The organism is Dactylosporangium sp. NPDC051541 (assembly GCF_044454505.1).
Taxonomy (GTDB): domain Bacteria; phylum Actinomycetota; class Actinomycetes; order Mycobacteriales; family Micromonosporaceae; genus Dactylosporangium.
In genome coordinates this window covers 57512-115182 of sequence record NZ_JBITDU010000024.1, presented here as the reverse complement: position 1 = coordinate 115182, position 57671 = coordinate 57512, and the positions used below count along the sequence as shown (strand labels likewise).

The window sequence follows — 57671 nt, the reverse complement described above, 5'->3', positions numbered from 1 at the left end:
CCGCCCGAAAACGTCGTCGACGTTCTCATCGCCGTGCATTTCTCGAATCCGCTTCGCACAGGTCTCCGGCCGGACACCAACCTGAAATAGGAGCGTAATGAACCGCTACCATCCAATCGTGGGGCTAGTCTGCGGCCGGTGGACGAAGTGGGTCGTGCTGGCGGCGTGGATCGCGATCTTCCTGATCCTGTCCCCCCTCGCCGGCAAGCTGGAGCAGGTGCAGAAGGACGACGCGTCCACCTGGCTGCCGGGCAGCGCCGAGTCGACCAAGGTCGTCAACATCCAGACCAAGACGCACCCGGTGACCACGGCGCCGGCGGTCATCATCTACGAGCGCGCCGGCGGCATCACGCAGGCCGACCAGGACCGGGCGGCCAAGGCGGCGGCCGACATCGCCACGCTCCCCGACACCGTCGGCAAGGTCATCGGCCCGATCCCGTCGAAGGACGGCAAGGGCGTCCAGCTCATCGTCACGATGGTGTTCGACAGCGACCACCTCGACAAGGTGCAGGACGACGTCAACTCCCTGCGCACCACGGCCGGGACCAGCGGCGACGGCCTGACCGTCTACGTCACCGGGCCGTCGGCCATGGCCGCGGACTCGCTGAAGGCGTTCAGCGGCATCGACACCACCCTGCTCTACACGACGCTGGCCGTGATCGTGGTGATCCTGCTGCTCACCTACCGCAGCCCGATCCTGTGGATCCTGCCGGTGTTCTCCGCGGGCCTGTCCCTGATCAGCTCCCAGGCCGTCGTCTACCTGATCGCCAAGAACTCCGGCCTGCTGGTCAACGGCCAGTCCATCGGCATCCTGACCGTGCTCGTCTTCGGCGCCGCCACGGACTACGCGCTGCTCCTGCTCGCCCGATATCGAGAAGAGCTGCACAACCACAAGGACCGGCACGAGGCGATGAAGTGGGCGCTGCACCGGGCCGCACCGGCCATCATCGCCAGCGCCGCGACCGTCGCCATCGGCACCCTGTGCCTGCTCGCCGCCCAGATGAACTCCACCAAGGGCCTCGGCCCGATCGCCGCGATCGGCATCGGGGTCGGCCTGATCACCATGATGACGCTGCTGCCGGCCCTGCTCGTGATCTTCGGCCGGTGGATGTTCTGGCCGGCCCGGCCGAAGTACGAGGCGACCCACCTCGAACACACCGGTGTCTGGCGGAAGATCGGCGAGGCGATCGACAAGCGCCGCCGGATCGTCTGGATCATCACCGCGCTCGTGCTCGGCGGGTTCGCCTTCGGTCTGGTCACGCTCAAGGCCGACGGGCTCAAGCAGGCCGACTCGTTCGTCACCAAGCCCGACTCGGTGATCGGGGCCGAGGTCGCGGCCCGGCACTTCCCGGCCGGCTCGACCGAGCCGGTGTGGGTCGTCGGCTCGCCGGACAAGACCGCCGAGCTGCGCACGGCCCTGGCCGGCACCGAGGGCATCGCCGACGTCTCCGACCCGGAAACCACCGGCGGCTACGTGTTCCTGCAGGGCACGCTGCAGGACGCGCCCGACAGCGAGGCCGCGGCGGCCACCATCGACCGGGTCCGCGACCGGGTGCACGCCGTGGCCGGGGCCAACGGGCTGGTCGGCGGCTCCACCGCGACCGACCTCGACACCGCCCGGGCCTCCCGCGCCGACCGCAACCTCATCATCCCCCTGATCCTGGTGGTGGTGCTGCTCATCCTCGGCCTGCTGCTGCGGGCCGTGGTGGCGCCGCTGGTGCTGATGGCCACGGTCGTGCTGTCGTTCGGCACCGCGCTGGGCATCAGCGCGCTGCTGTTCAAGGCGTTCGGATTCCACGGCGCGGAGACCGACTTCCCGCTGCTGGTCTTCGTGTTCCTGGTCGCCCTGGGCATCGACTACAACATCTTCCTGATGACCCGGGTGCGGGAGGAGTCGGTGCGGCACGGCTCCCGCCGGGGCGCCCTGATCGGCCTGGCCGCGACCGGCGGGGTGATCACCTCCGCCGGCCTGGTGCTGGCCGGCACCTTCAGCGCGCTGGCGACGCTGCCCGTGGTCTCGCTGGCCGAGATCGGCGTGACGGTCGCGGTCGGCGTGCTGCTCGACACGCTCATCGTGCGGTCCATCCTGGTCACCGCGCTCAGCCTGGACCTCGGCCGGCACATGTGGTGGCCGTCCAAGCTCTCCCGGCCCGAGTCCGACCACCCGGCCCCGCCGCTCGACGAAGCGCCCGACAACCCGGCCGATGAGGCCGGCAACCCGGCCGATGAGGCCGCACCGCAGCCTGAGGAGGACGAGTCGCGCACCGGCGCGTAGCCGGCACAACGCGAATGGCCCCCGCCGCTCGGCGGGGGCCATTGACGTAGGCGCTCAGCGCAGCTCGCGCACCAGCGAGGAGTCGAGCACGAACCCCTCCTTGATGCACATGATCGGCACCCCGCCGTGCACCAGCCGGTAACAGCGCAGCACCAGCGGCGCCCCCGCCGGCACGTCCTCGTCGTCGACGTCGGCCGGCATCGCGCCCAGGCCGTACCACAGCAGCTCCCGGCGGAACTCCGCCCGCGACTCCAGCATCGCCGCGCCGATCCCGCGCGGGTTCGCCGACAGCAGCGCCGCGAAGTTGGCCGGCAGCCGCTCGGGCACCAGCAGCGAGTCGGCCTCGACCAGCAGTTCGCCGGTCGTCGCGTCGCGGATCGCCGTGCGCCGGCGGACCGACACGGTGCCGGGCTCCACCGCCAGCCAGGCCGACTCGGCCGCGGACAGCAGCGCGACCGCCTCGGTGCGCACCTCGGCCATGACGGTGGCGATCCGCAGGGCCTCCAGCCCGACGGTCAGCGTGCCGTCGTGCACCAGCAGGCAGCGCAGCGTCGCCGGCAGCGCGTCCAGGTCCAGCTCGGCCACCCCGGCCGGCCGGCTCTCCGGTGCCGCGAAGTTGCGCAGCATCGTGCGGGCCGCGGGTGAGACCTCGGCGGCCGGCCGTTGCGCCGGCACCGGTGGCGGGACCGCGGTAGGGGTAGGGGTCGCCACGCCCGCGCGGGCCATCACCTCGCGGACGTGCCCGGCGAAGCTGCTGACCGTCGAGGCCTCCAGCATCACCTCGACCGAGACGTCGACGGCGAGCAGCCGGCGGATCCGCGAGCTGACCCGCATCGCCAGCAGCGAGTCACCGCCCAGTTCGAAGAAGTCGTCGTCGTGCCGGACCGCGCCGACGCTGAGGACCTCGGCCCAGATCCGGGCGATCGCGTCCTCCAGTGCGTCGGCCGGCACCGTGGTGCCGGGTTCAACCGGCTCGGATGCCACCTGCTTGCCATCTGTGACCATGCCACCAGACTCGTCCGCACCCCTAAAGCCGCTGCGCAAGCCGCACTTAAGTCGCCTGCGGGACTCTGGCGGCATGACCGAGCTGAGCACCGTGACCCGGGCCGACGGGGTCGTTCTGCCGCCGCCGGAGGTCGCCGCCCGCTACCGGGCCGAGGGCTGGTGGGACGACACGCTGCTGCCGGACCTCGTGCTGCGGGCCGCGGCCGGGCACCCGGACGCGGTGGCGCTCGTCGACGCCGCGTCCCGCCTGACCTACGCGGAGCTGGCGGCCGCCGTCGACGGGCTGACCGCCCGGCTCGCCACGGCCGGGCTGGCCCGCGGCGACCGGGTGCTGGTGCGCCTGCCCAACAGCGTGGAGTTCGTCATCACCATGCTCGCCCTCATGCGGCTGGAGGCCCGGCCGATCCTGGCCGCGCCGGCCCTGCGCGACCGCGAGATCGGCCACGTGCTGCGCCTGGCCCGCCCCACCGCCATGGTGGTCAACGCGCCGCTGGGGGCCCGGCAGTCGGTGGAGCTGGCCGAGCGGATGCGGGCCGAGCACCCGGCGCTCACCCGCATCCTGGTGCTCGGCGACGCGCCGACGCCGGCGCCCGACATCGACCTGACCGCCCTGATCCGGGCGGCCCGCACCGATCCGCCGACCCCGGGAGACCACCGCCCCGCACCGCTGGACCGCCCGGACGACGTCGCGTTCTACCTGCTGTCCTCCGGTACCACCGGGCTGCCGAAGCCGATCCCGCGCACCCACCAGGACTACGGCTGCGCCCTGCGGGCGAACAACGAGGTGTGCGCGGTCACCCCGCAGACCGTCTTCCTGGCCGCGCTGACGGCCGCGCACACGTTCACGCTCGGCTGCCCCGGCGTCCTCGGCGTGCTGGCCGGCGGCGGCACGGTGGTGCTCACCAACCCCGAGCCGGAGAACGTCGCCGAACTGCTGGCCCGGCACCGGGTCACGATGACCGCGTCGGTGCCCGCGCTCGCCGTGCAGATCGCCGAGGCCGTCCGCGCCGGCGGCCACGACACGTCCGCGCTGCGGGTGGTCCAGGTCGGCGGGGCCCGCCTCGCGCCGCGGCAGGGCTACGAGGTGGTCGACACGCTCGGCTGCCGGCTCCAGCAGGCCTACGGCATGTCCGAGGGGATGCAGAACTACACGCGCCTCGACGACCCGCTCGACATCGTGGCGTCCACCCAGGGCCGGCCGGTGGCCGCCGCCGACGAGTGGCGGGTCGTCGACGACGACGGCGCCGACGTGCCCCCGGGCGCCAGCGGCGAGCTGCTCACCCGCGGCCCGCACGTCATCGGCGGCTACCTCGCCGGCGACGCCGTCAACGAGCGGGCCTTCACCGCCGACGGGTTCTTCCGGACCGGCGACGTGGTGCACCTCGACCCGTCGGGCAACTTCGTGGTCGAGGGGCGCCGGCAGGACTTCGTCAACGTCGCCGGCGAGAAGGTCTCCGCCCAGGAGCTCGAGGAGCTGCTGCTGGAGCATCCGAAGGTGGCCCGGTGCGCGGTCGTCCCGGCGCCCCACCCCAACGTCGGCGAGGCCCCGTGCGCGTTCGTGGTGCCGGCCGGGGCCGATGCGCCGACCCTGAGGGAGCTGCGGGTCCACCTCGACCGGGCCGGCATCGCCCGATACAAGCTGCCGACCCGGCTGGAGCTGCTAGAAGAGCTGCCCATGACGACGCTGGGCAAGCTCGACCGGGGCACGCTGCGGACCCGGGTCGCCGAGGCCTGACGAGGAGGCGAGCGGCAGGATCTGCCGCAGGCCACCGGGGCCGCCCGGCCGGATGCGCCACTCGCGCGGGTAGCCCAGCGACACCTCGTAGAACGGCACTCCGTCGATCACCTGGTGGCGCGGGATGTGCAGGTGGCCGTAGACGACGGCGGCGGCCCGGTAGCGGCGATGCCAGTCCGCGGTGTGCACCGTGCCGCACCAGAGCGCGAACTCGGGGTACCGCAGAATCCGCGTCGGCTCCCGGACCAGCGGGTAGTGGTTGACCAGCACCGTCGGCAGGTGCGCCGGCAGCTCGTCGAGGCGCTCCCGGGTGACCCGCAGCCGCTGTGCGCACCAGGCGTCGCGGTCCGGGTAGGGGTCCGGGTGCAGCATCATCTCGTCGTTGCAGACCACACCGGTCCGGTAGGCCCGGTCCAGGGCCTGCTGCCGGGTGTAGGTGCCGGCCGGCCGGAACGTGTAGTCGTACAGCACGAACAGCGGGGCGACGGCGATCGGGCCGCCGGGCCCGGGCCACAGGGGGTACGGGTCCTCGGGGGTCACGACGTCGAGCTCGCGGCACATGCGGACCAGCGCGTGATAACGCTCCTCGCCCCGCAGCCGCACCGGGTCGTCGCGGGGCGTCCACAGCTCGTGGTTGCCCGGCGCCCAGATCACGGTGGCGAACCGGGCCCGCAGCCGGCGCAGCGTCGACTCGATGTCGGCGAACGTCTCCCCCACGTCGCCGGCGACGATGAGCCAGTCGTCGGCGGACTCCGGCCGGAGCCGGTCGGCGATCGCCCGGTTCTCCTCGTAGGCCACGTGCAGGTCGCTGATCGCGAACAGCTTGCCGCTCACGCCGGGCTCCCGGCGATGGTCCAGGTGTCGCCGCTGTTGAGCAGGGCGCCCAGTTCCTCGTCGGGGGTGCCGTGGACTTTGGCCTGGGCGGTGGCGAGTTGGTCGCGTACGACGTCGTCGTAGGCGGGGCGGGCGTGGGCGCGGAACACCCCGATGGGGGTGTTGCGCAGGTCGAGGCCGGGCAGCCGGGACAGCGCGAACGCATACGCCGGCTCGGCCACCGTCTGGTCGTGGACCACGATGTCGTCCGGGGCGACGTCGGCGGTCGCGACGACGGCCAGGCCGAACCCGCCGGGCGGGTGGGTGACCGCCCACTCCCCGTCCTTGCCGAACGTGATCGGCCGGCCGTGTTCCAGGCGGATCAGGAAGTCATCCCGGCTGGCCGGCTCCTTCAACGCGTCGAACGCGCCGTCGTTGAAGATGTTGCAGTTCTGGTAGATCTCCACGAACGCCGACCCGCGGTGCTCGGCCGCGGCCCGCAGCACCGACTGCAGATGCTTGCGGTCCGAGTCGATGGTCCGGGCCACGAAACTCGCCTCCGCCCCCAGGGCCAGGGAGATCGGGTTGAACGGCGAGTCCGCCGACCCGGCCGGGGTCGACTTCGTGATCTTCCCCACCTCCGACGTCGGTGAGTACTGCCCCTTCGTCAACCCGTAGATCTTGTTGTTGAACAACAGAATCTTCACGTTCACGTTGCGGCGCAGCGCGTGGATCAGATGGTTCCCGCCGATCGACAGCGCGTCGCCGTCACCGGTGACGACCCACACCGACAGATCCGGGCGGGACACCGACAGCCCCGACGCGATCGCCGGGGCCCGGCCGTGGATCGAGTGCATGCCGTAGGTGTTCATGTAATACGGGAACCGGGAGGAGCAGCCGATGCCCGAGACGAACACGATCCGCTCCCGCGGAATGTTGAGCTCGGGCATGAAGGACTGCACCGCGGCCAGGATCGCGTAGTCCCCGCAGCCGGGGCACCAGCGGACCTCCTGATCGGACTTGAAGTCCTTCATCGTCAGTTTCAACTGCTCAGGCATTCTTGACCACTTCCTCCAGCACGCCCTCCAGCTCGGCCGCGGTGAACGGCAGGCCGCGGACCTGGTTGTAGGCGATCGCGTCGACCAGGAACCGCGACCGGATGACCCCGGCGAGCTGGCCGAGGTTCATCTCCGGGATGACGACCTTGTCGTAGGACTTGAGCACCGCGCCCAGGTTCTTCGGCATCGGCGACAGATGCCGCAGATGCGCCTGCGCCACCGGCATACCCCGCTGGCGCAGCGCCCGGGCGGCGGCGCCGATCGGCCCGTACGTCGAACCCCACCCGAGCACCAGGACGCGGGCGGTGCCGTCGGGGTCCTCAACCTCGAGGTCCGGCACGTCGATGCCCTCGATGCGGGCCGCGCGGGTGCGCACCATGAAGTCGTGGTTGGCCGGGTCGTAGGAGATGTCACCGGTCTTGTCGGCCTTTTCGAGGCCGCCGATGCGATGCTCCAGCCCCGGCGTGCCGGGCACCGCCCACGGCCGGGCCAAAGTCTTCGGATCCCGCAGATACGGCAGGAACCGCTCCCCGTTCAGCTCGGTCGCGAACTCGACCCGCAGGTCGGGCAGCTCGTCAACCGAGGGCAGCCGCCAAGGCTCGGAACCATTCGCGATGTAGCCGTCCGACAGCAGAATCACCGGCGTCCGATACGTCAACGCGATCCGCGCCGCATCCAAGGCCGTGTTGAAACAGTCCGCCGGCGACCGCGGCGCCAGGACCGCGACCGGGGCCTCACCGTGCCGACCGAACAACGCCATGTTCAGATCGGCCTGCTCAGTCTTCGTCGGCAGGCCCGTCGACGGGCCGGCCCGCTGCACGTCGATGATCAACAGCGGCAGCTCCAACGCCACCGCCAGGGAGATCGTCTCGCCCTTCAGCGCCACCCCCGGCCCGGACGTGGTCGTCACCCCCAGCGCGCCACCGTAGGAGGCGCCCAGGGCCACGCCGATCGCGGCGATCTCGTCCTCGGCCTGCACCGTCGTCACACCGAACTTCTTGTGCTTGCTCAGCTCGTGCAGGATGTCGGAGGCCGGCGTGATCGGGTAGGCGCCCAGGAACACCGGCAGCCGCGACCGGACCCCGGCCGCGACGACGCCCAGGGCGAGGGCGGCGTTGCCGGTGATGTTGCGGTAGTTGCCCGGCACCATCCGCGCCGGTTTCACCTCGTAGCGGACGGCGAAGTTCTCCGTCGTCTCCCCGAAGTTCCAGCCGGCCTTGAACGCGGCGATGTTCGCCGCCACCAACTCCGGCCGGGACGCGAACTTGCGCCGCAGGAACGACAGCGTCGACTCATGCGGCCGCGAATACATCCACGACAACAGACCCAACGCGAACATGTTCTTCGCCCGCTCCGCGTCCTTCTTCGAAATCTCGAACGACTCCAGCGCCTTCACCGTCATCGACGTCAACCCGACCGGGGCGACGTTCCAGCCGTCCAGGGAGCCGTCCTCGAGCGGGTTCGCGGCGTACCCGACCTTGGCCAGGTTACGGTTCGTGAACTCGTCGGTGTTCACGATGATCGACGCGCCCTTGGGCAGATCGGCGAGGTTCGCCTTCAACGCCGCCGGGTTCATCGCCACCAGGACATTCGGCGCGTCACCAGGCGTGAGAATGTCGAAATCGGCGAAATGCACCTGAAAACTCGACACACCCGGCAACGTCCCGGCCGGCGCCCGGATCTCGGCCGGGAAGTTGGGCAATGTCGAAATATCGTTGCCGAGCTGCGCGGTCTCGGACGTGAAGCGGTCACCGGTGAGCTGCATACCGTCGCCGGAATCGCCAGCGAACCGGATGACCACCCGATCGACCCGCACAATCTGCTTCGCCGCTACCGCGGTCATTGCTCCTCCTCGGCGATGGCCGGCACACGCAACTGCTCCACCAGGGTCCGCCAGGCGCGCTCCTCGGCCGGCGTCAACGGCCGCTCACGCTCGGCCTCGAGCAGGCCCGCGGTGTACTGCGGCCACGCGATCGGCGTCCACGGCACCAGGACGGCCGCGCCCATCGCCAGGTGGGCCAGGCTCGTGACGATGCCACGGCCGGCGAGGCGCAGCGCCACCCGCCACCACCGTGCTCTGCGCTCGGACGGCTCGACCAAGGCGCGCTCCCTCCACTGTTCGGTACTTTCTCGCAGCCCCCGCTTCCCGCCGGACAACCCGTCGCTAAAGGCCCCGGCAGAAGGGCGGCTTTACCGCACGGTGCGAGGTTCGAAGCCGACGACCCGTCGAGCGGAGAACCGGGGGTGCCCGTGGCATACGCGATCGCGACCGACGCGCTCGAGGCGGTGGCCGAGCGCGTCGACGCCGACCTCACCGCGCTCGTGGCCCGCCTGCGGGGGCCGGACAACGCGGCCGCGGAAGCGGGGACGGCCGACCCGGCGATGGCGGCGTTCATCGACCGCATCATCGGCAACGCCCGGGCCCGCGGGTCGGGCGGCACGATGCACATCATGGTGCGGTTCCCGCTGCTGGTGCACGCTGCGGAGAGCGGCGACCCGGACGGGGGCCGGCTCGCCGCGCTCATCCACCTGCTGTGGTGGACCGCCGCCCGCTACCTCGACGACCTGGCCGACGACGGGCCGACGAAGCCGGCCGAGCCGGCGCAGTACCACCGCGGGATTCTCGCCGCCCTGGGGGCCGGCAGCCACCTGCCGGTCCGGCTCGTCGACGCCACCGACGCACCGGACGCGACGAAGCTGGCCGTCCTCGGTGAGCTGGCCCGCGGCTGGCTCGACGGGATCGGCGGGCAGCTTCTGGACTACGACACGGACGTGGCCCGGGCGACGCCGGCGGCGGTGCTGGCCGGCTACCGGGGCAAGACCGGCGCGCCGTATGCGATGGCCGCGGCGATGGCGGCCCGCCTGGCCGGCGCCGGGGCGGAGCGGGTCGACCGGTGGCGGGCCGCCGGGGCCACCTTCGGCGTGCTGCGCCAGCTGGTCAACGACCGCCGGGACCTCGCCGGCGGCCGGGACGAGGACATCGCCAACGGCACCGCCACGTTCATGGTGGCGCATTTTTTCTCGGGGGTACCGCACGCAGCCCGCCCGTCGCTGCTCCAACTGCACGCGCGGGCGGCGACGGACCCGGGCGCCCGCACGGCGTTCAAGGACCACCTGCTCGACGTCAACCATCTGCGCGCCTACGCGGCCACGGTCGGCGGCCTGGTCGACGGACTGCACGCCGAGCTCGACTCGCTCGGCCCCGGCGGCCGGTGGTCGGCGCGGCTGCACGAGATGGTCGACGAGGCCATGCGCCAGTTCCCCCTGCCGACGCCCGGCGAACGACAGCGGTAGAGGGGTCCACAGTGGACGAGTTCGGCGGATACACCGAGCGGGACCTGGACCGGATCGCGGTGGCCCAGCAGGCGGCCCGCCTGGCCGACCGGCTGCGCGGGCTGGTCGGCGGGCACGGCCACGAGCGCAGCGCCCAGGAGTGGCTGAGCGAGCTCATCGGCCCGGTCCTGGCCGACGCGGACCGGCTCGGCGAGCTGGGCCGCGGCTACGCCCACGCGCGCGGGCTGAGCTGGGCCGAGATCGGCGCGGCGACCGGGGTGGACCCGGGCGCCGCCCGCGCGGCGTGGGAGGCCCGCCCGGCCGGACCCCTCGACGACCCGGCGGCCGCCGTCGCCGAGCTGGACCACTGGTACATGCGCACCGTCTGGCTGGACATGCACGCGGCGCTCGACACCGCGCCGCTCGGCGGGCGGCTCGACGCGGCCCGTCCCGGCACCGACCCGTCCTGCCTGATCTGCCGCAAGTACGCGGGCGGTGTCGTGCCCCTCTGGGCCGGCCGGGCCGAGCCGCCGGGCCGGCATCTGCTCGACGATCCACTGTGGCGGGTCGGGCACGGCCCGGCGATCTTCTCCCCGCTGGGCACGCTGCTCATCGAGTCAAAGCGGCACTACCTCGACTACGCCGAGATGACAGCGGAGGAGCTGGCCACCTACCCGGTGCTGCTGGCCCGCCTGATGCCGGTCATCAAGCGGGTCACCGGGGCCGAGCGGGTCCACGTGTTCTCCAACATGGACGGGGCCGCGCACTTCCACACCTGGCTCCTGCCGCGCCGCCCCGACCAGGTCCGCGGGCGGCGCTTCCTGACCACCCCGGGCTGGTGCCTGGAGCCGGACGCGGCCGCGGTGATCGAGCGGATGCGGGAGCTGCTCGCCGCGGACGGTCAGGGATAGACCCGGTCGAGCAGCTGCCGCACCGGGACCTGGCCGGAGCGGGTGAGCAGCTGGGCGGTGAGCCGGTAGGGGTCGACGTAGCGGGTGTCGCGGGCCAGCCGCCGCAGGAACGGGGTCAGGGCCACGTCGCCAGCCTCGGTGCCGGCGTGCAGCCGCTCGGCCCGCCCCACCCAGCGGCGCAGCTCGTCGACCCGGAACGAGCCGGCGTTGGGCCGGCCCAGGACGGCCAGCAGGTACAGCCGCAGCGCCAGCCGGAACGCGTGGTCGCCGGCGTCGACCCGCCCGCGCAGCGCGCCGAGGGTGAACCCGGCCCAGCCGCCGCGCCGGCTGGAGGCGACGACTCCGTCCAGCGGGACCCGGGCCACCTCGATCCGGGTCGCCTGCGCGCCGAACGCGGCCAGGACCCGCTGCACGAGCACGTAGTCCTCGCGCAGGTCGGGGTCGTGGATCAGCACGACGAGGTCGTACCGGCCGGCGATGGGCAGGAGCTGGCCGAGCACGCAGGTCAGGTAGTTGGCCTGGCCGGCCGGGCTGACCAGGCGGCGCAGCGGGATGCCCTGGGCGCTCAGGTCCAGGTAGACCGGGCCGCCGACGGGCCGCCCGTCGATGGCCAGGTCCCGCGCGGCCAGCCGCTCGATCAGTTCCGGCACCGGCAGCACCGGCGGGCCCTGCTCGCCCAGCCTCGGGTCGAACAGGTTCAGGGTGCCGTAGTGCCCGCGCCAGATGTCCAGGACGCGCCGGGCCGACGGGTGCAGCCAGCGCTCGGCCCGGACCCGCTCGACGTAGGGGGCCAGCCGGTCGTCGGCGGCGGGGCCGGGCTCGGCGTGGTGGCGGACGTACAGCTCGCCGATCTCCTCCTCGGTCGCCGCGGCGAAGTCGCGCCCGGGCCAGGTCCGGTCGAGGTACTCCCAGAACGCCACCGTCTGGCCGGCCGGGGCGTAGGCGAGGTGGTCGTACACGCACTCGACGTCGGCGATGCCGGCCGTGGCCCGGCACAGCGCGTCGGTGACGAGCAGGTGCTTGACGTGCGTCGGGGTGAGCGGCTTCGTCGGCGACACGGTCACCGGCGCCACGAGGATGGCCGGCATCGCGGCGCTCACCAGGTCACCGGCAGCGCGGCCAGCCCGCGGATGAACATCCCCTGGCGCCACCGCGGCGTCAGCCGGGCCAGGTCGAGCCCGGGCAGCCGGCGCAGCAGCACGTCCAGCGCGGTGACCAGTTCGACCCGGGCCAGCGGCGCGCCGAGGCACAGGTGCCGGCCGTGACCGAACGCGAGGTGCGGGTTCGGCGTGCGGTCCAGGCGCAGCTCGTCGGGGTCCGCGAAGACGGCCGGGTCCCGGTTGGCGGCGGCGAACGCCGGGACGACCAGCACACCCGGTGCGGCCGGCACCCCGCCGACATCGGTGGGGCTGGTCGCGGCGTGCGGCGCGCCGCCGGTGGCCAGCAGCGACGTCCAGCGCAGCAGCTCCTCGACGGCGACCGGCAGCCGCGCCGGGTCCTGGCGCAGCCACTCCCAGCGGTCCCGCTCGGCCAGCAGCAGCCGCACGCCGACGGCGATCTGGTGGGTGGTGGTCTCGTAGCCGGCCATCAGCAGCCCGTAGCCGACGTGCACCGCCTCGGCCCGGGTGCACTCGCCGTCCCGCACGGCCCGCACGAGGTCGCCGAGCACGTCGTCGAGCTCGGCGGCGGCGCTCCCGGGCGGCGCGGCGAACCGCTCGTCGAAGCGCTCCGCGAAGCATTCGAAGACCTCCTTGTGGGCCGCGGCCACCCGCGCCGCCGGGTGCCGCCCCACCGACATCATGACGTCGACGGGCGGGCCGAAGCGGGCGTAGTCGTCCGCGGGCACGCCCATGAGCCGGCAGATGACGGCCACCGCGAAGGGGCGGCTGAAGCCGGCGATGAGGTCGGCCGGGGCGCCGCGGCCGAGCAGGTCGTCGACGAGGACCTCGGCGGTGTGGACGATGAACGGCCGCAGCTCCTCGGCCCGGCGCGGCCCGAAGCCGCGGTGCACGGCGCGCCGGCGCCGGGTGTGGTCGGGCGGGTCGGCGCTGTTGAGGGCCAGGGACTCCGCCGAGCGGGCGGTCATGCCGTGCCGGGCCGCGGCCGTGCGGCTGTAGGCCGGGTCGGCGAGCACCTGCCGCACGTCGGCGTGGCGGTGGGCGAGCAGGGCCGCGGCCGCGTTCGGCAGCCGCACCGGGCAGGCCGGGCCGCCGCGCAGCGCGGCGAACTCGGTCGCCGGCCCGGCCCCGCCGCGCTCGGGAAACGGAAAGTTCAGGTGATCCACGATGACCTCCGGGAGGGCGCATGGCGCAGATTCCGTCAGTTGGCCGGTCGGCCGGGCGATGCGGTGAGCACTGGCTGCGGGCCGAGCTGGCCCGCCGGGACGAGCGGGCCGCCGCCGCGCTGCGGCCCGATGCGCTGCCACCGGGCGGGGTGAGCGTCCCCGTCGCCGTGCTCCGCTTCGACCCGGCGGCCGTCGTGTCCGGCGCGATGGCGTTCGCCGCCGGTCTCGGCCGGGCCGACGCCGACGCCTGGCTGCACTGCTACACGCGGGCGCTGTTCCTGTTCGGCAACCCGGCCAACCTGGCCGGGCGGTTCCCGCCGGCCCTGGTCGCGCCCGGCGCCGCCCTGGCCTGGCTCGGCGTGTACGACGCCCGCCGGACCGGGCAGGTGCGCCGCCTGCTGCGCCCGGTCGAGGGTGCGCTGCCCGCAGCCGGGCCGGATGTCGTGGCCGGGGCGGACGGGCGGCCCGAGTGGCTGCTGCGGGTCGCGTCGGCGGGCCTGGACCTGCCGCGGTACCTCGTACACGTCCACCACACGGTGGCCGAGGCGGTCCTCACCGGCGTCCTGCCGCCCGCCGCGACCGTCGCGCTGCGCCAGGTCACCGCCCTCGACCCGGCCGTCGTCGAACGGGAGGACCCGGCCTATGTCCGCATCGTCCCGCCCGCGGCCGACTCCGCCACGCCGCAGCCGCGGCCCCGGCTCGTCGCGGCGCTCACCCGCACGACGCCGGCGCGGTGACGGCCGGCCGGCCACTACCGGGCCACCCGGTCGGGCACCGTCCGCAGCACCGCCCGCACCCGCGCGGCGACCTCGTCGGGCGGCCCGGCGCCGTCGACGACCGTGACCCGCAGGTCGCGCACCTCGGCCAGCATCGCCGCCCGCAGGTCACGCTGGTAGGCGACGAACGCGGCGTACGTCGGCTGCGGCCCGTAGTGCTCGAACGGGTTGAGGTTCGCCGGCCCGCGGCTGCGCTGCCAGGCGACGTCGGGGTCGACGTCGAGGAAGACGACGCCGTCCGGCTGCGGCATCGCCCGCCACAGCGCGGCGGTGGCCGGGTCGGCGATGCCCCGGATGACGCCCTTGGCCAGCAGCTTGAAGTAGTAGGAGTCGACGACCGTCGGCCCCTCACGCGCGCACCGGACGGTCTCGTCGTGCAGATACCACACGACCGGGTGCAGCAGGGAGAACACGAGCTCGGGCGAGTAGGGCCGGTGCAGGTGCCGCAGCGCCTCGAAGAACAGCGAGCCACGCACACGCCGTACCACCGGAAAGTCCTGCAAATTGGGGTCGTCGTAGGAGACCACGTGCCAGTCGGCCCGCGGCAGCCGGCTCAGCACCTCGGACTTGCCGGCGAAGTCACCGCCGAGCACGACCTGGAATCCGGTCACCGGGCCGCCTTCGGGCCGGCGAACCGCGCGTACCAGCCGGTGTGCGCGGGCAGCCGCTCGAGCATCGCGGCGCGCGGGCGCACACCGGCCGCCGCCCAGGCCCGCTCGGAGGAGTAGGTGTGCTCGACGCTGAGCAGTTCGAGGCGGCGCTCCAGACGGGTCCGGCCGGTCCAGCGCAGGGCCGTACGCAGGGGCGCGCCGGGCACGTTGAGCCGCCACCGGGGCCCGCCGAACAGGGCGGCCAGGGCGAGCAGCGCGTCACGGACGGCGACCGGGCGCGGTTCGCAGACGTGCAGCGGGGAGCCGGCGAACGCGCCCGGGTCGAGGGCGGCCGCGGCGAGCACCCGGGCCAGGTCGTCGACGGCCACCACGGACTGCTCGGCCCGCCCGTGGTCGAGCCACACCTTCGGGCTCCGGCGCAGCCACCGCAGCAGCAGCGGCACGAACCAGCGGTCGCCGTCGCCGTAGGTGAAGAACGGCCGCAGCACCACGCCCCCGGCGGCCAGGACCCGCTGCTCGGCGGCCCGGCGGGTGCGGCTGGCCGGGGAGACGGGCGCGGGCGGAGCGGACTCGTCCAGCCGGTGGTGCGGGCCGCGGCCGTGGACCGCGGCGTGGCTGAGGTACACCACGTCCCGCACCCCGGCCCGCTCGGCCTCGGCCAGCAGGTTGGCCGTGCCCCGCTCGTTCACCGCGACGCAGCCGGCCTCGTCGCCGTCGACCCGGCCGGCCAGGTGCAGCACGGTGTCGACGCCGTCGCAGCAGCCGCGCAGCGACGCCGGGTCGGTTAGGTCGCCGGTCACCGTGCATGCCGTTCCCGGTACCGCCCGCCGGTGCACCAGCCACCGGACCGGCTCGACCTCGGCCGCGGCGAGGGCCCGGGCGACCGCCGAGCCGACGAACCCGCCACCCCCGGTCACCAGCAGCCGCCGTCCGCCGGCGGCGCTCACGCCGCGGCCCCGGTGAGCAGGCCGACCGCGACGAAGACCGCGAAGCTCGACAGCACGTAGGCCAGCGTCGGTGGCGTGGGCCAGCGCGGCAGGCGCCGGCGCCGGAACTGCCAGCCGGCGAGGGCGGGAGCGGCCAGCGGTACCACCGCGAGCCAGCCCCGGGCTTCGGCGCCGACAGCGGCGATCGCGCAGGCGGCCGAGAGGACCGCGGTCGCGGCGGCCACGGCGACCGCGCCGGGCAGCCCGAGGTCGCGCACGTAGCTGCGCTCCGGCGCGCGCACCTGGCGGGGCACCTTGCGCGCGAACTCCACGTGCAGCAGCGCCAGCAGCACGGCGAGCACCACCAGCAGCCCCCGGGCGGTGAGCGGGCGGTGGTGGTCGTGCTGGTAGGCGGCGTACACGTAGGCGCACAGCAGCAGCTGCACGGGCACGTTCAGCGGCAGGTGGGCGAGCAGGTTGTCGGTGGCCGGCCAGTGCCACCGCGCGTTGACGAAGACCAGACCGCCGAGGTACGCCAGCTGCGCCGCCAGCAGCCACCAGGCCCCGCCCCGCCCGGCGTTCGCGGCCAGGATCGCGGCCGCACCGACCGCCACCAGGGTCAGCAGGTCCGAGGTCCGCACCAGCCCGGCCGCGAGCGGGCGCGCCGGGTGCACCCGGCGGTCGTAGTCGAGGTCGCGGATGTCGTCGAGGGCCCGGATGATCAGCATGTCGACGAAGAGGGTCGCGGCGGTGCCGGCCAGCCCGGCGCCCGGCGCCCACGTGTGCCCGTCCGCGGCGGCCGCCAGCCCGGTGAGCCCGCCCGCCCACAGCAGCGTGGCCAGCAGGTAGGGCAGCGGCGGGAAGCTGCCGGCCACGAACCGCACCAGGCGCCCGATCATCGGGCGGCCGCCCCGGCGGCGACGGTGCCGGCGGCCTCGGCGAGCGCCTCCGGCGGCGGCCCGGCCAGCCGGGCCACGACGCCGGTCGATCCGTCGAGCTCGACCCAGTCGCCGTCGCGGATCCGCGCGGTCGCGCCGGCCACGCCGACGACGGTCGGGATGGCCAGGACCCGGCCGGTGATCGCGGTGTGCGACAGCGGCGAGCCGTGCTCGACGATGACGCCGGCCGCCGCGACCATGAGGAACAGCCAGCCCGGGTCGGTCTCCCGGGCGACCAGGATGCGGCCCCGGCACTCCTGCACGTCGAGGTGCGGGTCGAGGACGACCCGGGCCCGGGCCCGCACCCGCCCGGGGCTGGAGCCGATCCCGGCCAGCCGGTCGGCCGCGTCCGCGGGCGGGGGCAGCCGCAGCCGGCCCGTCGCCACCGCGCGGCCGAGCGGTTCGCCGGCGGCCGCCCGGAACAGTGGCGGCGGGTCGGGCCGGGCCGCCCACTCGGCCCGCCGGGCCCGCCGGGCCGCCGCGAGGGCGCGCAGGCTGTCGGCGTCGGTGGTGCCCTGGTAGGCGCCGAGCACCTCGTCGACGGTCAGGTCGAGCACGTCGCGGGCGTCGTCGAGGACGCCGGCCCGGGCCAGGTCGGCGCCGAGGGCGAGGAGGGTGTCGCGCATGACGCCGACGATCTGGCTGCGGCCGAACCGGGTGTCCTCGCGCAGGCGGGCGCACTCGCGGATGGTGGCGTAGAGCCGGCGGATGACGGCGCGGCGCAGCGGATCGGGGCAGTGCTCGCGCAGCTCGCGCTCGGCGTCGGCGCGCACCGCCCGCTCCCGCTCGCGGCTGCCGGCCGCGGTGAGACCCTGCTCGGCGTAGGCCACCAGCGTCGGCAGCAGCTGCCAGGGTGCGCTGCGGACGGTCACCGTCTCCAGCTTGAGGTCCTGCGGGCCGCGGTCGCCGTAGGTGCGCACGTGCTGCCGCGCGGCCCGGGCCAGGTCCGCGCCGAACTCGCCGGCCTCGAGGCGCCGCCAGACCTCGGCCGGCGCACCGTGCGCGGCGAGCAGCTCGGGCCGGGCCCGCACCCGCTCGGCCAGCTCGACGGCGGAGCGCAGGGCGGCGGCCGAGCGGCTCTCCCGCCCGCCGGTCATCATGCCGGTCAGGACGGCCGGCCGCGCGCCGCGGGCCCACCGGGCGACGAGCGCGTTGGTGAGCCGCACGGCGCTCAGCGCGTGGAAGTTGTTCACGGACGGCAGGCCCCACCGCTCGCCCAGCTCGGCCCACAGGCGGTGGTGCTCGGCGACGAGCCGGTCGGGGGTCGCCGCGCCGCGCTCGAGAGCCGCCGCGAACGTGGCGTCCCACCACCGCAGCGCCGCCTCGATCCGCCGGCGGGTGCGGGCGACGGCCACCGGCAGGAGCGCGGCGTCCCACAGGACGCGCCCGAGCGACGGCCGCCGGGCCGGTCCCGCGGCCCCCTGTTTGAGGCCGATCGCGGGCTCCCACGTCGAGCGCAGACGGTCGAAGCCGGGCAGGAGGGAATGCATCCGGTACCAGCTGTCGAGCCGGTAGTAGATGCGCCCCTGGACGTGTACCAGCATGCGGTGCAGCTCGTGCCGATGGGCGCGCAGGGCGGCGGCCGGCACCCCCATGCGCCGGTAGTAGTCGTCGAACACGGCCTCGCACAGGCGGCCGGCGACCGAGTAGGTCAGCGCGCCCGACACCCCGGGGTAGCTCTCCACCGCGTTGCTGTTGGTGAACGCCACGTCCGGCCCGGTCGCCGGCGCGGCCACCAGTGCGGGCCGGGCCTGCAGGAGCACGATCTCGCCGGCCGCGGTGATGGCGCCCTCGACGTCCTGGGGCACGCTGTAGTGGGCCTCGACCCGCACGGCCAGGTCGGCGACGGCGGCCGCCTCGGCGTCCGTGAGCACGGCCGGGTCGGCCAGCTCGGGCGCCACCGGCCGGTCCACGGTGCCGCGCCCGCCCGGGCCGGGGCCGACCGACCGGGCCTTGGTGACCAGGATGCGCTCGGCCACCGCGCCGCTGTGCCGGTCGACGGCGAAGTGGTCGACGTCGGCCCGCTCCTGCACGACACCCTCGCCGAGGCCGTACGCGGCGGCGATCAGGCACTGGCCGGGGTCGCCGAGCGGGTTGCGGCTGAACGCGACGAACGAGCGGGCCGCCGGGACCATCCGCTGCACCCCGACCGCGACGCCGACCGCCAGCGGGTCGAGTCCACGCAGGCGGCGGTACCGCACCGCGCGCGGGTTGAACCCGGAGGCCCAGCAGTCGGCCACCCGCGCCAGCAGCTCGTCGCGGCCGACGCCGAGGAAGCTGTCGCTGAGCCCGGCGAACGGGTCGGCCGCCGAGTCCTCCGACGCGTCGTCGTGCGACCCGACGGTGCAGGCGCGGACGGCGGCGAGCCCGTCCGGGCCGAACAGGGCGTCGAACCGGTCCCGCACCGCCCGCGCCAGCCCGGCCGGCACCGGGGCACCGGCGATCCGTTCGCGCCGGCGGGCGGCGCGCTCCTCCGGGTCGCCGGCACCGTCGTCGTCGGGCCGGCCGGCCAGCGCCGCGGCGAAGGCGGTGACCGGGATGCAGAAGAAGTCCGGCACCGCGAACCCGTGCCGGCGCAGCTCGGCCTGGCGGGCGAACTTGTGGCCGACCAGCCGCGGGTCCTCGGCGGCCGCGCCCTCCAGCAGCACCGCCGCCGCGCCGGTCACCGCGCGCCCGCGCGCAGCTGCCGCCACTGCGGCTCGGTGAAGCCCTGGGTCTCGATGACGAACCGGCCCAGCGGCACCGCGTCACGGCCCGCGCCGGGCTCGGCCCGGTCGTGCAGCTCGACCCTGGCCGTGGACTTCGTCCCGCGCAGCGGCCGCGGCTGCCAGCGCAGCTCCAGGTCCCGGTCGGCGGCGACGGCGGCCGGCAGGTCGGCCCGCAGCCGGTTGAGGGTGAGCCGCACGTCGACCGGCCAGGCGTGCTCGGACGGCCACTGCAGCACCGCGACCTGGCGGGCCGCCTCGATCAGCTCCTCGCAATGGCGCACCCCGGCGCCGCGCACGGTGAAGAAGTGGTCCTCGGCCGACGAACGGACCAGCGCCGCCCGGCCGACACCGCCCTCGTCCCGCCGCACCGGACCGACCAGGATGTTCTCCGGGCGCGCCCGGTGCACGAGCGCGCCGTCGGCGCGGTCCGGGCCGGTGGTCCCGGCCGTCGGCGAGGCCATCGGCGCACCGGCGTCACAAACCTCGCTGTGGTACCGCACCCAGCCCTGACACACACTCCCGCGGGACTGCGCCGCCTGCACCGACCAGCACTCCCCGCCCGCCGCCGGGCGCACCACCCGCAGCTCGGTCGGCTCGTCGAGCTCGCAGAACTGCGGGAACCACAGCGCGGTGTCGATCCGCCCGGGCCCGTCCGGGGCGGTGCCGGCGGCGGCCGCCCGCACCAGCTCCAGCAGCGCGGTCACCAGCTGGATGCCGGGCACGTGGTCCAGCGGGTGGTCGAAGAAGAACGGGTGCCCACCGTCGATGACGAGCCCGGCCCGCCACGCCTCGGCGGGCGCTACGGCGTCGAGCAGGCCGGGCAGCGGGCGCTGGGGTGCGAGCGCGATCGTCATGCATTCCCCCGTTTCGAAACAACCGTCGGGGCATCGTCACGCCGGACCCTTCGCCGCCGCTTGTCCCGCGCTAGTGCCGCCCGTTCACCGGTGCGCCAACCGGTAGCGCAGCGGCAGCCGCTTCAGGCCGCTGACGAACGTGCTCGCGACGCCCCGCACCGGGCCGGCCACCTCGGCGTGCTCCAGCCGCGGCAGCAGCTCGGCGAAGAACGCCTGGATCTCCATGCGGGCCAGCTGCGCGCCGAGGCAGAAGTGCACGCCCGCGCCGAACGCCAGATGCCGGTTGGGGGTGCGGGTGACGTCGAACTCGAAGGGCCGCTCGAACTCGGCCTCGTCGTGGTTGGCCGACGGGTACAGCAGCAGCACCTGCTCGCCGCGGCGCACGGTCACGCCGCCGAGCGGGCGGTCCTCGGCCGCGGTGCGCATGAACGCCTTCACCGGTGTCGTCCAGCGGATCATCTCCTCGACGGCGCCGGGTAGCAGGTCGGGCTCGGCCCGCAGCCGGGCCAGCTGCTCGGGGTGGCGCAGCAGCGCGAGCAGCCCGCCGGAGATCGCCGACGACGTCGTGTCGTGCCCGGCGGTGGCGATGAGGATGCAGTACGACACGGCGTCGAGGTCACTCAGGTACTCCCCGTCGATGCGGGCGTTGGCGATCGCCGAGCCGAGGTCACCGGTCGGCGTCTGCCGGAATTGCGCGATCACGCCCTGGAAGTAGGCGAAGAAGTCCATGACGGTGGCCATCTGCTCCTCGATCGTCTGCCCGCGCCGGCGCTCGGGGTCGACCGCGCCGAAGAGCTCCTGGGTCAGCGTGAGCATCCGCGGGAAGTCGGCCTCGGGGAGCCCGAGCAGGCTGAGGATGACGGACAGCGGATAGTGCACGGCCACGTCGGCCGCGAAGTCGCACTCCTCGCGCCCGGACAGCCGGTCGACGTATTCGCGGGCCAGGCGCTCGACGGAGGCCTGCAGCGCGCGCACGGCGCCGGGCCGGAACCAGTCGGCGGCGATCGTGCGCATCACCCGGTGCTCGGCGCCGTCCATGTGGACGAGCGTGCGGACCAGCTGCCCCTGCTCGGCCTGGCGGGCGTCCTCCTCGGCCCGCACCAGCACGGAGCGCGGATAATTGCGGAAGACATCGTCGGCCTGCTCCACCTCGATGATGTCGGCGCGGCGGGTCACCACCCAGAACGGGTTGTAGTCCGGCCGGCCGTCCACCCAGTGCACCGGCGAGTCGCGCCGCAGCACCGCGCAGGCCTCGTGCAGCCGTCCACCTTCGGCGTAGGCCTCGGGGTCCACCACGGCCCTCGCCGCTTCCGCAATGGTCATGTTCACGGGCTTTGAAGTACCAATGCCGCCTAATGCTCTGCTAAACGGCCCTCCGGATCAGCTTTGGCCCGCAGTCCCGGCCGACACCGACGCCAGGCTGTGTATCGGCTAGACGAGGGGCGTGGCCGGGTCGGCCTCGGCGACGGTGGGCAGCTGGCCTACGTCGTAGCGGCGAAGGGCCGCCGCCCACCAGAACTCGCCGCGCATCGCGCCGGCCCGTTTGAACCGGCCGTCGGCGTAGAAGACCGCCCACCCGTCGGCCCAGGGACGTACCGTCGCCACGGATGCACCGTCGGCGGCGCGCCAGATCCGCAGCGTGTGGTCGTCGCCGGCGGTGGCGAGGTGCCGTCCGTCCGGGGCCCAGGACGCCGACCAGACCGGCCCGAGGTGCCCGTCCAGGATGTGCACGGGCGTGCCGTCGGCGGCCCAGATCCGGGCGGTCCGGTCCTCACTGGCCGTGGCCAGGAGAGTACCGTCCGGCGACCAGGTGACCGCCCGTAGCCCGCCGGCGTGCCCGTCGATGACGAGCTGCGGCTTGTAGTCGGTCGCGGACCAGATCCGCGCCGTGCGGTCCCCACTCGCGGTAGCCAGCCGGCCACCGTCCGGCGACCAGGCGACGGACGCGACCCGGGCCGTATGTCCGAACAGGTCACCGAGCTGCTCACCGTCGGCAGTGCGCCAGACGCGCACGGTGTTGTCGGTGCTGGCGCTGGCGATCCGGTGCTGGTCCGGTGACCAGGCCACGTCCCAGATCCGGCCGAGGTGCCCGGTCAGCGCGGCGAGGGGGCGCCCACCGGCCTCCCACAGCCGCACGGTCCGGTCGACGCTACCGGTGGCCAGGTACCGCGCGTCCGGTGACCAGGCGACCGCCCAGACCGGCCCGGTGTGCCCGGTGAGCACCGCGACCGGCCGGCCGGCGTCGGCCTGCCACACGCGCACCGTCCGGTCGTCGCCTCCCGTGGCCAGGAACCGGCCGTCCGGTGACCAGCCGGTCGCACGAACGGGCCCGCGGTGCCCGGCGAGGGGTGCGCGGGGAATGCCGTCCGCGGTCTGCCAGACGTAGCCGACACCGTCGGCACCGGCCGTAGCGACGTGCGCACCGTCAGGTGACCAGGCGGCGGTCCACAGTCCGCCGGCCGGGGCGGTGAGCAGGAGGCTCGAACCGTCGGCGACGTTCCACACACGCACGGTGCGGTCGGCACCGGCGGTGGCCAGGGTGCGCCCGTCCGGCGACCAGGCCAGGGCCCGGACCTCGCCGGCGTGGCCGGTCAGCGTCGCCATCGCCCGCCCGTCGGCCGCCATCCACAACCGGACGCTGTGATCAGCACTCGCTGTAGCGATGACCTGACCGCTGGGCGCCCACGCCACCGACCCGATCCCGCCGGTATGCCCGGTGATGACACCGAGTGGGTGCCCGTCGGCGGCCCGCCACAGCCGCAGCCTGCGATCGGTACCCCCCGTAGCCAGCACGCCACCGTCGGGCGACCACGCCACCGACCAGATCGCCCCGGTGTGCCCGGCGATGGCGCCGGCCAGGGTGCCGTCGACGCGCCACACCTTGGCCGTCCCGTCGGTACTGGCCGTAGCGAGATGATAACCGTCCGGCGACCATCGCACATCGCGCACCCAGTCGGTGTAGCCGGTGAGCGTCCGCTCGTGCGAACCATCCGACCGCCACAGCCGTACCGTGTGATCCTCACCCGCGGTAGCCAGCAGCCTACCGTCCGGAGCCCAGGCGATCCGCCGGACCGGGTCTTCGTGCCCTTCCATGACGCACAGCAACCCCGCATCCACGGTCCGCCACAGCCGCACAGTGTTGTCCTCGGCCGCACTGGCCAGCAGCGAACCGTCCGGTGACCAGGCGACGGCGGCGACCGTGCCGACGTGCCCACGCAGCGTGCGCACCTGCACACCGTCGGCTCGCCAGATCTGTACGCCCGCCTCGGCCGCCACCGCGAGCAACGCGCCGGTCGGGTCGAACGCCACATCCGCGCCGGGCGGCGTCGCGAATTCGAGGCTCACCGATGCCGGCGCGGAAACCGAAGACTCCAGAACAACGGCCGAGGATTCCGGGGCCGCTTCGCTCCCGCCCCGGGCAGGGGGCTCCGCGCCCCCCACACCCCCGGTCACGGGAGTCGCCTGCAAACACCCCTCCGCGACCACCAGCTCCGGCATGTCCACAATGGTGGGACTGATCCGAAGCGCCCGGTGCAGCAACGTCGCCGCGAGCGGAATCCGGGAGGACCCGCCGACCAGGAACACCCCGTCGATCCGCTCCCGCCCGACCCCGGCTTCCCGCAACACCTGCACGGTCAGCGCCACGGTCCGATCGAGGTAGGCCCGGGCCGCCCCCTCGAACTCGTCGCGGGTGACGTGCACGACGGTGTCGGCGAGCGGCACGTACAGATCCGCGGTGGAGTGCCGGCTCAACTGCTCCTTCGCCGCGCGCGCCCCGCTCCACAAGGTCTGCCGGGCCTGCCGATCGGCGAGCGTCTGCGGCCAGTCGAGCGCTCCCCAGACCCCGGACTGCGCCCCGGTCAACGATTGCGCGTGCGCCACCACAACGGCGTCGAGGTCGAGTCCGCCGACGTCATTGAGCCCGTCCGCCGCCAGCACCTCGAACCCGCTGTCCGCACGCCGGACCACGCTGACGTCGAACGTCCCCGCCCCGAGGTCGAACACGACGACATGCCGACCGACCCCGACCCGCTGCCCGAGCGAACCGACGAAGTAGGCCGCCGCCGCAACCGGCTCGGCAACGGTCCCCCCGACGCCGAGCCCGGCCCGCGCGGCCGCGGCGAGCAACACCCCGACCCGGGCCCGCCCCCAGGCGGCCGGATGCGTCAGCACCACCGACCGCGGCACCTCCCCGGCGACCCGCCGAGCCTCGTCCGCGACCCGTGACAGCACGGCGGCCAGCACCTCGACGACCGGAAACTCCCGCTCCCCCAGCCAGACCGTCCCGTCGTCGATGCGCCGCTTGGGATTCGCCTCGAGCCCTTCGGGATGAGCCGCCGCCGCCCGCTCCGCGTCCCGCCCGGTCAGCAGCCCGCCGTCTCCGGAGGCGAACACCGCCGAGGACAACAACGGCGACGCGTCGAACAGGAGCGCCCGCCGGCTCCCGTCCGCTCCGGCCAGCACCGCGACGGTGGTGGAGGTACCCAGATCGATCCCCAGCCGGTAGCTCACCGGCACACTTTACGGGTGTGTGTGCGTGCCAGATCCGTCGATATGCGCTATACCAGCGGTGTGTCGAACGCATTCGTGCAGAGCCTGGCCCACAACTTCGACCAGGCGCTGCGGCTCCTGGAAGCGGCGCTGACCGACTGCCCGGACACGCTGTGGGCGACCGATCTGTGGCCGGACGAGGCACCGACGGCGCCCGCACCGCACGGGGGCCTGCACGGCTCGGCGCCCTGGTTCCTCGGCTACCACGCCCTCACCACGCTCGACTACGACCTGACCGGCGAGTTCTCGCGGTGGGCCCCGCCGCCACCGTTCGACGACAACACCTACGGCTTTCCCAACCGCGCGTTCACGAAGCCCGAACTTCTCGGCTACGTCGAGCGGTGCCGCGCCCGCGTCGAACAAACCCTTGACGGCCTCACCGACGAGCAGGCCGCCCGCCCGCTGCCGAGCATCCACCGCCACCACGGCCTGCTGTACGGGGTGCTCGTCGGCGGCCTGCCACTGCACGTCGTCGAACACGCCGCCCAGATCCGCCAGCACCTCACCGCCGCCGGCGTCAAGGTCCGGCCCATGCCCGGCGACCGCGGCTACACCGGCTGACCGCACCGCCACCGCCTCGGTTCGGGCCGTCCTTGCTCGCCCGGGGCCAGGCCTGGCGGCCGACGGGCCGCGGCCTCGAGCCTGCCGAATGAGCGAATACATTCGCGAATCTCGCCGTGGTGCTCTCGGCCGCGCCATCGGGGCGGCGTCGGCGTCGCGCACCGGCGAGCAACCACCGCCACCGCCCGGCACGGCCCGTTCAAAAGGGCCTCTACCTCACCAGATGACGCGGTCGCGGAAAGTTTCACGAGGTGTGTGCAGGTCGTGCCGCTCTCGGCGCGAGCCGGATTGCCGCGCCGAATGTGGGCGCTAACATTCGCGAATATCGAAATCAGGCCGAACGATGGGCTACACCTGGCCGATGCGCTCACAGGGCGGTCCCGCCACGCCGCGACGCGGGCAGCGAGTGTGCGGCTGCCGCCGTCGGTCCACCACCGTTTGCGAGGAGTACGAATGAGACGTCTTCCAATGCTGCTGGCCGCTGTGGTGGCTCCCCTGCTCGCGGCGGCCGGCGTGATCGGGGTGGTCAGCCCGGCGAGCGCGGAGTCGAACGGCGGTGTGAAGGTCATGCCGCTCGGTGACTCGATCACCGAAGGGACGCAGGTGCCGGGCGGGTATCGCATCGGGCTGTGGCAACGGCTGGCGGCGGGAGGCTACCGCGTCGACTTCGTCGGCTCGCAGTACAACGGGCCCTCGAATCTGGGCGACCACGACCACGAGGGCCACCCGGGCTGGCGGATCGACCAGATCGACGCCAACATCGTGGGCTGGCTCAACCGTTACCAGCCGCACACCGTCCTGCTGCACATCGGGACCAACGACGTCCTGCAGAACTACAACGTCAGCGGCGCACCGGGCCGGCTGTCGACGCTGATCGACCACATCACCGCCACATCACCGACCGCCGAGGTCTTCGTCGCCCAGATCATCCCCTTGTCCAACTCCGGCCAGGAGAACGCCGTACGGACGTTCAACGCCGCCATCCCCGGCATCGTGCAGAGCAAGGCGAATGCCGGTAAACACGTCCACTTGGTCGACATGCACAGCGCGGTCGCCACGTCGGACCTGATCGACGGCGTCCACCCGACCGCGAACGGCTACGACAAGATGGCCGCCGTCTGGTACAGCGCCCTGCGTGCCGTGCCGGGCAGCATCACCACGCCGCCCACCAGCCCCAGCGCGTCGGCCTCGAGCAGCCGCCCGCCGTCGAGCCCGCCGGCCAGCGCGTCGGCCAGCGCGTCGGCCAGCGCCTCGTCGAGCCCGCCACCCGCCGGCCGGTCGTGCTCCGCGGCGTACGCCATCTCCGGGCAGTGGCAGGGCGGCTTCCAGGCCACGGTGACCGTGACGGCCGGCGGCTCGGCGATCAGCTCCTGGACCGTGACCTGGCAGTTCGCCAACGGCCAGACCATCACCCAGTCGTGGAGCGCCACCATCACCGCCAGCGGGTCGGCCATCACCGCCCGCAACGTCGACTACAACGGCTCACTCGCCGCCGGCGCCAGTGCCCAGTTCGGGTTCCTCGGCAACGTCAGCGGCACCAACAGCGTCCCGTCGCTGTCCTGCACCGCCGGCTGAAAGGTTCGTCATGCTGAAACGCCGATTGCGGCTGCTGCTGGTCGCGGCGCTCCTGCCCCTGATCGCGGCCACGGCCATGCTCGGAGCGCGGCCCGCCGCGGCGGCCGGGCTGACCCGGGTCACGAACTTCGGTAACAACCCGACGAACCTGAATATGTACATCTACGTGCCGGCGAGCGTCGCGCCGAAGCCGGCGCTGCTGGTTCTCGTGCACTACTGCAGCGGCTCGGCCAGCGGCATCTTCAACGGCAACGGCCACGACTACGTCACCGCCGCCGACCGCTACGGCTACATCATCGTCGTGCCGGAGGCCACCCGCAGCGGCACCTGCTTCGACGTCTCCACCGCCAACGCCCTGCGGCGCAACGGCGGCAGCGACTCCACCGGCATCATGTCCATGGTCGCCTACGCCCGCTCGCACTACCCGATCGACGCCGGCCGGATCGTGGTCTCCGGCTTCTCCTCCGGCGCCATGATGACCAACGTCCTGGCCGCCGAGTATCCCGACGTGTTCAGCGCCGCATCCGCGTTCTCCGGCGTCCCCGCCGGCTGCTTCGCCACCACCGACGGGTCGCTGTGGAACAGCCAGTGCTCCGGCGGCAACATCAGCAAGACCGCCCAGCAGTGGGGTGACCAGGCCCGGGCCATGTATCCCGGCTACACCGGCCGCTACCCGCGCATGCAGCTGTGGCACGGCACCACCGACACCACCCTCGCCTACCCGAACTTCGGCGAGGAGATCAAGCAGTGGACCAACCTCAACGGGCTCAGCCAGACCCCGGCCTACACCGACCACCCGCAGTCGAGCTGGACCCGCACCCGCTACGGCAACACCGGCACCCAGGCCACCGTCGAAGGCATCAGCATCGCCGGCGTCGGCCACCAGCTGCCCATGTCCGGGCAGCTCGCCTACGCCATCGCCTTCCTCGGACTCGACGGCAGCACCCCTTCCTCGCCGCCGCCGTCCTCGTCCTCGTCGTCACCCCGGCCCAGCACCTCACCGTCGGACACGGGCGGCGGCACGGGCGCCTGCCGCATCGCCGACACGGTCAGCGCCTGGAACACCGGCCTGACGGAGAACATCACCGTCACGAACACCGGTAGCTCCACCATCAACGGCTGGGCACTGAAGTTCACGTTGCCCAGCGGCCAGGTCATCACCTCCGGCTGGAACGCCTCCTACGCCCCGGCCAGCGGGACCGTCACCGCGACGAACGTGTCCTACAACGGCACCCTCGCCCCCGGCGCCTCGGTCACCCTCGGGTTCCAGGCCAACCACACCGGCAACGCGGCCGCGGCCTCGTCCTTCTCGCTCAACGGTTCGTCCTGCACCAGCGCCTGACGCGAGCCGCACACCGGCAGCGGTGACATCGACAGCATGTGCGTCGATGTCACCGCTGTACCCGTTGTCCGCCGACATCCGCCATCGAGTGACATCGGTACATATTCACATCCTTGCACATGATACGTATGACCTCTACGCTCGGAGCGAGCCGCATGGGGAAGGTCGCGGTTGGCCGCATCGCCGCCAACCGCGACGCGGTGCGTCCTGACCCGGCGCTCCGCCCACCGTGCGCTCGTGTACGGCGTCAGCCTCCGCCGGGCGACGTCGGCACCGCAGTCGGTCACCCCCGCCCATGCGATCACCCCCCGATGCCTGCCCGCGGCCGTGCGACGGCCGCTGAGCGCTTCGGTTCGCGAGGAGGAAGAGGATATGAGCGTGCATGCTGCCCTTGCCCGCACCGGAAGGTCGTTGATCGTCCTTGCCGTGCTGATCGCCGCCGCAGTGTTGTCCGCCGTCGGGCATCAGGCCCCGGCGGCCGCCGCCACCCAGGCGACGTATTACATCGCCCCGGACGGGGACGACGCCAACCCGGGGACCCTGGCGGCACCGTTTCGCAGCGTCCAGCGCGCGCGGGATGTGCTCCGTTCGATCAACGCGAACATGACCGGCGACATCGTCGTGTATCTGCGCGGCGGCACCTACCCGGTGAGCAGCACCATCGAGTTCGCGCAGAGCGACTCCGGCACGAACGGCTACCGGATCTCGTACGCCGCCTACCCGGGCGAGACGCCGGTGCTCAGCGGCGGCGTGGCGGTCACCGGCTGGACCCAGCAGAGCGGGAACATCTGGAAGGCGCCGCTGAACCGGAGCAACAAGCTACGAGCGCTCTACGTCAACGGCAAGCGGGCGTTCATGGCCGCCAAGACCATCAATTCGGCCGGGTGCTCCGGGACGTACAACATCACCGCCGGTCAGGCCGCCTGGGCGCTGGAGTCCGGTTCGGAGTGCGACGGCTCCAAGTACAACCTGGGCGACTTCCCGGCCATCTCCCGCAACCAGGACGACCTGGAGATCGAGACGGCGACGACCTGGACGACGGCCATCGTCGGGGTCCGTCAGGTCACCACGAGCTCCGACGGCGGCAGCCGGGTGGCGCTGTTCCAGCAGCCCGGCGCGGCCATCGCGCAAGGCGCCTACAACGGTGACGCCCAGGCCGGCGGCAGCCACAAGGTGATGAACGCCTACGAGTTCCTCGACGCGCCGGGCGAGTTCTACTTCGACAAGACCAGCCGGACGGTCTACTACTACAAGTCCAGCTCGGAGGATATGACGACGGCGTCGGTCGTCGCACCGAACAACGTGACCACCGTGCTGCGGGTCGCGGGCACGTCCACGACCGGCCACGCCCGCAACATCTCGTTCACGGGGATCACGATCGCGCACTCCGACTGGAACCTGGTCAACGTCGCCGGCTCCGTGTTCAAGCAGGCGCAGCAGGGCAACCTCAGCGCGTTCGTCTACGCGAAGCGCAACTTTCACGATTACTACTACCGCAACGTCGACGTGGCGCCCGGCATCGTCCAGATCGAGAACGCCGACGGCATCCTGCTGGAGCGCAACCGGGTCGAGCACACCGGCGCCGACGGCATCAACATGGTCAACGACGTGCAGAACACCCGGCTGATCGGCAACTACACCAACGACATCGCCGGGTCCGCCGTCACGGTCGGGCATCCGCAGCACGTGTTCATCGGCGACGGCACGTCGAGCAACCGGGAGAAGTACTCCCCTCAGGTCGAGGGCCTGTGCGCGAACATCGAGATCGCGAACAACTACCTCTACGACAGCGCCGTGCTGTTCAACGGCCACAGCCCGATCTCGGCGTACTTCACCGACACGCTGACCATCCAGTACAACCGCATCGAGAAGGCCCCCTGGTCGGGCATCACGCTGGGCTGGGGCTGGTGGAACTTCGACGGCTCGTCCGGTTCGGTGGCACCCAACCGGCCGACCACCACCGCCCGGAACAACACCATCCGCTACAACCACATCATCGACACGGTGCAGCGCCTCAGCGACACGGCGCCCATCTACACGCTGGGCAGCCAGCCGGGGACCACGGTCACCGACAACTATCTCGAGGGCGTGCCCGCCGGCCACAAGTACGGGCTGCACCCGGACGAGGGCTCGGCGTACATCACCTTCCGGGACAACGTGCTGAGTGTGGACAAGAACGTCACATGGCTCATCAACTCCGACGACTTCGGACGCAAGCACGATCTGAGCATCACCCAGACCTACGGCCCCATCAACAAGGTGTCCAACAAGAACCTGCCCAACAGCACCGTCCAGGACATTCTCGTCTCGTCGGACTACGTCTGGCCGGCGGCCGCGTACGCCATCGCCGCGAACTCCGGACTCCAGTCCGCCTACCGTGACATCCTGCCGGCGGGCCGCGTCGCGCCGGCCGACTACGCGCTGCCGGCCAGCACGTTCGTCGGCACCGCGACCGCGACGATGCCGCTTCGCGGCGCCGGCGACGCGACCAGGACCGTCTGGCTGGCCCCGTCGGGCACGACCACCTTCACCGCCGGGCCGACGATGACCAGCGCCGGTGGCACCGCGACGGCTATCGCGGTGCCGACGACGGCGGGGGACTACCGGCTGTTCGTGGTGGACCAGCAGGGCAACCGCTCCGCCGAGTCGAAGTGGCTCGTGCGCCAGAGCAGTGGCGGCGGTGGCGGTCAGGGCACCACGATCGTGGGCGGCGCGTCCGGCCGGTGCGTCGACATCAGCGGCACGGCGACCGCGAACGGGACCCAGGCCCAGCTCTACGACTGTCATGGTGGCACCAACCAGCGCTTCACCTACACCTCCGGAAAGCAGCTGCAGGTGTACGGCAACAAGTGCCTGGACGCCTCCGGGCGGGGCACCACCAACGGAACCGCCGTCGTCATCTGGGACTGCAACGGTCAGACCAACCAGCAGTGGAACGTCAACGCCAACGGCACGGTCACGGGCCAGCAGTCCGGGCTGTGCCTGGACGCCAACGGCGGCGCGACCGCCAACGGCACGAAGATCATTCTCTGGACCTGCAACGGCGGCACCAACCAGCAGTGGAGCCTGCGCGCCTGAGCATGTGATCGCACCGGCCCCGAATGCTCCGCGGCGGGGCCGGTGCGCTCCGGCCGGGTCGCAACCGGGCCCGGGACTCAGCCGTCGCCGACGCGCAGGGCCGCCGCCAGCCGGCCGCCGCCGCGCCGGGTCGATTCGGCGCCGGCCACGGCCGCGCCCGCCACAAGGAGTGCCACCGGTATCAGACCGAGCCCGGCCCACGGCGGCGTCAGGATCGGCTCGGCGGCCGGGCCGGGGTCCACCGGCAGCGCGAGGCCACCGATCGTCACCGCGGCCAGGACGACGCCGGACAGCGGGCCGACCAGCCCGGCCACCGCCACGACCGGCAGCAGCTCGCCGGCGGTGACCCGGCCGGCGTCGCGGCGGCGCAGGCCGAGGGTGCGCAGCCGGCTCAGCGTCTGCCGGCGCTGCGGTGCCTGCGTCGCCGCGCCCAGGATCAGTCCCAGGACCCCGAGGGCCACGAGGGCCATGGCGGACACGCGCGTGAGCCGGATCAGACCAGCGACCAGCGGAGCGTCCCGCAGCGACCGCAGGACGTCGTCGCGCAGCACGGTCGGCCCGGCGGCGGCCGCGGCGGCGGCCTGCTGGGCACCGGGTCCGGTCACCCACAGGGTGTTGGGCACGACCGGCATCCCGGCCGCGGCGAGTGCGGCCGCATCGACCAGGACGACATCATCGGCACCGTCGAGCGAGGGTGCGGCACCGACCGCCGTGAGCTTGATCGGCGGCGCACCGGCCCGGCTCAGTTCGAGGCTCATGCCGGGCCGCAGGCGGCCGTCGGCCGAGCGCACCAGTGCGGGCAAGCCTCCCGCCGCCGGCCCGGTCAGCTGGGCCGGTGCCGCAACGCCGGCCAGCGGCGTGCCGGCGCGGAGGCGATCGAATCCGCGCACGTCGACGGCGATCAGGCGCGCCGGGACCGACGTCTCGGCGGTGACGACCTCCGCCGCGTCCGTGACCTGCGCGGCAACGACTTGTCGCACGCCGGGTGCGGCCGAGATCCGCCGGGCTGTCTCATCCGCCGAGCCGTCGGCCACGTCGACGCGGGCGTCGGCGCCGACGCTGCGCCAGGCCGCGTCGCGAATGCCCGCCTCGACCGTGGCGCCGACGGTGAGGCTGCACGACGCCAGCGCCGCCGCGCAGACGAGTGTCACCAACGGCAGCCCGCGCCCGGCGGCTGCGACCGCCCGGGTGAGGCCGAACACGGCGATCGGGAACCGCGACCGCAGCATCCCGCGCTGTATGAGGCGCAGACCGGGCGGCACGAGGCGGGCCAGCGCGAGCCCGGCGGCTACGGCACCGAACGTAGGAGCGCTCGCCGGCAGCGTCGCGCCGCCGTCCACCGGCCCGCCGCGCTGACGCAACGCCACCACCGCGGCCGCCGCCGCGACCAGCACGGCGCCCTCGAACGCCAGGCGGCGAAGCTGACGGGTCCGGGCCGCGAAACGGCGGGCCGCCGGGTGGGCGGACGTGCGTCGATCGTGGGTACCGTGGCCGGCGGCGCGCAGGCCGAGCAGCGGCGGCCCGGCGGCCGCGGTCAGCGCCACGGGGACCGCCCACGCCCAGGCGGCCGCTCCGACCAGTGCCCGGGCCAACAGCAGTCCGGCGGCTGCGGCCGTGACGGCCACCGCGGCCGACTCCAGCAGCAGCTCGGCCCCGAGCACCGGCAGGGCGGCGCCGCGGCGGCGGGCCAGGGCCAACGCCGGGGCCCGCCGGGCCACCAGCAGGTCGGTGACGAGGAGCAGCACCAGGGCACCGACGGCGATGACGCCGATCAGCAGGACCGACATCTGGACCGCGGCCGCGTCGACCTGCCCGGTGACGTCCCGCAGCACGGCGTCGAGCTGCGTGTTCCACGACGACTCCGAGCTGAACGTGCTCGACGAGGGGGAGTTCGCCTCGAGCGCGACCGCGGCCGGGCCGACCGCCTGCGCGACGCGCAGCGTGAATGCCTCGGGGCGCGGGGCGAACGTCACGACCGGCCGCAGCTCGTCCGGTTCGAACGCGAGCCGGGCGTCGGGCAGGGATTCGCGCGACAGCAGCCCGCCGAGCCGGACGGTACGCATCCGGGCCGTACCCGGGTCCGGCTCCAGCAGCCAGGGCGCCGGTCGCCAGACCGGGTCGGCGCGGTCCATGGCCCGGAAGACCCCGGTGACCTCGACCTCCTTCGGCGCGCCGTGCTGGTCGAGCAGTGGGATCCGGTCGCCCGGCCCCACCCGCAGCGCGGCCGCGGTGGCCTCGGAGATCCCGATGCGGACGAGCCGGCTGCGCTGGTCGGGCAGTTCGGCGTCGTCAGTGCCGGTGACGGCGGCACCGGGCGCGGTGCCCGCCGTCCAGGTGACGCCGGGTTCGCCGCCCGCGTCCAGGTAGGCCAGCCGGAAGGTCCGCGCCGCATCGGCACGGGCGATCCGCAGCGTGGGGCTGATCACCGACGCGACGGGCGGGGCCAGCACGGCCCGCAGGCCCGGGTCCAGCTCACCCTCTGCCCGCAACCGGAACGCCTCGACGTCCTGCGCGAGCTGGGGCGTGCGGAACCGGCCGCTCCGCCCGGCATCCGGCTCCCACCGCATGGTCGCCGTCACGTCGGCGTCCTCGCCGGCCCGGCGCACGGCGTCGGCGACGGCGTCGTCGGCGATGCCGCGCAGCAGCACCGGCACGGCCCCGGCCAGCATCGCGACCAGCGCGACGACCGCGGCGCACAGCAGCAGCGCGCCACGGTCGGCCCGGGCCCGGCCGAACACGCTCGGCCAGTGCGGCCTCATGAGGCGATCCGCAGGTCGGTGGCGTCGATCCGGCGGGTCCGGGCGCCGACCACGATGCCGGCCGCGGCCAGACAGCCGGACACCAGTACGGCCAACGCCAGGATCTCGGCGGGCCACGGCCACTGCACGACGACGCCGGGATCGGGTGGGGCGCCGGTCTCGGCCCGGACGAGCAGCGGCGCGAGGGCCACGGTCACCACGGCGCCGACGGCGGTTCCGGTCAGGCAGAGCGGCCCCAGCAGCAGGACGTGCCGGCCGAGCAGCATGGCCCGCATCGCCCGGCGGGTCATGCCCAGGCCCAGCAGCCGGGCCGATTCGTGGGCACCGGCCCGCAGATCGCACGTCACGTGCAGGACGATGCCGGCGAACAGCAGGATCGCGGCGGCCGGGATCAGCAGCCGCAGGACGGCCGGCAGACCGGCGACGACCGGTCCGGTCGTGAGCCGGGCGGTCTCCGCGGTGCGGGTGGTGACGGTACCCAGGTGCAGGGCCTCGGCGCGGGTGGCGGCGTCGGCGCGGTCCGGGTGGCCGACCCACCACGCGTCCACCGGAGCCGTCAGATCACCCTGGACGACCATGGCCCGCGACACCGCGTCCAGGTCAGCGAGCACCGCCGCGGCGCCCGGCGCGGACGGGACGGCGGGCACCACTTCGGTCACGACCACCGGGACGGAGCTGTCGCCGATCGTCAGGTCGAGCTGGGCGCCGGGCCCGACGTGCAGCGCCTTCGCCAGGGCGGCGGAGACCACGACCGGGACGACACCGGGGTCGGGGAAGGCCGTGGCCACGAATACCCGCGGCTCGGGTGTGTAGGCGGGCGGGACGCTCATGTCCATCCGCACCAGCGTCTCGGTGCCGGAGCCGGTCACCGTCACGGCCGCACCGGTGAGCGGGTCCGGCGTCGGACGCGCGACGCCGGCCGTCCAGGCCGCGTCACCGGCACCGGCCGCCGCGACGGCCAGGGTGACGGTGACGTGCTCGGCGCCGGCCGGGTCGGGCTCGGCCGATCCGCCGGTCACTGCCAGCAGTACCGCCAGGAGCTGCCCGCCGCGGATCGCCGTGCAGGACGGCAGCGGATGCGGCCGCCCGTCGAGCTCGACCGGGCCGCCGGCGCAGGTGCTCCGCAGACCGGTGGCGTCTTCGATGACCAGCTTCGGGGTCACGCTCAGCGTGGTGGCCCGGCCCGTCTCCCCGGTGATCGTGAACGCCGCACCGCCGCCGACCGCCACACCGGAGGCCCGGTCGGCCGGCGTCAGGGCGGCGGTGATGTCGGCCCAGTTCCGACCGGCTGGTGACCGGCCGCGCAGCAGATCACCGGCGCGGGTGGTGTCCACCGCGACCAGCCGGGTCGCGTCGCCGCCGGCGCCGAGCCACTGCCCGACGGCGACGCTGCGGTCCGTCGCCGCGCTGAGCGTGCCGCCGGTCGCGGTCAGCAGCGCCGTCCCGTCCCCGTCGGCCGGGGTCGCGTCCACGGCCACACTGAGGTCGGTGCCGACGGCCAGGTCGGCCTGGTCACGCTGCGAGCGTGCCCAGGTGGCGTCCAGGGCGATACCGAACCCGGCGGTCGCGCAGGCCATGATGACCAGCAGCCCGGCGGCGGTGGCCTGCGGGCGGCGAGCGGCGCCGACGACGGCCAGCGGCCAGGTCAGTCCGGCCGACCGGCCGGCCCGCCGGTCGAGGAGGGCCAGGGCCGGGCGCGCCAGCCGCAGCGCGGGCCAGCCGACCCCGAGCAGCATCACGGCCGGTGCGAACGTGCGCACCGCGTCGGCGTCCAGGACCGACTGCGCCGACTGGGTCCGGACCTGCCACCATCCCGCGGCGCCCAGCACCACCAGGAGCAGGTCGACCCCGGATCGCACCGGCCCGGACGGCCGGCCGCGCCGGTGCGGGCCGAGCGGGTCGCGGGCGGCCAGTGTCGTGAGCAGCGCCACGAGCGACAGGACGCAGACGGCGATCGTCAGGACCTGACCGCCGGTGAGGTGCGGCGCGGTGGCGAGCCCAGCCGCGGCGAGCGTGGGCAGGTGCGTGACCGCGGCGTGCCCGGCGGAGGACGCGGGGATCGCGACGGCCGCGGCGAGCAGGGCGAGCACCGTGCCTTCCGCGGCGGCGAGCCGGACGAGCCGGCCGCGGCCGGTGCCCATCGTCACCAGCAGGGCGCTCTCAGCGGCCCGGACGTCAGCGGTGAGCCGCCCGGCCAGCACGAGCGCGACCGCGCTCAGGACAGCGCCCAGCGTCGCGACCGCCAGGACCAGCGCGTCGGTGACCCGCTGATGCCGGTGCGCGGTCGCCAGCGTCGACGGCAGCGCGGAGGCGACCCGCTCGCTCTGCACCCGGCCCGCGAGGATCCGCGCCAGCCGGCCGTCGGCGCCGTCCACGGCCCGGGCGACGGCGCCGAGATCGTCGTAGCGGACGCCGGAGAGGTCCGGGCGGGCGGTGAACTCCATCCGGCTGAGACTCGAGCCGCTGGTGAGCAGGTCCGTGAAGTCCACGATGAAGGGGCCGTAAGCGCCGGACGGCTGGTTCGCCGTGCCCTCGTCGAAGGTCGGGTCGACACCGGCCCCGCCGAGCGGGTCACGCTCCCATCCCCCGCCGGGCCGCGGCCGGACCACGCCGACCACGACCACGTCCAGAGCCGCATCGCCGTCACGGGTCAGTTCGGCGCCCAGGTGCACCGGGTCGCCGACGGCCAGGCCCAGGCTTCGGGCGGTCGGTTCGAGCACGACCGCCTCCAGCGGCCCGGGACCCGGCGCGGTGGCCCGGCGCGGCCAGCGGCCGGCGGTCAGCTCGGCCCCGGCGGCCAACTCCTCGATGCCCGACAGGTAGCCGACCGCCGGCGCGGCCGACGGACCGACCGGTACCCCCGGCAGGGTGCGCATCACCGACGACGCGCGCCCCGAGGTGGCGGACGGCAACGGCGCCAGCGTCGAGCGCAGCAGGGCCCGGGTGTCGGCGGCGACCGACTGGGCGTCGCCGCCGCGGATGGTGGCGGTGTATGCGGTCACGTTGACGTCGACCGGCTCGGCCCGGCCGGCGGCCACCTCCAGCGCCCGCCGCCCGGTGTCGGTCAGCAGCAGCGCGGACACGCCCAGCAGCGTCGCGCCGCCGGCCACGACGCCCAGCAGTGCCGTCAGCAGCCGCCACTGCGCCCGGGCCCGGATCCCGGCGAACCTCAGCACGCAGCCGCCCCGGTGGCCGGCTCGTCGACCCGGCCGTCGTGGATGCGCAGCACCCGATCGGCCAACGCGATCATGACCGGGTCGTGGGTGGCCACGAGCGCGGTGACCCCCTCGGACTCCACCACGCCGCGCAGCAGGGCCATCACCGACCGGCCGGTCTCCGCGTCGAGCTGGCCGGTCGGCTCGTCGGCGACGAGCAGCCGGGGTGAGCCCGCGAGGGCGCGGGCGATCGCCACCCGCTGCTGCTGGCCGCCGGACAGCTCACCGGGGCGTTGCCGGGCGTGCCCGGCCAGGCCGACGAGGTCGAGGAGCAGCTCGACCCGGCGCTGCCGGTCCGCGGCGGGCGTCCGGGCCAGCCGTAGCGGGACGCCGACGTTCTCGGCCGCGGTGAGCTCGGGGATCAGGCCGAACGTCTGGAACACGTAGGAGACCTTCTCCCGCCGCAGTCGCGCCCGGCCGTCGTCGTCCAGGCCGGTCACGTCGATGCCGTCGACGACGACGTCGCCGCCGTCCGGGCGGTCCAGTCCGCCGACGACGTTGAGCAGCGTCGTCTTGCCCGAGCCGGACCGGCCGACCAGCGCCACCATCGTGCCGGCGGCAACGGTGAACGTGACCTCCCGCAGCGCGTGGACGACGGCCGGCCCGGCCCGGAAGCGGCGGCTGACCGCCCGGACCAGCAGCACGTCCTCGCCGGTGCTCATCCGGCCGGTCCCGGGTCGTCCGGCCGGATGGTGATGTGGTCGTGTTCCAGCGCCAGCCGGACCCGCCGGGTCAGGGCCAGCGCCTCGCGGTACTCCCGCGGCACCTGGACCCGACCGGCCCGGTCCATCACCGCGTACTCCTCGGCGATCACCTGAGTGTCCCCGCCCGTCCCCCCGGCGGCCCGGCGCAGCACCTCGCTGCTGGTGCGGCCGTCGCGGATCGCCACGGTGCGTTCGACGTGCCCGCTGACCTGCGGGTCGTGGGTCACGATGACAGCCGTGACACCGAAGTGCCGGTTGACGTGCCGCATAGCCTCGAACACGTCCGCGGCGGTGGTGCTGTCCAGCTCGCCGGTCGGCTCGTCGGCCAGCAGCAGCCGGGGCCAGTTGGCCAGGGCCACCGCGATCGCGACCCGCTGCTGCTGGCCGCCGGACATCTGCGCGGGCCGCCGATCGGCGCAGTCGGCCACGCCGAGCGCGTCGAGCAGCTCGTCACAGCGGGCCCGCCGCGCTCGGGACGGGACGCCGGCGGCCGTCATCGGCAGGTCGATCACCTGCCGCGCGGTGAGATAGGGCACCAGATTGCTCGCGGTCTGCTGGCGCACGAAACCGACCATGTGCCGGCGGTAGCGCACCCGGTCCGCCCGGGCCATCGTCAGCAGGTCCCATGCACCGACCCGCGCGTGGCCGGCCGTCGGCGTCTCGATGCCGGCGAGGATCGACAGCAGCGTCGACTTCCCCGATCCGGAGGCGCCCACGACGGCGATCATCTCGCCCGTCGTGACCATCAGGTCGAGGCCCTGCAGCGCCTGCACCTCGACCGATCCGGTCTGATAGATGTGCACGAGACTCTCGCACTGGACGACCGCGTCGCCCGGCGGCGGCGCCGCGGCGGGCCCGGCCGCCGATCGCAAGGACCAGGACACGACTCCCCCGGCTCGGTCGCATTCACAACGGCTGCTGTCTGGCCTGCCCGCGCACCGGGCGAGTGAACGCTAACATCGGCGATTTGCCGTCACAAGCCGTCGCGCCCGGCGGCCGGGCCCGGCGGCCGGGCCCGGACGCATATGTCCGGGCCCGGCGTCGGACCGTTCGCGGGGTCAGCCGAGGACGGGGTTCCAGCCGTCGGAGCCGGCCAGGTACTTCTGGGCGGTGTAGTTGGCGGCGGTGGCATCACTCATCTGCGGCCGGTTGCTGTTGACGCCGGCGCCGGGGCCGGTGTTGCGGTACTCGGCCAGGCGGGCGTCCTTCCACGAGAAGCCGCTCATGTCGGTCCACGGCTGCGCGGTGCGGACGTGCGCGCCGAGGGTGCTGTCGCGGATCAGGACCTGCGGGTTGGCGCTGGTGTCGCCGCCGGGGTGCCAGGGCCGGCCGAGGTACACCGTTCCCGCCGCGCCGTCACTGGTCAGCCGGGAGTTCACGATCAGGATCCCGTAGGTCCGCGACCCCGGGGTCGCCGAGGCGGTGACGTAGCCGTTGTTCGACGAGTTGCGGGTCGAGGAGAAGATCTCGCAGTTGTCGAACACCGCGGTGCCGGGGCCGTAGATGAAGTCGACGTCGCCCTCGATGTAGCTCTGGTAGAAGTACTGTCGCAGGCCGGCGGTCTTCGTCAGGAACGTGTCCTGGTCGCCGATGATCCGCACGTTGCGGAAGATCTGCCGGTCGCCGTTGGCATACAGAGCCAGGGCCTGCGAGGCTCCGTTCGCGGCCTCGTTGTAGTCGTTGCGGACGGTCAGGTTGCGCATCTCGATGGCCCTGGCGTTGAGCACGACGGTGGCGCTGCCCATGTCGCCGTCGGTACTCTGCGGCCGGCTCGCGGTGATCACGACGTCGGACGCGGTGCCGGTGGCGCCGGTGAACACGATGTTCGGCTTGTTCGACGGCACCACGACCCGGCCGGTGTAGGTCCCCTTCTTGATCCAGATGGTCGCGGTCGTGCTGGTGTTCGCCGGCACCCGGTCGACCGCGGCCTGCACGGTGGTGACCGCGCCGGAGCCGTCGGCGGCCACCACGATCGCCCCGGCCGGCGGCTGCGGGCTGCTCGACGCGGACGGCGTCGGGCCGGTGGACCGCGACGGGCTCGGACTGCCCGGGTTCGACGGCGTCGCGGACGCTGTCGGACTGGCGGTGGTCGGGGTGCCGGTGCAGGTGACGCCGTTGAGCGCGAAGGAGGCCGGCACCGGGTTGGTGGCGTTGTTCCAGGCGCCGTTGAAGCCGAAGCCGGCGGTACCCCCGGTGGCCAGATTCGCGTTGTAGTCGACGTTCCTCGCGGTCACCGCGGCGCCGGACTGAGTGACGGCCGCGTTCCAGGCCTGGGTGACGGACTGCCCGGCGGTGTACGTCCAGGTGAGGGTCCAGCCGTTGACCGGGTCGCCGAGGTTGGTGACGGTGACGTCGGCGCCGAACCCGCCCTGCCACTGGTTGGTCACCTTGTAGTCGACCCGGCAACCGGCCGCGGCCGACGCCGGACCGGCGTAGGCGATACCCCAAGCCAGACCCGCGGCCGCAGTGGTGGAAGCGGCAAATACAGCAGTCGCCCTTCGCAAGGCCATGGAACCTCCAGAGAACCGGCACCGCCACGGCGGTGGACAGCCAGGACGGACGCCGCCGGACCTTCCATCGACGTCGCTCTCTATTTGTGAGCGCTCACACGGTCGGCCGCCCGGAGGAACTTTGTCAAGGGGCGGCGTTCTGCGCGCCGACAGCGGCCCGCCGGCCGCAGGCGAGACAGCCTGGCCGGTTCGGCCCCGGCCCCGCGGCGGCCTCTCTCGTGACTGCGAAAGTTACCCGACCAGGCCTCCGTCGGCGCCGCAGCGGCGACCAGGCCGTTCACGGGCCGGCACGAGTCGACTATTGCTCGGCTGAGCAATAGAGTGACAGTCATGAGGATGTATCTCCGACCGGCACCGCGGCACAAACAGGCGCCTGATCCGGCCTGAGTGACGACGCCGTGTCGCCCCGCAGCAGGCTCAGTGCGGAAGCCCGGCGCCGGCAGATCGTCGACAGCGCCATCGAGGTCATCGCGCACGAGGGGTTCGGTGCGGCGACGTTCGCCCGGATCGCCCGGCGGGCCGGCTTGTCCAGCACGGGGCTGATCTCGTATCACTTCGCGGACAAGGCGGCGCTGATGCGCGAGGTCGTCGCCCGCGTGTTCGGCAAGGCGTTCGACCACATCCGGCCGCGCATGGACGCGCAGGCCTCACCGTCAGCCGTCCTGCACGAGTTCATCGTGGCCAGCGTCGAGTTCTACGCCGCGCATCCGCACGACATCGTCGCGCTGTCCGCGGTGCGCGGGAACCTGCGCCAGCCCGACGGCCGGCTGGAGTTCGGGCCCGAGATCCACGAGCCGGAGCTGGTGCAGCTGCAGCAGTTCATGCGCGACGCGCAACGCGCCGGCGAGATGACCCGCTTCGACACGCGTGTGGCCGCGGTGAGCCTCCGCGCCGCGCTCGACGGTGCCGCCCGGGAGGTGAGCCGCCCCGATCACACCGACCCCGCCCGCTACGGCCAGGAGCTCGCGCGGCTGTTCGCCGCTGCGACCGGACAGAAAGCGGAACCGCCATGACCAGCAAGCATCACTATCCGCCGGCCCTGATCCTGTTCCTGCTCGCCCCGCTGCTCGCCGAATACTTGCTCGGCAACATCCCGCTCGGCTCCACCGACGCCCTCGCCGCCTACCTCCCCGTCGCCATGCTCTACGGCGCCGGCGCCCTGATCATCCGGGAGTGTGCCGTACGCGCCGGGCGCGGCTGGCCGACCATCGCCGTGCTCGCCGTCGCCTACGGCGTGATCGAGGAGGGCGCCGTCACGCAGTCGCTGTTCAACCCGTCCTATGTGGACCTGAACCTCAACCAGTACGGCACCATCCCCGGTACCGGCACCGGCGCACCCTGGGCGCTGTACGTCCTGACGCTGCACTGCGTATGGAGCATCACGGTACCGATCGCGGTCGTCCAGGCGCTGTTCCCGGCTGCGGCCGGCGCCCCGTGGCTGCCACGGCCGCTGCTGGCCGCCACCGCCGTGCCGTATCTGCTCGGCGCGGCCCTGCTGGGGGTCGGCACGCACCTGTCGGAACACTTCCTGGCCACGCCGGGCCAGCTGGCCGCGACCGGGGCGATCGCCGTGGTCCTCGTGGTCCTGGCCTTCCTGCTGCCGCGACCCCGACCGGCCGGCGCCACCACGCCGTGGTCCCCGGCCGTGCTCGCCGGTGTCGCCCTGCTGTGCGGTACGGCGTTCTTCCTGCTCTACATCGTCGGCGTCGGGGGACGCCGGCTCGCCCCGCCCGCCTACCTCACCGCGACCCTGGCACTGGAGGTCGCCGTGGCCGCCGGGCTGTGGCTCGCCGCGACCCGGACGGCCTGGACCGCCCGGCACACGTTCGGCGTCGCCACCGGTGGCGTGCTGACCTACGCCTGGGCCGGTGTATACGTCCAGCGCAGTCAGTACGACTCGACGGCGGCCACCGGCATCGTCCAGGCCGCGGTCATCGCCGCCGCGTTGGCGATCCTCGTCGTCGCCGCCCGCCGCAGCCGCGCCGGGGCCACACCGCCGCCGCGGCTGGACCCGTCAGATCTGACACCGGGCCCGACGGGTGCGCCGCTGCCGGCCCGTGACGCTTGAGCGAGTTTTGAACCGAGTGCTGCGGTGCCGGCGTCGACTTGGTGACGGGGGGACGATCGAGGGGAGCGGGGCCGTTGCCGGCTGAACAGCAGCACGACTACATCGAATATGTCCGGTCACGGATATCGCGGCTGCATCACGTCGCCTACCTGGTGCTGGGCGACGCGGATCGGGCCGATGACGCCGTGCAGAACGCGCTGACGGTGCTGTACCGGCGGTGGCCGCGGATGACGGAGGTCGACAACCTCGACGCGTACGTCCACACGATGGTCGTCCGGGCCTGCCTGTCCGAGCGGCGGCGGCCCTGGTCCGCGGTCCTGTTGGGGGGCCGGGCGCCGGACCGGCCGGTCGACGGCGGCAGCGACACGGTCGACGACCGGCTGGCGATCCGCGCGGCGCTGGACCGGCTGCCCGAGCGGCAGCGGATCGTCGTCGTCCTGCGGTTCCTGTGCGACCTGCCGGTCGCGGAGGTCGCCCGGCTGCTGGGCCGGTCCGAGGGAACCATCAAGAGCCGCACCGCCACCGGGCTGGCCGCCCTGCGCCGCAGCCTGGCCCCACGACTGTCGAGGAGCGCACCATGATCGAGGAGACACTGCGGGGCTACGCCGGCGACGAGACGCCCCCGTCGCGCTTGCAGGCCGAGGACGTGTACCGCCACGCGAGCGCCGCCCACCGCCGTCGCCGCGCGGCCGCCATGGGCGGGGCGGCGGCCCTGGCGGTGCTGGTGCTCGCCGGGATCGCCTTCGTCCAGCCGGGCCGCGGCCCCGCCGGGCAGGCGGGCGCCACCGCGCCACCGCGCACCGCGACCGCGGCGGCGCCGCCCGGCCCGACCCTCTCGCCGCTGCCGCCCGTGGCACCGGGCTGCACCGTCGCGCCCCTGTCCGCCGAGGCGGACCAGAAGGCGCTCGGCATCGCCGGCCTGACCGCCGACCCGACCGGCCGCTACATCATCGGCTGGGGCGTCTCCGGCGCCGTTGTCTGGGTCGACGGGCACCGGCAGGCGCTGCCCACCGGGTTCGGTCCCGCCGCGGTGAACGCCTCGGGCACCATCGCCGGCACCAACGGTGACCGCGCGGCGGTCGTACGCGACGGCACGATGACCGACCTGCCGGCGTTGCCGGGGTTCACGCAGGTGCGGGTGTCGGCGATCAACGCCCGCGGCGACGTCGTGGGCGAGGCCAGGACGGACAGCGGTGATCACCGCGCGGTGATCTGGCCCGCCGCCGGCGGCTACAAGGTGTTCAACAGCCCGGTGTCGACGGCGAACGCGATCGCCGACGACGGCACCGTCTACGGCACGGTCAGCATGGTCCCGACGAAGTGGACGCCCGGCGGCCAGGCGACCCCGCTGCCGATGCCGCCCGGCTACCACACCGGCTGGGCCGGCTCCTCCAGCGGCGACCAGTTGTTCGGCGAGGTCGCCTCCGGCGAGTCCGGCACCGACCCCGAGGGCGACCGCAAGGGCGAACTGTCGGGCGAGCGGATCTATGTGCGGTGGCACCTGGGCTCCGGCACGGTCGAGCAGATCGGCCACCCCGAGTCGGGCCTGTACCCGACGAGCGGCACGATCTACCCGGCGACCGTCGACACGGTCGGCGTGACCGGCACGATCGTGGCCAACGTCTACGGCAAGGCGCTGCTGTACCGCGGGAACGTCCCGGTCGCCCTGCCGCAGTACCAGGACCGCAACATGAGAATCTCCTGGGTCAGCGCCGACGGCCACACGATCCTCGGCGTGGCCGGCTCAACCTCCGACAATTCCTCGCTCATCGTCGTCTGGACGGGCTGCTGACCCCGGTCGTGCCGGTCCGACCTGTTCGATCGACGCGGCGCCAAAGCTCGTAGGGTTCGTCGCCGCCGCGGAATCCGTGCGCCTCGGCCAAGTGGGCGGCCGCACGGAAGCCGTGGCCGACGAGAGCCGGCCGGTGGGCGTCGCTGCCGAACGTGACCGCGTCGCCGCCCTCCTCGTGCCACCAGGCGAGCACGGTCGCGTCGAGCGGCCGCCGCGTGTTGATCTCCAGGGCCCGTCCGGACTGGGCGACGACCCGCAGCGCGTGCCGGAACTCGTCCTCGAACGCGGCCGGGTCGAACGGACCGGCGCGCTCGGCCGGCCAGGAGCGGACCGGGTAGTCGATGTGGGCCAGCACGCCGAACGTGTCGCAGGTCGCGGCCATGACGGCCACGTCCGCGAGATATTCGCGAACGACGTCGTGGGGGTCCCGGTGCGGGTAGATGCCCCAGGGCTCGGCGAAGGTGCCGCGGTCGGGCAACGTGTGGAGCGAGCCGAGCAGCAGATCGAAGCGGCCCGCGGCCAGGATCGGCGCGAGCTGCTCGGCGTGCCGGTGCGGCTCGCCCAGCTCCAGGCCGCTGAGGATGCGAAGGCCTGGGAACCGTTCCCGACAGTGCTCGATCGCTGCCAGGTAGCCGGCGGCGTCGAAGGCGGGCGGGGTCAGCAGGCCGTCGGCGTCGGCGAGCGCCGTGAGGTTGTCCATGACGTACGGGCCTTCGCGGGCGACCCGCCACACGGTGTGGTCCAGGTGCTCGGTGAAGGCGATCGCCGGCAGGCCGAGCTCCAGGGCGCGGGCGCACGAACCCTCCATGTCCCCGACCGGCGTGTCCCACGACCATTCGCTGTGCACGTGACAGTCCGGAGGCAACGGCACGGCATGAGGCCTTACCGATTGGCTGCGGCGGCGTCGGCGGGGTTCAGGAACTGGGAGAGCAGGCCGAGCCTGGCCGGGATGATCCAGTAGTAGACCCAGGTGCCGCGGCGCTCGCAGTCGACCAGGCCGGCTTCGCGCAGCTGGCGCAGGTGGTAGGAGATCGTGGGACCGGTGAGGTCGAACGCGTCGGTGATGTCGCAGACGCAGACCTCGCCGCCCTTGCGGGCCGCGATCAGCGACAGCACCCGCAGCCGGACCGGGTCGCCGAGGACCTTGAACGTGCGGGCCAGTTCGGCCGCGTCCGCCGGGCTCAGCGCCTCGCTGATCATCGGCTCGCAGCAGCCCGGCCGCACCTTCTCTTGCCTGGACACCCCTCTAGATTGACAGCGCTCTAGGCAGAGATGCAAGCTGATTAGAGCGTCATCTAGATAGATGGAGGTTTCTCATGTCCCGTGTTCAGCTCGCGCTGCGGGTCTCGGATCTGGAGGCGTCGGTCGCGTTCTATACCAAGCTGTTCGGCGTCGAGCCGGCCAAGCGCCGCCCCGGCTATGTGAACTTCGCGATCGCCGAGCCGCCGCTCAAGCTGGTCCTCCTGGAAGGCGGGCCCGGCGAGGCGACCGTCCTGGACCACCTCGGCGTCGAGGTCGAGACCACCGCGCAGGTCGACGCGGCGACCGGCCGGCTCACAGACGCCGGCCTGATCACCCTGACCGAGGGCGACACCGAGTGCTGCTATGCGCTGCAGGACAAGGTGTGGGTGCACGGCCCCGGCAACGAGCCCTGGGAGGTGTACGTGGTCAAGGGCGACTCCACCGTCGGCGACCAGCCGATCCCGGCCGCCGCGGGCTGCTGCGCCGACAGCGATGTCGCCGACCCCGCCTCGGCACCGGTGGCCGTTTCGACGCCGCCAGACTGCTGCTGATCGACGGATCAGGGCCTATCCCGACTTCAGGCGGTGACGGCGTTCGGTGGCGTCGGGATTCCCGGCATCGACGGCGCGCCGATACCACACGTCGGCGGCTTCGTGGTCGCCCTCGGCCTCGTGATGCTCGCCGAGGTGGAGCATCGCCTGGTCGTCACCGGCATCGGCGGCCTGGTGCAGGCACTGCAGTCCTTCGTCAGGCCGATCGGATCCGATCAGGAGGAGCCCGAGGTCGACGAGCGCGGTGGCATCGCCGTGCGCAACGGCCTGCCGGTAGAGCTGTTCGGCCCGGTCGGGCTCGCCGGCCTGCTCGTGCATCGAGCCGAGGACGGCGAAACCTTCGCCGAACCCGGCCCCCGCGGCCTGCCGGTAGTGCCGGCGGGCAGCATCGAACCGGCCGCGGTTGAAGTACAGGTCGCCGAGGTGCAGGTGGGCGCGGTCGAAACCGCCGCTGAGGGCTTTGACGTACAGGCGTTCCGCCTCGTCGTTGCGTCCGTCGTCGAAGCAGTCATCGCCGAGCAGGCACATGGCCTCTCCGCTGCCGAGCTCGGCGGCCTTGCGATACCAGGCGGTAGCCTCGGCCGGCTCACCCTGAATCGTCTGCAGCAGGCCGAGTCCGACCAGGCCGGTCGGTTCACCGGCGGCGGCCGCCTGCCGATATGCCTGCGCCGCCAGGTCGAGTTCGCCGCGGAACCGGTAGAGGTCACCGAGCCGGAGGTGGCCGCGGGTCTCCCCGGCGGCGACGGACTCCACCAGCCATCGTTCGGCGTCCGCCGGGCGATCCAGATCGGCGCACAACCATCCGAGATCGACCAAAGCCGGCGTGTAGCCGGCATCCGCGGCCGCGATCAGGTGCCGTTCGGCCCGCTCCAGGTTGCCGTCGGCCAATGCGTCGTCCGCCCGCTTCGCCAAGGTCAGGCCCACCCCGTCCGCCCCGCGCTGGTCGAGGTCCGCAACCGGGTGCGCGAACACGACGTCGGCCAACGGAAAGTTGTGGCTCTGCCAGTGCAGGGTGGGGCCCTTGCGCATCAGGTCCAGGTTGAGCCGACGGGCGGCCGGCACCACCGCCTCCACGGCGAGGAGGCGCCGCAGCTGCCTGGCGCTTTCCACCTCCAGCGACGTCACATCCGGGCGGTCGTAGCCGGGTGTCCAGGCGTAGATCCCCGGGTTCGCGTCCATCAGCCGGTCAAGCGTGCCCCATCGGGCCAGGAGCGTAGGCGTGTCCACGTTGACGCGGATCCGGGTGCGGCCGGGCTCACCGGCCGGTGCGTCCACGATGAAGGTCTCCAGGTGCTGCACCGAGAGCGTCAGCAGTCGCGGACGATAGCTCTTGCTGGTGGCCGGGACGGCGCTTACCGTCCAGTAGGCCAGCTCCGTCCGCCGCGCGGCCGGCATGGTCCAGGCAAGATACCGCCGCAGCGCGGGCAGTACGGCCGGCGTGCGCGGGTCGGCGGCGAGCTTCTGGAATTTGAGCCGGCCCCGGCGCCGGACGCCGGGCTCGTCCGGTCGCGACTCTGCACCGAAGTGGTCGGTCGGCGCGCCGATCAGCCAGCGCTGCTGCTCGTCCGGCGGGAAAAGCGTGTCGAAAGCGCTCGCACCCAGCCGACCCGATGCGTGTACGACATTGCGCAGCAGCACCCCGGACCGTTGCAGCCGATGAATTTCACCTTGCTCGACCTGGTCCAGGCCCGGACGCGAGACCGGCCAGAAGAAGACCTCGACGATGTCGCTGTAGGTCTGGGCGTGGGTGACGAACCGTGCGGTGACGTCGACGGCCTGCCCGACGTAGAACTCGCCGTTGTCGAAGGCGAGCACGTAGATCCCGCACCGGCCCCGGCTCTTGGCGACCAGGTGGGCGATCGTTCGCAGACCCGCGACCGGCCATCGTCCGACCCGCCGGTCGGCGGGCTCGGCCAGCAGGGTGGCCATCGCGTCCGTGGACCAGTCCCGAGAGCTCTGCACGACGCAGCTATCGGCCGCCACCGCCGCGAACGTGGGCCCGGCCGGGATCAATCGGGGTGCGCCTTGGGAGCGTCACTCGCGGCGGGGGGCGATGGGGGCGCTCAGGCCGGCGGTGAAGAGGCGGCGGTCGACCTCGTTCAGGGCCAGGCGCAGGGCGCCCAGGGCGACCGAGTCCGCGCCCAGGGTCGAGGCGCGCACGTCCGGCACGCGCAGGCACAGTTTCGCCAGTTCGCGTTGCAGGGGGTCGAGGACGAGGTCGGCGGAGCGGGAGAAGCCGCCGCCGAAGACGACGACCTGCGGGTCGAGGGCGAGGACCAGCGCCGCGGTACCGATGGCGATGTCTTTGACGTAGCGGTTGACGGCGGTTTTCGCGTCGCGGTTGCCGGCCCGGGCGGCGTTGAACACCCAGGCGGCGGCGTCGTCGGGGCTGACGGTGGCGGGGACGCCGGGGCAGCGCTGCAAGTTTTGGGGTGCGGTCAGCCAGCGGACCGCGCGGAGGGCGCCGATCTCGCCGGCGGCGCCGCCGTAGCCGCGGCGCAGGACGCCGTCGATGATCAGGCCGGCGCCCATGCGCATGCCGGCCAGCAGGTAGACGATGTCGTTGGCGTCGCTGGCCGCGCCCTGCCAGCGTTCGGCCAGGGCGGCCAGCTTGCAGTCGTTCTCGACGACGATCGGGCAGGCGAAGCGGTCGCTCAGGTGGGCCGGGAGATCGACGTGCTCCCAGCCCGGCATCGGCGAGAACAGCGTCGTCTTGCCGCTCGCGTCGACCGGGCCGGTGACACCGACGCTCACGGCCCAGATGTCCTCGGCGGTCTTGCCGGAGTCGCGCAGGATCTCGGCGAGGACCTCGTCCAGCGCGGCGAGGCGCTCGGCCGGGCCGGCATCTGCGGCGACCGAGCGGCGGGCCGTGTGCGTGACCTCGCCGTCCAGGTCCGCTAGCAGCGCTAGCACCTTGTGGCCGCCGACGTCGACGCCGACGACGTGGCCGGCGGTGGCGCGGAAGCGGTAGCGGCGGGCCGGGCGGCCCACGACGCTGCTGCCGCCCGGCTCGACGACCGTGGCCCAGCCGCCGGTGACCAGGCCCTGCGCGATCACGTCGACCGCAGGGCGGGACAGGCCGGTCAGCTTGGCCAGCTCGGTGACGGTGGCCGGGGGCTGATCGCGCAGCGCCCGGACCACCGTCAGGGAGTTGAGCTCACGCAGCCGCGACAGGTCGGTTCCGGCGATGACCTGATCCGTCACGAGCTGCCCTCCAAATAACGCTACGAACTTTACAAACTACTCCTGGAAGCTGATGCTGTCGACGGTGACCGTACTGCTGCCGCCGTACCAGAAGCCGAGGGCCAGCTGCGACGGGCTCGCCCGGTTGATCCCGTTGGCCACCATCGGCAGCCTGATGTCCTGATAGGCGGTGGTGATGGCCGGATGGCCGCCGCCGTCAAGAACAAAATCTCCAAGCACTTTGGTGGTACCGCCGATGCTCACACTGAAGTGCGACTGCTCGCCACCGGCGGCTCCCTTGATGCGCACGACGAGATAGGTGTACGCGGACACGTCCGTCCCCACGTCGGAGCCGAACCAGCCGCAGTTGTTGTACTGCAATGCCAGTGCACCACCGGCGACGACCCCGTTGCCGCCCCCGTTCTGGAAACAGTTGCCACCGGTCCAGCGTCCGAGGTCGTTCTTGGCCGCCGCCGGGTAGGCGGGTGAGCCGTCGAAGTCGTCGAGGACCAGGCCCGTAGGCGGTGGGGTGACCACGACAACCGTCAGGCTGACCGCGTTGCTGGACGGCGAGTCGTAGCCGGCCGCATCCCGCGCCGTGACGGTGTAGCTGTGCGTCCCGGCCGGCACGTTGCTGTCCGTGTACGTCGTCCCGGCCGGCGCGGCCAGCAGCGCACCGTCGCGGTAGAGCCGGTAGCCCGTGACGCCGACGTTGTCCGTCGCCCCGCTCCACGCCAGCGACGCCGTGGTGCCGCTGAGCGAACCGGTGAGCGTCGGCGCGGTCGGTGGCGTGCAGTCGCCGGTGCACGCGCCCACGGTCACCGCGTTCGCCAGCACGTTGTAGCCCTTGGCCGCGTCCCACGTGCCGGTATTGGCCAGCCGCACCGAGTAGGCCGGCGTGTTCCGCAAACCCGTTGCCTGATCCGGCAGCCACAGCGCCAGTTTGTAGGAGCCGGTGGCCATGGCCGGGAGCGTGACGGTCTGGGTGGGCACCGTCACCGCCCCGGACTTCCAGGTCCGCGGGTCGACGCCGGTGAGCGGCACGTTGTAGCGGTTGGTGCCGTTGTCGAACACGAGGTACACCGGCCGCGGTTTGATGATCCCGGCATAACCGTCGTTGATCAGATGCGCCGAGAACGTGAACGCCGAACCGGGCGCGGCCGGAGTCGTGAACGTCGCGTCGGCCAGCCGCAGCCGGTAGCCGAGCTTGCGCCGGATGCGGTGGTACAGCGTTTCCGCCGGATCGGCACCGGAGGCCGCCACGTTCGCGTGCTTCCAGATGTCGGTGTTGACGGCCGCGTAGTCGGCGTTGATCTCGGTCCAGTGCTGGTGCGACAGCTCGTACTGCGCGTTGACCCCGGCGGTGTCGTTGCCGCCGCTGGCGTTGCAGGTCTCCCCGCCGATGATCTTGTTGCCGCCGGTCGAGGTCGCGTAGTCGTACACCCACTGTTTCTTCTGCGCCACGTCGAACCAGCCGAGCCAGGAGTTCTGGTCGTACGTGCCCATGTCGGCCGAGTCCGCGAGGAAGCAGTCGTCATGGAAGCCGAGCCGGTCGAAGTCCTGGGCCGTCAGCAGGCAGTTGTTGGGCAGCGGGCACCCGGCCGGCGGCGAGGTGCGCTGCGCGAACTCGTAGTTGAAGATGGGGTAGCGAATGGCTACCGGGATGTTGGCCGGGGTGCTGGCCAGGAGCTTCTTGACGAGGCCGTACCGGACCGGGGCCTGACTCTCCTCGGACGCGGCGGTGTAGGGGCTCTCGTGCCACTCGCCCCAGGCGCCGAAGAACCCGGCCTCGAGCGACATGATGACGTCGGCGTTGGCGGTCAGCACCGGGGCGAGCTGGTCGATGTGCCGCTCCATCTGCGGCTCGGTGACGGCGGAGTAGCCGTCCCAGACATACGCGGTCCGCAGCACGATCTTCAGTCCCTGGGCCCGGATCGCGGCCAGGCCGCTGGTCAGGTTGTCGAGCAGCGCCGGCGGCAGGTCGGTCGTCTGGTACTTGTCGAGGTGCAGGTAGGAGTGGATGAGCGTGTTGCCGTCGGCTTTCGCACGAGCGAACGTGCGGTCGAGCATGTCCGGGTTGAAGCCCGGAATCGTGTTGCTCGCGTAGTCGTTGACGGCCGGGTCGTTGATGATTTCGTAGCGGTTGTGGAAACCGCGCTCCGGGTTGGTGAAGACGGTGGAGAAGTCGCCGGTGTAGGCGACGGTGGCGGTGGCGGCAGCGGCCGGTGACACCGGGCCGATCAGGGAGAGGGCCAGGACGGCCGCCGCCACGGCGGCCGCCCGGACCCGAACGGCGAGCTGCATCAGTTGCTGAAGGAGAAGCTGTCGAAGGAGACGGTGCCGGAGCCGCCGTACCAGAAGCCCATCGCGAGCTGGGCCGGGCTGGTGCGGCTGATGCCGTTGGCGGCCATCGGGATCTTGATGTCCTGGTAGGCGGTGGTGATGGCCGGGTGGCCGCCGCCGTCGAGGACGTAGTCGCCGAAGACCTTCGTGGTGCCGCCGAGACTCAGGTTGAAGTGCGACTGCTCGCCGCCGGCCGAGCCTTTGACCCGCACGACGAGGTACGTGTACTGCGACACGTCCTGGTTGACGTCGGAGCCGAACCAGCCGCAGTTGTTGTACTGCAGTGCGAGGGCTCCGCCGGAGACGACGCCGTTGCCGCCGCCGTTCTGGAAGCAGTTGCCGCCGGTCCACTTGCCGAGGTCGTTCTGCGCCGCGGACGGGTAGGCGGGGGTGCCGTTGAAGTCGTCGAGGACCAGACCCGAGGGCGTGGAGGTGGCCGACGTCGTCACGGTGATCGACGAGGAGTCCGCGGACGTGTTGCCGGCCGCGTCATAGGCCCGGACGGTGTATGTGTATGCCGTGGATCCCGTCAGGCCGGTGTCGGTGTACGAGGTCGTCGCCGTGGTGCCGACCTGAACGCCGCCTCGCAGCACCTTGTAGCCGGTGACGCCGACGTTGTCCGTGGCCGCGTTCCACGTCAGCGACACGCTGCTGGACGTCTTCGCCGGTGACGCGAGCCCGTTGGGGACGGTCGGCGCGGACGTGTCGCCGCCGGTGGAGCCGCCGACGCCGATGCTGCCCAGTCCGAGCCAGCCGTCGGCGTTCTGGGTGGCGTTGCCGAAGCGGAGCTTCTTCGCGGCCGGGCTGAGCGCCTCGAGCGGGTTGCGGACCTTCATGACGAGCTGGTAGGAGCCGTTGGTGACGCCGGTGAGGCTGACGTTGGACTGGAAGTACTGCGGGTAGCCGAAGTCGAGGTAGGTCGGGTCGGCGCCGAGGTTCCAGTCGGGGAACGCGCGGATCTTCAGGGGCTGGACGGTGCGCAGGTCCCAGGGGGTGTCCCAGGTCTTCACGACAGTACCCCCGGAATCTTTGAGACCGAGCTGGACGGTCCAGGGGTAGTAGAACGGGGCGACGCCGTTGTTGGCGATGGTGACGCCGACGGTGGCGGTGCCGGTGACGCTGTTCTGGTAGTAGGCGTGGGTGGCGCTGAGGTCGTAGCCCATGAGGCGCACGGCCGCGGCGACGTTGGGGTCGGTCGGCGCGTAGCTCTGGCTGGTCTGGTTGATCTTCCAGGTGGTGTGTTCGAGCTCGATGCAGGCCTTCATGTTGTCGACCTGGCCGGAGCCGCCGGGCCAGGACGTGAACGCGGAGCTCTGGATCTCGGGGCGGACCTCGCCGCCCATCGAGTCGGTGATCCACTTGTTTTCGACGCCCATGTTGAGGGCCCGCTGCAGCTGCGCGTAGTCGGCGCCGCCGAGGGACTGGGGCAGGGTGACGCCCTTGAGCGGGGAGCCCTCCTTGTAGCAGAACGAGTCGTCGTGGTATCCGATGTCCCTGGTGTTGGCGGCACCGCCGGCCGAGTCGGGGTAGCGGATCTCGAGCTTCGTCTTACTGAAGGCGTTGTCGAACGCGGTGACGATCTGCGCCGCGTGGGCGTCGGTCGGCATCAGGTTGGGGTAGCCGTCGGCGGTGTCGGTGTCGAACGGCCACGTGTGCCACTCGCCCCAGAGCCCGACGATGCCGAGGTTGATGAACCCGATGCGGGGGTCGCCGTCATAGCGGGCGCCGAACGCGGCGATGAAGTTCTGCAGCCCGGTGAGCAGGTAGGCGCTGTCGTAGTCGGGCGAGACAGTACCCCAGAAGGTGTTGTTGCGGTAGGTGACGTGCCCGTCGAAGCAGTGCGGGATCGCGTTGCCGGGGTGGCTGCCGGTGCCGCCCGGGTACTCCATGTAGAAGCGGATGGCGGCCTGGTTGCCGTAGGAGGCGATCTCGTTGAGCGCGTTGTCCACGATGGACCAGTTGTAGGTGCCGCAGTCGGTCGCGCTGGTCATGACCTCGGACAGGCCGAAGTAGCTCCAGGCGAGGGAGCGCGGGTAGCCGGAGTTCTGGTTGTCGCCGGGGAAGTAGAAGCGGGCGAGGCCCTTGAGCGGGTTGTCGATGGCGCTCGGGGCGGCGGTGAGCGGGTGGTCGGTCAGGGACGGGCTCGGCGTGGCCGGGGCGGCGGGCCGGGCCGGGCGGCCGGCGGGGGCCGCGGACGCGGGTGGCGGTGCGAACACGAGCACGGCACTGGCGGCGACCGCGCAGAGTGCGACGGCGCGTACGAGGCGCCGACGCAGGGGTGTGCGCATGGATGGACCTCCGGTTTCAGCGGTGCGGAGTGTCCTCGTATGTTGATTCGATACGAGGAGGTGTTGACAAACTTTCCATGAGCTTCATCATTATTAGCGGCCGGACACCCCCCGCCGCAAGACACCAAAACTTGAAGATCTTCGATTGCCGCCGGCCACCGGAGATCAGCCAGGAAGCGAGGTCGGATCGTGACGATGCGCAACGCCGCGGCGCTGCCCACGGCCGGGCCGCCGGACCGGGCCACCGCCGGACCGCTCACGGAGCCGGACCCGCCGCCCAGGCGCCGGGCCAAGGACGACCGGACCGTCGCCTGGCTCTTCCTGCTGCCGGTGCTGGTCGGCTTCGCCGTGTTCTACCTGTACCCCACGGCTCGCGGTGTCTGGTACTCCGTCACCGACTACAGCCTGCTCAACACCCCGAGCTACGTCGGCGCCGACAACTACGCTCAACTGGTCACCGACAGTCAGTTCTGGAACTCGCTGAAGGTCACCGCCTACTACGTCGTGCTGAACATCGGCTCGCAGACGCTGCTCGCGCTGCTCGTCGCGGCACTGCTGCACCGGCTGACCCGCTCGACGGTGCTGCGGGCGACGATGCTGCTGCCCTGGCTGGTGCCGAACGTGACCGTCGCCCTGCTCTGGATGTGGCTGCTGGACGCCAACCTCGGCTTCGTCAACCACCTGCTGGGCCTGGTCGGCGTCGACAGCCTCGGGTATCTGAACTCGCCGACGTGGGCCATGCCGTCCATCGCGCTCATCAACACGTGGGCCTACACCGGGTACACCGCGCTGCTGCTCTATGCCGGCATGCTGCAGATCCCCCAGCACCTCTATGAGAGCGCGGCTCTGGACGGCGCCGGCGAGCTGCGGATGTTCCGCCGGATCACGCTGCCGCTGCTGCGCCCGATCCTGGCCCTGGTCCTCGTCGTGTCGCTGATCGGCTCGTTCCAGATCTTCGACACCGTCGCCGTGGCCACGAAGGACGGCGGCCCGGCCGGCGCGACGCGGGTCATCTACTACTTCATCTACCAGCAGGCCTTCCGGTACTTCCACATGGGCTACGCCGCCGCGGCCGCGATGGTCCTGGTGCTGATCCTCGGCCTGCTCACCTTCGTGCAGATGCGCCTGCTGCGCGCCTCGAACTCCGACCTGAACTGAGGGGCCATGACCCGCCGCTACTCCCCGGGCCGCGCCCTGGCCTGGCTCGTGCTGATCGCGTTTCTGGTGCTCACGATCGCGCCGTTCTACTGGATGATCCGCACCGCGATCACCCCCGCCGCGGACCTCTACAGCGACAGCACGTCCGTCGTGCCATCGCACCCCACGATGATCAATTTCTGGCGGGTGCTGGGGCTGGTCGACACGCAGACAGCGCGCGAGGCCGGTGGTTCCGGAGCGAAGATCAATTTTCTGCGGTACACCCTCAACTCCGTCATCTACTGCGCGCTCATCGCGGGCATCCAGACGTTCTGCTGCGCGATGGCCGGATACGCCTTCGCCCGCCTGCGCTTCCCCGGCCGGGACTTCGTCTTCGGGGTCATCATCGCGGCCCTCATGGTCCCGCCCATCTTCACGCTGCTGCCCAACTTCACGCTCGTGAAGAGCCTCGGCGCCATCGACACGTTCTTCGGCATGGTCGCGCCGAACCTGCTCATGACCCCGTTCGCGGTGTTCTTCCTGCGCCAGTTCTTCCTGTCCATCCCGCGCGAGGTGGAGGAGGCCGCGATCATCGACGGGGCCGGCCGGTGGGGTGTCTTCTGGCGGGTCGTCGCGCCGATGAGCCGCGGGCCGCTCATCACCATCGCGCTCACCACCTCCGTGTGGGCGTGGAAGGACTTCCTGTGGCCGCTGCTCGTCGGCCGCGGGGAGCAGACCCGGGTGCTCACCGTGGCCCTCGGGGTGTTCAACCAGCAGTCCCCCAACACCCAGCCGGACTGGACGGGGCTCATGGCCGCCTCCACGCTGTCCGTCCTGCCGGTCCTCGCCCTGCTCCTGTTCCTGGGCAAGCGGCTGGTGCAGTCCCTCAACTTCACCGGCATCAAGTGATCGTGAAAGGGAATCCGATGTTCAGACGATCCCGCACGGCGGCCGTCATCGCCGCGGCGCTCGCCTTACCGTTGCTGCACGCGTGCTCGGACGACTCCGGTGCCGACAGCGGCGGCAAGGTCACCCTCGAGTACTGGCTGTGGGACGACAAGCAGCAGCCCGCCTACCAGGCCTGTGCCGACGAGTTCAGCAAGGCCAACCCCAACATCTCGGTCAAGATCTCGCAGACCGCGTGGGCGCAGTACTGGCAGAACCTGACGACCCAGCTCGCCAGCGGCAGCGCGCCCGACGTGTGGACCGACCACGCGTCGTACTACCCGCAGTTCGTGACCAGCAACCAGATCCTCGACATCCAGCCGTTCGTCGACAAGGACAAGATCGACCTCAAGCAGTACCAAGGCGGGCTGGCGGATCTTTTTGTCAAGGACGGGAAGCGCTACGGCCTGCCGAAGGACTGGGACACCATGGCCGTGGTGTACAACACCAAGCTCGTCGGCGACGCGACCGGCCTGGACAAGCTGAGCTGGAACCCGACCGACGGCGGCTCGTTCGAGCAGGCCATCGCGAAGGCCACAGTGGACGCCAACGGCAAGAACGGCCTGGACCCCGCCTTCGACAAGACGAAGGTGAAGGTCTACGGGTTCCTGCCGGAGTGGGCCGACGGCTCGCAGGGCCAGAACGGCTGGGGCGACCTGGCCGTCTCCAACGGCTTCAGCTACCTCGACAAGAACCCGTGGGGCACGAAGTACAAGTACGACGACCCCAAGCTGGCCGAGACGATCAGCTGGTTCAAGCACGTCACTGACGCCGGCTACGCGCCGAAGTACGACAAGACGTCCACCCTCGGCCGCGACGCCGTGATGGACGCCGGCCAGGCCGCGTTCACCATCGTCGGCTCCTGGACGATCGGCTCCTACCTCGGCGCCGATGCCAAGCAGCAGTACGCGTTCGCGCCGCTGCCGACCGGCCCGACCGGCCGCAAGACCGCGATCAACGGCCTGTCCGACGCCATCTACGCCGGCACCAAGCACCCCGGCGAGGCGTGGGCCTGGGTCAAGTTCCTCGGCTCGTCCGCCTGCCAGGACATCGTCGGCGAGAAGGCCGTCGTCTTCCCGGCCATCAAGTCCGCCGCCGACAAGGCCCTCGCCGCGCACAAGGCCGCCGGCCGCGACGTGCACGTCTTCACCGACGAGGCGGCCGCGCCGGGCGGGACGTTCTTCCTGCCCATCACCGACCACGGCAACGAGGTCAGCCAGATCGTGCAGGACGCCCTGCAGGGCGTGATCCTCGGCCAGTCCTCGCCGGCCGACGGCCTGAAGAAGGCCAACGACCAGGTCAACGCGCTGTTCAAGTAGCTGTTTTCGCACTTTGAGGTAAGGAGAACCATGGCACAGGTCGTCGAGCTCGGCGGACGTCACTTCGCCCTGCAGCACTCCGGCGATGGGACCCCACAGCCCGCACCGGGCGGCATCCTGCTCCCCCCGGGCCGGGTCGCGATCCTGCACGGGCTCGGCGACGCCTCCTTCTACCGGCACGGCCAGAACTCGTGGAGCCCCTGCGGCTGGCGCGCCCTGAGCGCACCACCCCTGCGGATCCCGAACCCGACCCGCCTGGTCACCGCGGACGACCCCGCGTTCGACGACCCGGCCCGCCACCACGGCTCCGCGGTGGCCGCACTGCAGGGTGCCGACGGCCG

Annotated in this window: 43 protein-coding genes (1 of these 43 cut by a window edge); 18 read left to right on the top strand and 25 right to left on the bottom strand. The window is 72.7% G+C overall.

The features are described 5' to 3' along the window. Positions 1–97 precede the first annotated feature (97 nt). A complete protein-coding gene (locus ACIA8L_RS51920; protein WP_395917035.1) occupies positions 98–2275 on the top strand; it encodes an MMPL family transporter in 2178 nt (725 codons plus the stop codon). A 54-nt stretch (positions 2276–2329) separates the two neighbouring features. Here ACIA8L_RS51920 and ACIA8L_RS51915 read toward each other — a convergent pair whose 3' ends face one another. Beyond that, on the bottom strand, positions 2330–3280 hold the full coding sequence (locus tag ACIA8L_RS51915) for a chorismate pyruvate-lyase family protein (protein ID WP_395917033.1): 951 nt from the start codon (positions 3278–3280) through the stop codon (positions 2330–2332). Positions 3281–3353: 73 nt separating this feature from the next. Between ACIA8L_RS51915 and ACIA8L_RS51910 the strand changes: the two genes are divergently transcribed. Continuing rightward, a complete protein-coding gene (locus ACIA8L_RS51910) occupies positions 3354–5015 on the top strand; it encodes a (2,3-dihydroxybenzoyl)adenylate synthase (protein WP_395917031.1) in 1662 nt (553 codons plus the stop codon). On the opposite strand, the gene ACIA8L_RS51905 is transcribed toward ACIA8L_RS51910, so the two are convergent. From ACIA8L_RS51905 to ACIA8L_RS51890, 4 genes are read right to left on the bottom strand one after another with little or no spacing between them, the layout of a single operon-like run. Next, the gene (locus tag ACIA8L_RS51905) at positions 4941–5849 is read right to left on the bottom strand and encodes a metallophosphoesterase family protein (protein WP_395917029.1); all 909 of its coding nucleotides are present in this window, start codon (positions 5847–5849) and stop codon (positions 4941–4943) included. The genes ACIA8L_RS51910 and ACIA8L_RS51905 overlap by 75 nt on opposite strands. After that, entirely contained in the window at positions 5846–6886 is a 1041-nt protein-coding gene (locus ACIA8L_RS51900) for a 2-oxoacid:ferredoxin oxidoreductase subunit beta (RefSeq protein WP_395917027.1), read from the bottom strand. Before ACIA8L_RS51900 ends, ACIA8L_RS51905 begins: the two co-directional genes overlap by 4 nt. Then, a complete protein-coding gene (locus tag ACIA8L_RS51895; protein WP_395917025.1) occupies positions 6879–8729 on the bottom strand; it encodes a 2-oxoacid:acceptor oxidoreductase subunit alpha in 1851 nt (616 codons plus the stop codon). The genes ACIA8L_RS51900 and ACIA8L_RS51895 overlap by 8 nt, the downstream gene beginning before the upstream one ends. Further along, complete coding sequence (locus tag ACIA8L_RS51890; RefSeq protein ID WP_395917023.1) at positions 8726–8986, bottom strand: hypothetical protein; 261 nt, start codon at positions 8984–8986, stop codon at positions 8726–8728. Before ACIA8L_RS51890 ends, ACIA8L_RS51895 begins: the two co-directional genes overlap by 4 nt. Before the next feature lie 144 nt (positions 8987–9130). Between ACIA8L_RS51890 and ACIA8L_RS51885 the strand changes: the two genes are divergently transcribed. Together ACIA8L_RS51885 and ACIA8L_RS51880 are read left to right on the top strand one after the other, a co-directional pair. Then, positions 9131–10180: a polyprenyl synthetase family protein gene (locus ACIA8L_RS51885; RefSeq protein WP_395917021.1), complete on the top strand. Its 1050-nt coding sequence runs from the start codon at positions 9131–9133 to the stop codon at positions 10178–10180. Between the two features lie 11 nt (positions 10181–10191). Beyond that, a complete protein-coding gene (locus ACIA8L_RS51880) occupies positions 10192–11070 on the top strand; it encodes an HIT family protein (protein ID WP_395917019.1) in 879 nt (292 codons plus the stop codon). Here ACIA8L_RS51880 and ACIA8L_RS51875 read toward each other — a convergent pair. Together ACIA8L_RS51875 and ACIA8L_RS51870 are read right to left on the bottom strand one after the other, a co-directional pair. Then, positions 11061–12170, bottom strand: coding sequence for a hypothetical protein (locus tag ACIA8L_RS51875; protein ID WP_395917017.1), 1110 nt, complete (start codon positions 12168–12170; stop codon positions 11061–11063). The genes ACIA8L_RS51880 and ACIA8L_RS51875 overlap by 10 nt on opposite strands. Further along, complete coding sequence (locus ACIA8L_RS51870) at positions 12167–13354, bottom strand: cytochrome P450 (protein ID WP_395917015.1); 1188 nt, start codon at positions 13352–13354, stop codon at positions 12167–12169. Before ACIA8L_RS51870 ends, ACIA8L_RS51875 begins: the two co-directional genes overlap by 4 nt. 20 nt (positions 13355–13374) lie before the next feature. On the opposite strand from ACIA8L_RS51870, the gene ACIA8L_RS51865 reads away from it, so the two are divergent. After that, positions 13375–14091 carry a DUF6182 family protein gene (locus ACIA8L_RS51865; RefSeq protein WP_395917013.1) on the top strand — a complete coding sequence of 239 codons (717 nt, stop codon included), beginning with the start codon at positions 13375–13377 and terminating at the stop codon, positions 14089–14091. Positions 14092–14105: 14 nt separating this feature from the next. Here ACIA8L_RS51865 and ACIA8L_RS51860 read toward each other — a convergent pair whose 3' ends face one another. The 7 genes from ACIA8L_RS51860 to ACIA8L_RS51830 all read right to left on the bottom strand — a co-directional run bounded on the left by ACIA8L_RS51860 (position 14106) and on the right by ACIA8L_RS51830 (position 24679). After that, positions 14106–14741 carry a dTMP kinase gene (locus ACIA8L_RS51860; protein ID WP_395917011.1) on the bottom strand — a complete coding sequence of 212 codons (636 nt, stop codon included), beginning with the start codon at positions 14739–14741 and terminating at the stop codon, positions 14106–14108. Next, complete coding sequence (locus tag ACIA8L_RS51855; protein WP_395917009.1) at positions 14738–15688, bottom strand: NAD-dependent epimerase/dehydratase family protein; 951 nt, start codon at positions 15686–15688, stop codon at positions 14738–14740. Before ACIA8L_RS51855 ends, ACIA8L_RS51860 begins: the two co-directional genes overlap by 4 nt. Further along, the gene (locus ACIA8L_RS51850) at positions 15685–16566 is read right to left on the bottom strand and encodes a hypothetical protein (protein ID WP_395917007.1); all 882 of its coding nucleotides are present in this window, start codon (positions 16564–16566) and stop codon (positions 15685–15687) included. The genes ACIA8L_RS51855 and ACIA8L_RS51850 overlap by 4 nt, the downstream gene beginning before the upstream one ends. Beyond that, positions 16563–19298 (bottom strand): PEP/pyruvate-binding domain-containing protein, encoded by a 2736-nt coding sequence (locus ACIA8L_RS51845; RefSeq protein WP_395917006.1) that lies wholly within the window; start codon positions 19296–19298, stop codon positions 16563–16565. Before ACIA8L_RS51845 ends, ACIA8L_RS51850 begins: the two co-directional genes overlap by 4 nt. Further along, positions 19268–20167 carry an AfsA-related hotdog domain-containing protein gene (locus tag ACIA8L_RS51840; protein WP_395917005.1) on the bottom strand — a complete coding sequence of 300 codons (900 nt, stop codon included), beginning with the start codon at positions 20165–20167 and terminating at the stop codon, positions 19268–19270. The genes ACIA8L_RS51845 and ACIA8L_RS51840 overlap by 31 nt, the downstream gene beginning before the upstream one ends. Positions 20168–20251: 84 nt before the next feature. Continuing rightward, positions 20252–21490, bottom strand: coding sequence for a cytochrome P450 (locus tag ACIA8L_RS51835; protein WP_395917003.1), 1239 nt, complete (start codon positions 21488–21490; stop codon positions 20252–20254). A 108-nt stretch (positions 21491–21598) separates the two neighbouring features. Beyond that, positions 21599–24679: an Hsp70 family protein gene (locus tag ACIA8L_RS51830; protein WP_395917001.1), complete on the bottom strand. Its 3081-nt coding sequence runs from the start codon at positions 24677–24679 to the stop codon at positions 21599–21601. Between the two features lie 60 nt (positions 24680–24739). On the opposite strand from ACIA8L_RS51830, the gene ACIA8L_RS51825 reads away from it, so the two are divergent. From ACIA8L_RS51825 to ACIA8L_RS51810, 4 genes are all read left to right on the top strand, one after another. Next, the gene (locus ACIA8L_RS51825; protein WP_395917000.1) at positions 24740–25279 is read left to right on the top strand and encodes a DinB family protein; all 540 of its coding nucleotides are present in this window, start codon (positions 24740–24742) and stop codon (positions 25277–25279) included. Between the two features lie 453 nt (positions 25280–25732). Then, positions 25733–26854 (top strand): cellulose binding domain-containing protein, encoded by a 1122-nt coding sequence (locus ACIA8L_RS51820; RefSeq protein WP_395916998.1) that lies wholly within the window; start codon positions 25733–25735, stop codon positions 26852–26854. 10 nt (positions 26855–26864) lie between these two features. Continuing rightward, positions 26865–28196, top strand: coding sequence for a PHB depolymerase family esterase (locus ACIA8L_RS51815; protein ID WP_395916996.1), 1332 nt, complete (start codon positions 26865–26867; stop codon positions 28194–28196). A gap of 372 nt (positions 28197–28568) precedes the next feature. Further along, positions 28569–31274 carry a lectin gene (locus ACIA8L_RS51810; RefSeq protein ID WP_395916994.1) on the top strand — a complete coding sequence of 902 codons (2706 nt, stop codon included), beginning with the start codon at positions 28569–28571 and terminating at the stop codon, positions 31272–31274. A gap of 77 nt (positions 31275–31351) precedes the next feature. Here the strand turns inward: ACIA8L_RS51810 and ACIA8L_RS51805 are convergent, their stop codons facing one another. From ACIA8L_RS51805 to ACIA8L_RS51785, 5 genes are all read right to left on the bottom strand, one after another. Beyond that, on the bottom strand, positions 31352–34033 hold the full coding sequence (locus ACIA8L_RS51805) for an FtsX-like permease family protein (RefSeq protein WP_395916992.1): 2682 nt from the start codon (positions 34031–34033) through the stop codon (positions 31352–31354). Beyond that, a complete protein-coding gene (locus ACIA8L_RS51800; RefSeq protein WP_395916990.1) occupies positions 34030–37209 on the bottom strand; it encodes a permease in 3180 nt (1059 codons plus the stop codon). The genes ACIA8L_RS51805 and ACIA8L_RS51800 overlap by 4 nt, the downstream gene beginning before the upstream one ends. Then, positions 37203–37910 (bottom strand): ABC transporter ATP-binding protein, encoded by a 708-nt coding sequence (locus ACIA8L_RS51795; protein WP_395916988.1) that lies wholly within the window; start codon positions 37908–37910, stop codon positions 37203–37205. The genes ACIA8L_RS51800 and ACIA8L_RS51795 overlap by 7 nt, the downstream gene beginning before the upstream one ends. Continuing rightward, on the bottom strand, positions 37907–38836 hold the full coding sequence (locus tag ACIA8L_RS51790) for an ABC transporter ATP-binding protein (RefSeq protein WP_395916986.1): 930 nt from the start codon (positions 38834–38836) through the stop codon (positions 37907–37909). The genes ACIA8L_RS51795 and ACIA8L_RS51790 overlap by 4 nt, the downstream gene beginning before the upstream one ends. 174 nt (positions 38837–39010) lie before the next feature. Further along, positions 39011–40462, bottom strand: a complete 1452-nt coding sequence (locus ACIA8L_RS51785) for a pectinesterase family protein (RefSeq protein ID WP_395916984.1) — start codon at positions 40460–40462, stop codon at positions 39011–39013. Between the two features lie 398 nt (positions 40463–40860). Here ACIA8L_RS51785 and ACIA8L_RS51780 point away from each other — a divergent pair, with 398 nt between their 5' ends. From ACIA8L_RS51780 to ACIA8L_RS51765, 4 genes are all read left to right on the top strand, one after another. Continuing rightward, positions 40861–41475 carry a TetR/AcrR family transcriptional regulator gene (locus tag ACIA8L_RS51780; RefSeq protein ID WP_395916982.1) on the top strand — a complete coding sequence of 205 codons (615 nt, stop codon included), beginning with the start codon at positions 40861–40863 and terminating at the stop codon, positions 41473–41475. Further along, entirely contained in the window at positions 41472–42530 is a 1059-nt protein-coding gene (locus ACIA8L_RS51775) for a hypothetical protein (protein ID WP_395916980.1), read from the top strand. The genes ACIA8L_RS51780 and ACIA8L_RS51775 overlap by 4 nt, the downstream gene beginning before the upstream one ends. A gap of 74 nt (positions 42531–42604) precedes the next feature. After that, positions 42605–43111 (top strand): SigE family RNA polymerase sigma factor, encoded by a 507-nt coding sequence (locus ACIA8L_RS51770; protein WP_395916978.1) that lies wholly within the window; start codon positions 42605–42607, stop codon positions 43109–43111. Continuing rightward, entirely contained in the window at positions 43108–44322 is a 1215-nt protein-coding gene (locus ACIA8L_RS51765; protein ID WP_395916976.1) for a hypothetical protein, read from the top strand. The genes ACIA8L_RS51770 and ACIA8L_RS51765 overlap by 4 nt, the downstream gene beginning before the upstream one ends. On the opposite strand, the gene ACIA8L_RS51760 is transcribed toward ACIA8L_RS51765, so the two are convergent. Then, positions 44297–45169, bottom strand: a complete 873-nt coding sequence (locus tag ACIA8L_RS51760; RefSeq protein WP_395916974.1) for a PHP domain-containing protein — start codon at positions 45167–45169, stop codon at positions 44297–44299. The two genes, ACIA8L_RS51765 and ACIA8L_RS51760, sit on opposite strands and share 26 nt — an antisense overlap. A gap of 35 nt (positions 45170–45204) precedes the next feature. Further along, positions 45205–45564 (bottom strand): ArsR/SmtB family transcription factor, encoded by a 360-nt coding sequence (locus tag ACIA8L_RS51755; RefSeq protein ID WP_395916972.1) that lies wholly within the window; start codon positions 45562–45564, stop codon positions 45205–45207. Positions 45565–45638: 74 nt separating this feature from the next. Here ACIA8L_RS51755 and ACIA8L_RS51750 point away from each other — a divergent pair, with 74 nt between their 5' ends. Continuing rightward, positions 45639–46115 (top strand): ArsI/CadI family heavy metal resistance metalloenzyme, encoded by a 477-nt coding sequence (locus ACIA8L_RS51750; RefSeq protein ID WP_395916970.1) that lies wholly within the window; start codon positions 45639–45641, stop codon positions 46113–46115. A 15-nt stretch (positions 46116–46130) separates the two neighbouring features. Here the strand turns inward: ACIA8L_RS51750 and ACIA8L_RS51745 are convergent, their stop codons facing one another. From ACIA8L_RS51745 to ACIA8L_RS51730, 4 genes are all read right to left on the bottom strand, one after another. Next, positions 46131–48077, bottom strand: coding sequence for a tetratricopeptide repeat protein (locus ACIA8L_RS51745; RefSeq protein ID WP_395916968.1), 1947 nt, complete (start codon positions 48075–48077; stop codon positions 46131–46133). A gap of 72 nt (positions 48078–48149) precedes the next feature. Next, positions 48150–49319: an ROK family protein gene (locus ACIA8L_RS51740; protein ID WP_395916966.1), complete on the bottom strand. Its 1170-nt coding sequence runs from the start codon at positions 49317–49319 to the stop codon at positions 48150–48152. A 36-nt stretch (positions 49320–49355) separates the two neighbouring features. Beyond that, positions 49356–51602 carry a DUF4832 domain-containing protein gene (locus tag ACIA8L_RS51735; protein ID WP_395916964.1) on the bottom strand — a complete coding sequence of 749 codons (2247 nt, stop codon included), beginning with the start codon at positions 51600–51602 and terminating at the stop codon, positions 49356–49358. Next, positions 51602–53929, bottom strand: coding sequence for a fibronectin type III domain-containing protein (locus ACIA8L_RS51730; protein ID WP_395916962.1), 2328 nt, complete (start codon positions 53927–53929; stop codon positions 51602–51604). The genes ACIA8L_RS51735 and ACIA8L_RS51730 overlap by 1 nt, the downstream gene beginning before the upstream one ends. 195 nt (positions 53930–54124) lie before the next feature. Between ACIA8L_RS51730 and ACIA8L_RS51725 the strand changes: the two genes are divergently transcribed. The 4 genes in view from ACIA8L_RS51725 to ACIA8L_RS51710 are tightly spaced (at most 30 nt apart) and all read left to right on the top strand, a layout consistent with a single transcriptional unit that may run on beyond the window. Beyond that, entirely contained in the window at positions 54125–55087 is a 963-nt protein-coding gene (locus ACIA8L_RS51725; protein WP_395917056.1) for a carbohydrate ABC transporter permease, read from the top strand. A 6-nt stretch (positions 55088–55093) separates the two neighbouring features. Continuing rightward, positions 55094–55975 (top strand): carbohydrate ABC transporter permease, encoded by an 882-nt coding sequence (locus tag ACIA8L_RS51720; protein WP_395916960.1) that lies wholly within the window; start codon positions 55094–55096, stop codon positions 55973–55975. 17 nt (positions 55976–55992) lie between these two features. Continuing rightward, positions 55993–57330, top strand: coding sequence for an ABC transporter substrate-binding protein (locus ACIA8L_RS51715; RefSeq protein WP_395916958.1), 1338 nt, complete (start codon positions 55993–55995; stop codon positions 57328–57330). A 30-nt stretch (positions 57331–57360) separates the two neighbouring features. Continuing rightward, positions 57361–57671 carry the 5' portion of an alpha-galactosidase gene (locus tag ACIA8L_RS51710; RefSeq protein WP_395916956.1) on the top strand. It continues 1177 nt past the right edge of the window, so 311 of the gene's 1488 nt are visible here — the first part of the coding sequence; its start codon is at positions 57361–57363; its stop codon lies beyond the right edge, outside the window.

Coding starts and splice junctions, on each gene's coding strand:
- ACIA8L_RS51795 (WP_395916988.1), bottom strand. CDS start 37,910: ATGAGCACCGGCGAGGACGTGCTGCTGGTCCGGGCGGTCAGCCGCCGC.
- ACIA8L_RS51820 (WP_395916998.1), top strand. CDS start 25,733: ATGAGACGTCTTCCAATGCTGCTGGCCGCTGTGGTGGCTCCCCTGCTC.
- ACIA8L_RS51910 (WP_395917031.1), top strand. CDS start 3,354: ATGACCGAGCTGAGCACCGTGACCCGGGCCGACGGGGTCGTTCTGCCG.
- ACIA8L_RS51725 (WP_395917056.1), top strand. CDS start 54,125: ATGCGCAACGCCGCGGCGCTGCCCACGGCCGGGCCGCCGGACCGGGCC.
- ACIA8L_RS51735 (WP_395916964.1), bottom strand. CDS start 51,602: ATGCAGCTCGCCGTTCGGGTCCGGGCGGCCGCCGTGGCGGCGGCCGTC.
- ACIA8L_RS51765 (WP_395916976.1), top strand. CDS start 43,108: ATGATCGAGGAGACACTGCGGGGCTACGCCGGCGACGAGACGCCCCCG.
- ACIA8L_RS51835 (WP_395917003.1), bottom strand. CDS start 21,490: ATGACCATTGCGGAAGCGGCGAGGGCCGTGGTGGACCCCGAGGCCTAC.
- ACIA8L_RS51850 (WP_395917007.1), bottom strand. CDS start 16,566: ATGATCGGGCGCCTGGTGCGGTTCGTGGCCGGCAGCTTCCCGCCGCTG.
- ACIA8L_RS51805 (WP_395916992.1), bottom strand. CDS start 34,033: ATGAGGCCGCACTGGCCGAGCGTGTTCGGCCGGGCCCGGGCCGACCGT.
- ACIA8L_RS51775 (WP_395916980.1), top strand. CDS start 41,472: ATGACCAGCAAGCATCACTATCCGCCGGCCCTGATCCTGTTCCTGCTC.
- ACIA8L_RS51865 (WP_395917013.1), top strand. CDS start 13,375: ATGGCGCAGATTCCGTCAGTTGGCCGGTCGGCCGGGCGATGCGGTGAG.
- ACIA8L_RS51750 (WP_395916970.1), top strand. CDS start 45,639: ATGTCCCGTGTTCAGCTCGCGCTGCGGGTCTCGGATCTGGAGGCGTCG.
- ACIA8L_RS51730 (WP_395916962.1), bottom strand. CDS start 53,929: ATGCGCACACCCCTGCGTCGGCGCCTCGTACGCGCCGTCGCACTCTGC.
- ACIA8L_RS51915 (WP_395917033.1), bottom strand. CDS start 3,280: ATGGTCACAGATGGCAAGCAGGTGGCATCCGAGCCGGTTGAACCCGGC.
- ACIA8L_RS51720 (WP_395916960.1), top strand. CDS start 55,094: ATGACCCGCCGCTACTCCCCGGGCCGCGCCCTGGCCTGGCTCGTGCTG.
- ACIA8L_RS51785 (WP_395916984.1), bottom strand. CDS start 40,462: ATGGCCTTGCGAAGGGCGACTGCTGTATTTGCCGCTTCCACCACTGCG.
- ACIA8L_RS51900 (WP_395917027.1), bottom strand. CDS start 6,886: ATGCCTGAGCAGTTGAAACTGACGATGAAGGACTTCAAGTCCGATCAG.
- ACIA8L_RS51810 (WP_395916994.1), top strand. CDS start 28,569: ATGAGCGTGCATGCTGCCCTTGCCCGCACCGGAAGGTCGTTGATCGTC.
- ACIA8L_RS51715 (WP_395916958.1), top strand. CDS start 55,993: ATGTTCAGACGATCCCGCACGGCGGCCGTCATCGCCGCGGCGCTCGCC.
- ACIA8L_RS51895 (WP_395917025.1), bottom strand. CDS start 8,729: ATGACCGCGGTAGCGGCGAAGCAGATTGTGCGGGTCGATCGGGTGGTC.
- ACIA8L_RS51920 (WP_395917035.1), top strand. CDS start 98: ATGAACCGCTACCATCCAATCGTGGGGCTAGTCTGCGGCCGGTGGACG.
- ACIA8L_RS51840 (WP_395917005.1), bottom strand. CDS start 20,167: ATGACGATCGCGCTCGCACCCCAGCGCCCGCTGCCCGGCCTGCTCGAC.
- ACIA8L_RS51815 (WP_395916996.1), top strand. CDS start 26,865: ATGCTGAAACGCCGATTGCGGCTGCTGCTGGTCGCGGCGCTCCTGCCC.